The organism is Haloferax sp. Atlit-4N (assembly GCF_003383025.1).
Taxonomy (GTDB): Archaea; Halobacteriota; Halobacteria; order Halobacteriales; family Haloferacaceae; genus Haloferax; species Haloferax gibbonsii.
Genome location: NZ_PSYY01000003.1, coordinates 1 through 57,671, shown reverse-complemented (window position 1 = coordinate 57,671; position 57,671 = coordinate 1). Strand labels below are relative to the sequence as shown.

The following is a 57,671-nucleotide window of genomic DNA, read 5'->3' as shown; positions in this document are numbered from 1 at the left end:
CCCGCTGTGCCCCCGGACGAGGATGTCCGCCCCCACGACGGTCACCAGTCGGTCGCCGACGCGGGTCGGTCCGCAGGTCACGGGGCCGGCCAGTTCGCGCCGCCACAGTCGGGTTCCCGTCTCGGCGTCGAAGGCGTACAGGAAGTAGTCCGCACCCCCGACGTACACGCGGCCGTCGGAGACGAGCGGCCGGGCGAACACGGTGTTTCGGAGCGACCCACGCCAGCGAACCTCGCCGGTCGCCGCGTCGAGCGCCAGTAGCTCCTCGGTCGCGCTCCCGACGAAGACGGTGTCCCCGGCGACTGCCACCGACGACGGCGACGGACCCACGTCGACGCGCCACGATTCGGAGCCATCCGTGGCGAACCGGCGAAGCGTTCCGTCGAGGACGGGCGCGACGACGCCGGCTTGGGAACCGTCTCCGGCGGGTACGGAGGCGGGCGCGCCGGCGAGCGACGCCGGAAGTTCGGCGCGAAAACGCCGCTCGCCGTCCTCGCGGGACAGCCCGAGCAGTCGGTCTACAACGTCGTTTTCGGTGCCCGAGATGGGGAAGACGACGGTGTCGTCGGCGACGACCGGCGGGTACTGAACGACGCCCGGGTCGGCTCTGTCGACGCCCGTCAGTCCGGTGTCCCACACTCGCTCGCCCGCCTCGTAATCGACCGCCGTGGCTCGCCCCGCCTTCGAGAACAGGTACGCGTGCCGGTCGTCGACGCCGAGGGGTGAGCGGTAGCCCTTCCGACCGGTCACCGTCCAGCGCTCCTCGCCGGTCTCGGGGTCGAGCGCGGACACCATCGGGTCGGCGTGAAACGGACTTCCAGTCCCGACGAGCAAGGGGCCGGACGACGGGCGCAGGGCGCGGGTCGGAGTTCGCACGCCCGCCGTCCACGCGGTCGGCATCGGGAGCGAGTCGTCGTGGCCCGTGAGGCTCGCACAGCCGGCGAGGCCGGCGGCGAGCGCCGGAATCGTCTTCAGCGCGTCGCGTCGCGAATAGGAGGGCATCAGCGAGGACGTGTGGTCCGGCTGATAATACTCCTGTTGGTTCGGACGGCGGCGGGACCGGTCGCGAGGGCGGGTCTCCGAGCGGGGAGCCACGAAGGTTTTTATCTCGCGCCGAGACGGCGGTCGTATGCTCTCCAGACGCGAGGTACTGGCCGCCGGCGGAGTCGCGCTCGCGGGCGGAGTCGCCGGGTGCGGCGGCTCCCTACCGGCTCCGGACGCGACGTTCGACGCGCCGACGACGACGTGGCCGACCACCGGCTACGACCCACAGGCGACGGGCCACGCACCGGCCGGCCCGTCCGAGGGAACCGTCTCGTGGAGCGTCTCGCGGGGGAGCCTCGACCCGCCGCTCTACGGCGCGCTCGCCCCGCCGGTCGTCGCCGACGGCACCGTCTACGTCACCGGAGTCGCTACCCACTATTACAGGCCGGACGACTTCGTGAGCCCGCTGGCCGCGATTGACGCCGCGTCCGGGTCGGTCCGCTGGGTCGAAGGCTTCGCGGACGGGCTCGGCGGCGGCCCCGCGGTCGTCGGCGACGACCACGAAACCGTCGTCGTCGGCAGTTACGACGGCACGCTCCACGCCGTCGGTGCCGACGGGTCGGGCGAGTGGACTGCGGACCTCGGCGGCCGGCTGGGAACCCCGACGGCGTACGGGAACAGACTGTACGTCGAAAGCGGGAGCGGCCGCCTGCACGCCGTCGGAAGCGACGGGAGTCGGCTGTGGGCCGCCGACCGGCCGGGGGCGCTCGAACTCCTCGTCGGCCCGGACGAGCCGGTCGAGACGACGATGCCCGTCGCCGACGACCGCGGCGTCTACGCCGCCTTCACGCCGTTCGAGCGGGAGCGCGAGGCGGTCGTCGTCCTCGGCTACGACCACGGCGGCGGGCGGCGCTGGCGGACGGTGCTCGACGGTCGGTACGGCCGGTCGCCCAACGGCCTCGCCGTCACCGACGACGCGCTGTACGCGACCGTCGGCGGAACCGTCTACGCGCTCGCCCCCGACACCGGTAAGGAGCGCTGGCGGTTCGTGACCGGCTCGGAGGCCGCCGGCCCGCCGACGGTCGACGGCGAGCGAGTCTACGTCGGCGCGAAGAACCTCTACGCGCTCTCCCAGACCGATGGCGTCGAGCGCTGGCGCGTGGTGAACGAAGCGCCGCCGAGCCACGACCGCGACCCGACGACCCTCCCGTATCTCGCTCGCCCGCCCGTCGCCGACGGGCGAGTCTACCTCCGAACCGGAGCCGTCGACGCCGCCGACGGGACGCGGCTGTGGGGCGGCGACGCCGACGAGTGGCTCCAGTCGGGGAACTACTTCGCCGAACCGTACTACAGGCGGCCGATGGCGTCGCCGGTCATCACCGAGGAGGCGATGTATCTGACCCACGCGAACCACGGGGTGGTGAAGGTCGCATGACCGACACCGGCCAGCGACCGACTCGGCGGCGACTCTTGGCGGGTCTCGGAAGCGCCGCCGTCGGCGCGGCGGGCTGTCTCGGAACGCGGTCGGAGCACAACCCGACGAGCGGGGAGTGTCCCGAGTACGACCCCGTCGAGCCGGCGACCGCGGACTGGCGCGGCGTGATGGGTCCGACGACGAACACCGGGGCCGTCGCGTCCGAGGCTGTCCCCGAAGGTGACCTCACTGTCGATTGGACGGTGCCCGTGGAGACCCACGTGGGCCACCACGTCCCGGTTGTCGCCGACGGCACCGTCTACGTCCACGACATGGACGACGAACTCTCCGCGGTCGACGCCGACACGGGCGAGCGAGTGTGGACCAGACCGCTCACCGACCCCGAACCCGCGCCCGCAGTCGGCGACGGAACGCTCGTCGTCGTGACCCGCAAGGAGACCCACGCCTTCGACGCGGCGACGGGTGACCGACGCTGGAAACGGGAGGGACTCGGCGGCGGCATCTTCGGTGCGAGCCCCATCGTCGCGGGCGACACCGTCTACGTCCAAGCGGGGGTCGCGACTCACGCGCTGTCACGTTCGACCGGCGAGACCCGCTGGCGGGCCGCGACCGGGTTCCCCTCCGACTCGACGCCTGCCGTCGCCGACGACACCGTCTACACCGCCGGCGACGACACCTACGTCCGGGCACTGGCGGCGGCCGATGGGACGGAGCGCTGGCGTGCGAAGACGAGCGCCCGAATCGCGTGCAACGTCTCGGTGGTCGAGGGGACCGTCCTCGTCGGGACCGGTGCCGGGAGCGTGCTCGGACTCGACGCCGAGACGGGTGAGGAGCGCTGGCGCTATCGACTCGAACCGCAGCGAGCGGGCGGCGAGAGTCGACCGAGGCAGCCCGAGACCATCGCGACCGACGGTAGCCGGGTGTACGTCGCGACCGACGACCGGTTGGTCACGCTCGCGTTGGCCGACGGGACCCGCTGCTGGGACAACCGAAACTACGCCGGAAGCTACGCGAGCGGCATCGCCGTCGGCGCGGGGAACGTGTTCGTCCCGACGCACGACGACAGCGGGGGAGCGGTAACCGTCCTCGACGCCCCCACCGGAAACACGCGACAAGAGCTGGCCGCGGGCAAACGCCAGCGCTTCGACATCGGTCCGAGCATCGCCGAAGGCGGCGTCTACTTCGCCGGCCGGAGCGCCGTCGTCCGACTCAGTTAGGGCGGTCTTCGGGCGTGACCGACCCGAGTGGTTCGTCGAGTTCGTCAGTTCCGGCTCGTCAGTTCCGGCTCGTCAGTTCCGGCTCGTCGACCCGTCAGTTCGGAAGCGGCGGCCACGTCGTCGCCACCGTCTCGGCGATGAGCCGGGTCTGCGCCCGTCGGAGTCGCTCGGAGGTCGAAGAAGCGGCGATGCCGAGTTCGTCGGCGACCTCCCGCAGGGTTGCCCCGCGGGGGATGTCGAAGTAGCCAAGTTCGTACGCCGTCCGGAGCGCCTCGTCCTGTCGGTCGGTGAGCCCCTCCCCCGGTGGTTCGGGGTCGCCGTCGCGGGCGAGGCGCCGGAGTCCGAAGCCGGCGTTCCGCCGCCAGAACGATGCGAATCGCCCGAACGCGTCGCGGTCCGCGAACCAGCCGGTCTGCCGCCAACCACCCGGTTGGGCCTCGATGCGCTCGATGATGGCGTCGGCGGTGGCGAGGGCCTCCAGTCCGGCGAGGTCGTCGAGGCTGTCCCCGAGCTGTTCTTCGAAGCTCAGCGCCGGGACGGCCTGATACCGGCGGGTCTCGCCCGACTCGCCGATTCGCGTCCAGTCGGCCACGTCGACGGCGTCGTCCATAGCGGTTTCGAGTGCCCGGTGTGCCCCGCCGGTGGCCGTCACGATGAACATCGGCCGCTCGCCGTGGTTGTACTGGAGTTCCAACGCGAGCGTCGCCTCCGGAACCGCCGCCGCGACCCCTGTCAGCGGGAGCGCGTCGCAGTCGATGTCGAACTCGGCGATGAGACCCATACGTCCGCCGTCTCGGCGGTCGGTCATGGGCGTGTCGAAGCGGCCGAGACGGTCGCCCGCCCTCGGAGGCCACTTAAACGACCGCACGCCTGAGAGTGCGACTTAGCTGCCGCCGGCGACAAGCGAGGCCGCGATGCAACCGATTCGATTCGAACGCGGAACAGAACTGTCCGACGAACGATTCGGGAGCGGCGCGCCGCTTCTGTGCTGCCACGGCGGGATGGCACCGCCGGCGTACTGGGACGCGGTCGTCCCGCACCTCGACGGCTACGAGGTCGTCGTCCCGGAGCGACCCGGCTTCGGTACCTGCCTGGACGACGCCGAGACGACGCCCGCCGAGGCGGTGCTGGAGCGCGAGGTCGAGTACGTCCGGGAAGTCGTCGACGAGATTCGCGAGGCGACCGGACGCGACCCGGCGCTGTTCGGTCACTCCTACGGCGCGCTCACGGCTCTCGAAGCGGCGACCGACGCGCGGGTGGCCGCCGTCGCCGCCTACGAGCCGGCGGTGCTCCCGGAGGCGTACCGGAGAGAGGCGGACCTCTCGGAGCGCATGGCCGCGCTCGTCGAGGCGGGAGAACGGCGCGAGGCGGTCAAACGCTACGTCGAGCAGGTGCTCCACCCCGACGGCATCGACGACCTCGACGCGTGGCTCGACGAGTGGCCCGTCTGGCCCGACTGCGTGGCCCTCGCCGAGGAGGTCGTCCGGATGAACCGCGCCGTCGAACGCTACCGGCTTCCGGCCCGCTTGGACGTTGACGCACCCACCGTGGTCATGGCCGGCACCGGGGGCCCGGACTTCCTCCGCGAGAGCGCCCGAAACGTCCACGACGCTCTGCCGACCAGCCGGTTCGTCGAGTTCGACGCGCTCGGCCACGGCGGCCCCGGTGACGACCCCAAACGGGTCGCGGCCGCGGTCGATTCGTTCCTCCGAGACAGGGGCAGTCACGCGTGAAAACATCGATTACACGGGTACAGGTGTAATCACAGTCTCGGCGATACGAGCCGTCTCGCGTTCGTTCGCGACCGAATCTCGGGTCTGAGACCGGACGCGCGAGACGACCTGTCAACCCAACATTCTTTGCTCGGTGCGGAGACGTGGTCGGTATGGCAGCCCTCCAATCCATCGGCACAGCCGCCGGGTCCCTCAGACGGAACCCGATACTGTTCGTCGTCGCCGCGGCGTTCAGCCTCGTCCAACTCCCGTCGCTGTTCGCGCAGACGGTCAGCCCGCTCATCGGAAGCATCGTCTCGCTGGGATTCAGCGGCCTCACCGTGTTCGTCGTCCCGTTCTTCCTCGGTGGCGTCCTCGGCATGGCCAACGAGGCCATCGACGGTCACACCTCGCTCGGGACGCTCGTCAACGAGGGGAAGTCGCACTACGTCTCGCTGCTCGCGGTCTACTTCAGCCTGCTCGCGGTCAACCTCGTGTTGGCGTTCATCGGCGTCTTCGCAACGCTGTTCTTTGGCCTCCTCGTCATCGGGAGTGGCAGCCAACCGGGGACCGCCACGCTCGCGATTCTGGGCGTCATCGTCCTCGCCGTGACTCTCACCTACCTCGCCGTGGTGTTCGTCTCGCAGTTCTTCGGCCACGCCATCGTTATCGACGACCTCGGCGCGGTCGACGGCGTCAAGCGCAGCATCTCGTGCGTCAGGAACAACCTCGTGTCGGTCTTCGGCTACTCGGTCATCGTCGGACTCGGGGGCCTTCTGGCCGGCGTGGTCGGCGGCGTGGCCTCGCTCCTACTCACCCCGTCGCTCCAGCATCAGGGGGCCGCAGTGGCAGGGTCGGAACCCGGCGCGACCGCCGCGTCGGCGTTTTCGGGACTCCCGACCGTCGGCGTCGTCGGCATGGTCGCCATCGCGGTCGGACTCGTGCTCGTCAGTGGTCTCGTCGGCGGTTTCTTCGCCGCCTACTCGACCGCGTTCTACCGGTCGATTCGACCGGCGAACTCCGAGGGAGTAAACGCCTGACGACGCTGCGAACCGCCGCCATTTCTGTCGGTCGTGTATCAATTCGCAACCGTTAGGCGTCCGGGGGGCGAAACGCGGGCCGTCCCATGCCCTCCACCAACGCGGACGTCGCCGTCGAAGCGACTGACCTCAGGAAGTCCTACGGCTCCGAGGTCGCGCTCGACGGCGTTTCGCTGTCGATTCCGAGCGGAACGGTGTACGGATTCCTCGGGCCGAACGGCGCGGGGAAGACGACGACGATGCGCATCCTGACGGGGCTCTCACAGCCCACCTCAGGGTCGGTCCGCATCTGCGGGCTCGACGTGAGCGACCGCAGGAAACTCGCGCCGCACGTCGGCTACCTCCCGGAGACGCCGCCGCTGTACGACGAGTTCAGCGCCCGCGAGCAGCTCGATTACGTCGCCGACCTCCGCGACATCCCGCCGGAGACCGCCGAGGCGCGCATCGACGACCTGCTCGACCGGTTCGGCCTCGTCGGCGACGCGAACAAGCGCATCGGCACGTACTCGAAGGGGATGAAACAGAAGACCGCGTTCATCCAGAGCGTGCTCCACGAGCCGGACGTGCTGTTTCTCGACGAGCCGACCTCCGGGCTCGACCCCCGCGCAGCGAGACAGATTCGGACCTCCATCGGCGACGTGGCCGACTCGGGGGCGACGGTCTTCCTCTCGACGCACATCCTCCCCGTGGTCGAGGCCGTCGCCGACGAGGTCGGCGTCCTGTTCGACGGCCGCGTCGTCGCCGAAGGGACGCCCGACGAGGTGAAATCGCGCGCCCAGACGGGCGGCGAGGGCTCGCTCGAAGACGCGTTCCTCGCGGTCACGAGCGACGAGACGCAACTGTCGGGTGTCGCCGACGAATGAGCCTCCGACGAGACGTTCGCCACGGCCTGCGAATCGGGCGCGCCGAGTTCGTGCGAAGCCTCCGAGGGTACGCCTCCGAGACGCGCCGAATCATCGGTCTTCTGTTGCTCTTGCTGTTCTTCGGCGGCAGCCTCCTGTTTTCGCTCCCGGCCGTCTACGTCGTCGGCCGGGGCGCGCAGTCCGTGACCGAGATTCCCTTCTTCGACCTCGTCGCCACCGCGATACCGGTGGGGCTCGCGCTCCTCGCGACGTTCCGAACGCTCGAACGCATCGGCCGCGTCGAAAACGAGTCGCTCGTGCTCACGACGGTCCATCCGCAGGCTGTCGTTATCGGGCTCATTACCGCCGAAATCGGTCGAATTGGACTCTGGTTCGGGCTCCCGCTCGCGGTCGTCGCCGCGACGTTCACGGCCGGCCTCGGCGCGCCGTCGCTGTTGTTCACGACGGCCGTCGTCGCGGCCCCGCTGGCGTGCTGTACGACCGTCTGGGGCTACGCGGCCGGCGTCGCCGTACTCCGCGCGTTCAAGCGCCTGCCCGGCGTCCGGCGCACGCTCAAGGTCGTCGGCTTCGTCGCGATGGTTGGACTCGTCCTCGTCTCGCAGTCGTTCGGTCGGTTGCTGGCCGAGGGGTCGCTCCCGCTCGAGTGGCTGGCGGCGACGCTGACGTTCGGCCCGCTCGCAGACTACCTCGCGCTCGCATTCGTCGGGACCCCGCTCGCCCGACCGCTCTCGGCGGCCGCCGTCGTCACCTTCGCGGCCATCGTCGCGCTCACGCCCGTCGGCCTCGTCGTCGCCACCCGACAGGCGAGCGCCCTCTGGTTCACCGACCGCGCGACCGGGGGCGACCGGGGTTCGTCGGCGGCGAGCGCGGAGGCGAACGGCTCGCCCGGCGGCTTCTCGACGCCGAAACCGCTGGCGGCGACGAGCGGCGGCCACGTCGCGTGGGGCCTGCTCGTCCGCGGCGTCCGCCACCCCCAGAAGTTCACGCACCTCGTGATGCTGGCGTTCTTCCTCGGCCCGCTCGGCACGACCATCGTCCAGTCCTCTGCCGACGGCCTCGGCCCGCTGCTCGCCGCGAGCGGGGCCGGCCTCGGCACTTACCTCGCGGGCGCGACGTTCGGTCTCAACCCCATCGGCGACGACCGACCGCAGTTCCCGATGTTGCTGTTGACTCCGACTGCGCCGCGGGAACTGGTTCGCGGTCGCGTGCTCGCCGGCGTGATTCTCGGCGTGCCGGTCGCCGCGGCGCTCCCGCTGGCGACCGTCGCCCTCGGCACATCGCCGCTGTCGGCGGTCGGCTTCGCGCTCGTCGGCGTGTTCATGTGCGTCGCCGCCGCGGCCTTCGCGGTCGGCATCGGCGCGGCGTACCCGATATACGAGGAACGCGAGTTCTGGGGCGCGACGACCGTCGTCCCCTCGACGCTCGTGCTGATGGCGTTCATGTTCGTCGTCGGCCCCGGCACCGTCATCGGCCTCGTCGCCACGTGGTTCGGCGTCACCGGGCACCTCTCCGCGACGCCGCTTCTCGCCGCCGGGCTCGGACTGTACCTCCTCGTGACCGTCGGCGTCTCCTACGGTTCGTACCGGTACGCGGTTCGACGGTACCGGACGTACACGTTCGAGTGACGGCGAGCGCGTCGTGAGGTATGAACTCGGCGTCACGTCGGCAACCGCGGCGACGGCCCGCTGGCCTCAGTCCGCTACGCGGAACACGCCGGGGTTCCTGCCTGTCCCGGCGAAGTAGAGTTCCGACCCGCGGACCGACAGGCCGCCGGTGGGTCGGACGTCGAGCGCCTTCGACCACAGTACCTCGCTGGACGCCGCCGAGACGGCCGAGAGGCGGTCGTCGCTCGCCACGAACCGGGTGTCGCCGGCGACGACCGGCGGGCGGGCGAACGTATCCGCATCGAGCGACAGCGTCCACTTCGTCGCGCCGTCGGCGGCGTCGAACGCGGCGAGACTCCCCCGCGAGGACTGGACGTGAAGCGTGTCGTCCGCGACGGCTGTCTGCGGGCTTCCGTTCTCCGGAAGCGGGACCGACGCCCGCCACTGCGTCGACCCGTCTTCGAGGGCGAGGGCGAGCACGTTCCCGCGGTGAGCGCTGTAGTAGAGATTGGCGTCGTCCACCGTGAGCGGGACGGCGCTCTGCGGGAGGTCCTCGCGCCGCCACCGCTCCTCGCCGGTCGCGGCGTCGAGTGCGGCGACGCCGGTCTGCTCGTGGTCGACGCCGATTGGCGTGTAGACGACGCCGTCGCGGGCGGCGAGACCGGGCGAGGCCCTGCCGGCGTCGTAGCTCCATCGCTCCTCTCCGGTCGCGGGGTCGCGCCCGAAGACGGTCGAACCGTCGCCGTCGACGAGCGTTTCCGCGGCGAGCACCGGCGCGTTCGCGGGAGTCCCGTACCCGCCCGCGCTCGTCCGCCAGCACCGCTCGCCGGTCCGGGCGTCGTAGGCCGCGACGAACTCCGCGGTCGAGACGAACATCGCGTCGCCGGCGAGCGTGGGCGTGGATTTCCCGTGGGCGTAGTCGACGGTCCACGCGTCGTCGGAGTCCGCGGGAGCGGCCTCGGCGTCGAGGTCGAGCGCGCGATACACGCCGTCCTCACCGTCGCCGTCGCTGTATCCGAGGACGCCGCGCCCGCCGGCGAGCGCGACCGAGGTGGCGAGCGCCGCGTCGCCGGACGCGATTCGCTCGACGCTCGCGTCCGCCGAGGGGCCGGAGTCGGTGGTGTAACCGGTGTTGGCGAAGTCGCGCTGGTAGGTCGGCCACGCACCAGTCACGTCGCCGACCGGCGCGTCACGTCGGTAGTCGCGCTCGACATCGAGGGCACCGATTGCGCGGGCGACACAGCCTGAGAGCGACGCGAGGGCGGTCGCGCCGCCGGCCGCGAGGACGGCTCTGCGCGTGTGCATGTTGGAGGGCATACATGTCTGCGTCCCGTCGCTACCGTACTAACAGTTGTCCTTGGAGCGACAGGGATAGGCGGTGGCGTCGGGGGCGGTGACGGCGGGAGTCGCGACTCGTCCTACCGATTCTCGACGAGCGCGTCGACCGGGTTGTCGAGGGCGAAGTCGACGTTCTCGGACGGGTCGTCGGTCCGGGCTTCGAGGTCCGAGACGACCGACTCGGCGCGGTGGCGGAACGCGCGGAGCGTCTGTCTGCCCTCCTCCGTGAGTTCGAGGTAGCGGCGGGTTCCGCGCTGGGTGACGGTGACGTAGCCCTGATGTTCGAGCGTCGCGGTGACGCGGTTGTCGAGGACGTTGTAGTCGCCGGTGACGGGTTCGTAGTCGGCGGCCTCGCCGTCGACGCGGCCGCGCATGAACTCGAGGCCGTAGCGGGCCGCCTCGGTGATGAGCGTCTTCTTCTTCGCGTGTTTGGCGTCGGTGTCGTGGGCCTCGATGATGGCGAGCGCGGCGACCTGGTCGGGGGAGGGCGAGTCGATTTGGTAGGTCGTCAGGAGCGACGCCTGCGCGAAGCCCTCGGTGACCGGCGCGTCGAGGCCGTGCGGCCGGACCTCCGGGTCGACGACGTACGGTTCGGCGTCGGTGCGTTCGTCCATGCAGGCCATCGTCGCGCCGACGGCCGCGCGCTTTGTGCCGGCGGTGACGTTGACGCGGACGAAGTCGTCGGGGTGCCAGTCGGCGATAGTCGTAATCGCGCCCATCACCTCGTACATGTCGAAGAGGTCGAGGTACTCGACGTCAGGCGGGGTGCCGACTACGTCGGCGATGCGGTCGACGACCGCGTCGTGGTAGGTCGGGCGCTCGACCGCGGGGTCCTCGTGTTCGAGGAGGTAGACCTTGTCCGGCCGGTCGTCCTCGATGGGGCCGACGATGCGGTCGTGTTCGCGCCACAGGGGGACGATGTGAACGCGGAGGTGTCGTTTCATCTGTCACTCTCGGCCACGACTTCCCGCGTCGAAAGTCATTCGGTTGGGAGATTCTCGCGTGAGCGAACGGTAGAGGGCCCATAAACGCCGAATCGAGATCTATACACGCTATTCAGGCTACTCACGTAACTTACGGTAGTTGCCGAGGAACCGCCAATGTGGGTTATCGACTACGAATAGTTGCCGCCGGCCGCGCTCCAACGGACCGGCGGTTGCGACCCGCCGACGGCGGCGCGACCACCGGTCCCCGGTCGCGTCCCCGCGGCGGACCCCGCGTCGGCGGACGACCCCCCGGAACCCTCGTTCGGTGCGCTCGGGGCGTCGGCCAGTCCGCCGACCACGCGCCCTCCAGCCCCCCTCGCTTCGGCCCTCCACCGCCGGCCGACGCCCCGACAGCACCGTCTTTTCTTTCTCCGAACTCACTCGTCTCCCGACGAGCGCGCCGCTCCCGACCCGCGGCGGGCGCACAAAAAACGACCGAGTGTCCGCACCGCGATTCACGCGGGTCAGGCCGGTTCAGTTCGGTCCGGCCCGGTTCAGATGTCGAACACGTCGAGACCGGTCCGCTCGTCGAGGTGGTGGGTCAGCGGCGTCTCGCCGAGGTGGATGACGACCTCGAACGTCCCGGAGACGCGCGCGCCGGAACAGTGGCCGCCGAGCGTCTCGAAGTCGCGCGTGCCGACCTGAATGTGCGTGTGAATCTTGTCGGGGCCGATGTTGCCGAGGAAGCTCGTCACCTCGAACTGGCCCGTGAACTCCTCTTCGAGGTACTCCTGGTCGCCCACGTCGTAGTGGCCGAGCGTGACGGAGTCGACCGCGCCGATACCCGTGAGAAAGCCGTGTTCGATGTCGAACTCGTCGCGCACCGTCGCGAGCGAGTCGAGGACCTGTTCGCCGGGGTCCAGCCTGACGACGACCGTGTCGTCTTCTTTGACGTAGTCCATGGTTGTGCCCGAGCGTCCGGTACAGGGCCGGCGGCGTAATATGTTTTGAAAGGCTCAACGTTGCGGGACGAACGGGGTTCCAAATTGTTAGACGTCTGGATAATCACAAGAATAGTCGGTTCAGACGTATGTTAGTCGAGTCTCGTTCTCGACTCCCGTCCGCCCACTTTCACACCAAATCGATGACCGTGGCCCCCTTCCTATTCGCCAGTATCCCCAGATTACCGGCCCGTAATAGACGGTCTCGCTCTCGAATAGACAGATTCGGTCGGCGGAGTGGTCGTCGAAATCGCGGATGACCACGGACACGACAACCAATCCGACCGCGCTCGTCCGGTCGTCGTCTCGGACGCACAGAAAGTGGGGAGAATCCGTCACAGAGGCGAAATAACGCGTTTTCTCGCGGGGCAGCGTTATCGCGACCGACGGGCGAGGCGTGTCGAACCGACGGAGAGACCGACCGACGGCGAATCGCTCGAAGGTATTCGGACGAGCGACGTTAATTCTGTTATTTGATATATATTTGTTTTTGTCATATTTGACCACCAACTCGGTTCGGCCCGGTGCAACTCGGCACTGTCCGTGACCGCGGTCGGCCGGCGCGTCACCGGAGCATCGACCCGCCGTCGACCGTCAGCACCGTGCCCGTCACGTAGCCCGCGCCGTCGCAGAGGAACGCGACCACGTCGGCGACCTCCTCGGGCGTCCCGATGCGTTCGAGCGGGAGATCGGCGGCGTACTCGGCGAGCGCCTCTTCGGTCCAGAGGTTCGACTCGGTGAGAAGCGGCGTCTCGACGAGCCCCGGCGCGACGCAGTTGACGCGCACCTCGGGGCCGAGCTGTTTCGCCAGCCCCTTCGTGAGCCCGAAGACGCCCGCCTTCGACGAGGAGTAGTGGACGCCGCCGGTCGCGCTTCCGCGGAGGCCAGCGACGCTCGACACGTTGACGATGGCGCCCTCGCCGCGCTCGACCATGGCCGGCGCGACGGCGCGGGCGACGACGTACTGCCCCTTGAGATTCACGTCGAGGACGCGGTCCCACTCGTCTGGGCCGAGGTCCGCGAGAGAGACGGCCCGCGAGATGCCCGCGTTGTTCACGAGCGCCGCCACGTCGGCAACCGATTCGACCGCCGCCACGGCGTCCGCGACCGCGTCGGGGTCGCGAACGTCGACCGCGAACTCGTGGACGCGCTCGTCGCCCCAGTCCGTCTCGCCGGCCTCGATATCGAAGCAAGCGACGTAGTCGTACTCCGCTCGGAGTCGCTCGACGACCGCCCGACCGATACCGCTGGACGCGCCGGTCACGACTGCCGCGCGCTGATTGTCCGTCATGTGGTTCGGGAGGACGCGAACCGTAGTACGTGTTGGGGTGGCGGCGAGCGGTACTGTCGCGGTCGAGAGTGGTTCGAGCGACGTGGTCGAGGCGAGTGGAGTGGTAACTGTTTTCGTGGTTGCGCGTGAGCCGTTCGTATGCAGTTCGCAGTCAACGTTCCGACCAGCGCCGGCGACTCCGTTCACTCTCAGTTGGCGTTCTGCGACGAGATTTCGTGGGACGCGCAGGTCGAGTTCGCCGTGGCGATGGAGAACCTCGGCTTCGACGGCGTCGCCGTCCCCGACCACGTCATGACCGGCAGCGGCCCGACGACGGAGTGTTTCGTCACGCTGGCCGCCATCGCCCGCGAGACCGAGGACGTGTACCTCTACCCGAAGACGGTGAACAACCACTTCCGAAACCCCGCGCTCCTCGCCAAGCAGGCCGCGACGCTCGATTCCGTGAGCGACGGGCGACTGAAACTCGGCATGGGTGCCGGCTGGAAGGAGAGCGAGGCGCGGGCCTACGGCTACGACTGGCCGGACGCGCCGACCCGCCTCCGGATGCTGGAGGAGTCGATTCGGATGCTCAAGCGCCTGTGGACCGAGGAGACGGTCAGTTTCGACGGCGACTACTACACCCTCGACGAGGCGATGTGCCGGCCCCACCCCGTCCGAGACCCGCATCCGCCCATCATGGTCGGCGGCGGCGGCGAGTCGTTCACGCTCCGAATCACCGCACAGTTCGCCGACTCGTGGAACTTCTGGGGGCCGCCGGAGGTGATGCAACACAAACTGGACGTGCTCGAACGCCACTGCGAGGGCTACGGCCGGCCGTTCGAGGAGATAGAGCGCTCGTGGTTCGCGCGGTGTCTGCTCCGCGAGGACGAGGCGGAACTCGACGCCCTGCTCGACGAGCACTTCCCGCGGTTCAAACCCGAGAACGTCGCCGACAGCGAGTACCCGCTCGTCGGCACGCCGGAGCAGGTCCGCGAGCGACTGGAGACGTTCGACGAGATGGGCTTCGGCGAGGTCGTCGTGGAGTTCGTGGACTTCCCCGAGACCACGAGCGCCGAGCTGTTCGCCGAGCGCGTCGCGCCGGCGTTTCGGTAACCTGCGGGCCGGGAGTCCGCGAATCGACCCGGCGTGGGCCGCGTCCCGCGAGTGCGGCATGGAAACAGCTATCACATCTATTTTCGTACGTCGAAGCGTGACTCACCACAGCGTCTGCCTCACCTTCGACTTCGACGGCGTCTCGTCGTGGATACACTCGTTCGAATCGCCGGACAGTCCGACGAAACTGTCGAGAGGACTCTTCGGCGTCGACGTGGGCGCGCCCCGCGTCCTCGACCTCTTGGACGAGTTCGGCGTCGAGACCACCTGGTTCACGCCGGGCCACACCATCGATAGCTTCCCCGAGGCCGCCGAGGAGGTGTGGAGCCGCGGCCACGACGTCCAACACCACGGCTGGTCGCACACCCGCCCGCGACAGTACGAGTCGCGAGAGGCCGAGTACGACGACGTGAAACGTGGCGTCGAGAGCATCGTGGACCTCACGGGTCGGCGGCCGACCGGCTACCGCTCGCCGTCGTGGGACTTTTCGACCCACACGCTCGGCATCCTCGACGAACTCGGCTTCGAGTGGGACTCAAGCCAGATGGCGACCGACTTCGAGCCGTACCGCGTCCGCGAGGGGTGGGCTGCCCCCGCCGACGCGCCGTTCGAACGCGGCACCGAGACCGACATCGTCGAGGTGCCCGTCTCGTGGCAACGCGACGACTTCCCGGCGTTCGCCTTCAACCGCGAGCGGGGCTACGCGAACGAGAAAGCGGTGTTCCGCCAGTGGCGCGAGCAGTTCGACTGGATGGTCGACAACGTCGACGGCGGCGTGTTCGTCCTCACGATGCACCCGCAGGTCATCGGGCAGTCCCATCGGCTCGCCCGGCTCGAATCGTTCGTCGAACACGTCGCCGACGCGCCGGGCGTCGCCTTCGAAACCGTGGACGAAGTCGCCGACCGATTCGGGTCGGCGTGAGGGCGAGATAAAGACGGCGGCGCTTTTTCAGGAGTAGTGGTGACAGCTGACGATACGGTCGAGTTCGTCGGGCGAGTCCAGCGCCGGCACCTCGGAGGTACAGACGCTGGGCTCGACGAACGTCTCGGTCAGGAGCGACGCGGCGTCGCGCCACGCGCCGTCGGCCGCGAGCGAGAGCGCGCGCTCCACGGTCGTACCGGCGTCGCCGGCGGGGAGGCCGTCTGGGAAGTAGGTCGCGCGAGCATCGTCGGCGACGACATCCGGGGACTCGCGCTGGACGGCTCTGACGAACCGGCGCACGCGGTCCCACTCCTCGTCGCCGAGGTCGAGTTCCGCCGGGGCGACGAGGCTCGGACACCGGGTGTGGAACCGGCAGCCGCTCGGCGGGTGAATCGGCGACGGAACGTCGCCGGACAGCGGGACGGTCTCGCGGGACACCCGGGGGTCAGGAACCGGAATCGACGAGAGTAACGCCCGCGTGTAGGGGTGTTTCGGCGACTCGAACAGGTCGTCCTTGTCGGCGAGTTCGACCAGTTCGCCGAGGTACATCACGGCCACGCGGTCGCAGACGTGGCGGATGACGCTCAGGTCGTGGCTGATGAAGAGGTACGTCAGCCCGAACTCGTCCTGAAGCTCTTTCATCGTGTTGAGCACCTGCGCCTGCACCGACGCGTCGAGCGCCGAGGTCGGCTCGTCGCAGACGATGAAGTCGGGGTCGACCGAGAGCGCCCGCGCGAGGTTGACCCGCTGGCGCTGGCCGCCGGAGAACTGGTGCGGGTAGCGGTTGTAGTGGTCGGCGTCGAGGCCGACCGTCTCCAGCAGTTCGCGCGCCCGGGCCTCGCGTTCGCCCTCGTAGAGCCCGTGGGCCTGCATCGGCTCCTCGACGATTTCGCCGACGGTCATCCGCGGGTCGAGCGACGCCTGCGGGTCCTGAAAGACGAACTGCATGCGCTTGCGGCGCTTGCGAAGCTCCTCTTTCGACAGTTCGGCGAGGTTCTCCCCGTCGAAGACGATGTCGCCGGAGGTCGGGTCGACCAACCGGAGGAGCGTCCGCGCGAGCGTGGACTTCCCGCAGCCGGACTCGCCGACGAGGCCGAGCGTCTCGCCGGGCAGGATGTCGAACGAGACGCCGTCGACCGCGCGAACGTACTCGCGGTCGACCGAGAAGGGAAGCAGTCCCGCGTTGCGGTCGAACCGGAGGCGGTCGAGGAAGCCGTCGCTCGCGTCGAAGTACTTCCGCAGGTCGCGCACGCTGAGCAGTGGGTCGGCGTCGGGGTCGAAGGTGGAACCGGTACCGGTGTCGGCGGCGTCGTCGGCCGAAGCGGAATCCGACTCGGCGGCGGCCGACCCGGAGGCGGGCGCGGCGTCGTCGAGCGGGACGCTCTCCCAGTAGCCCGCCTCGGCGAACGAGTCGTTGCGCAGGCACGCCGCCCGGTGCGGCGCGGCGGCGACTTCGGTGACGGCGGTTCCGTCGCCGGCCTGTATCGCCACGTCACCGTCTCCCTCGCCGCCCTCGACGACGAGTCGGGCGTCGGGGTGGACCTGCAGACACGCCTCTCGGGCGTGCGGACACCGCGTGTGGAAGCGACAGCCGCTCGGCGGGTTGATGGCTTCCGGCATGATGCCCTCGATGGGCGACAGACCGTCCACGTCGCGGTCGGGCCGCGGAATCGACCCGAGGAGCGCCTCGGTGTAGGGGTGTTTCGTGTCGTGAAAGAGGTCGTCGACGGTCGCCTGCTCGACGATTTCGCCGAGGTACATCACGGCCACGCGGTCGCATATCTCGGCGACGACGCCCATGTCGTGGGTGACCCAGACGAACGACGTGTCGTAGCGGGCCGCGAGGTCCTTCACGAGGTCGAGAATCTGCGCCTCGACGGTCACGTCGAGCGCGGTGGTCGGCTCGTCGGCGATGACGAGGCTCGGTTCGCACGCGAACGCCATCGCGATGAGGACGCGCTGGCGCATCCCGCCGGAGAACTCGTGGGGATAGTCGTCCATCCGGCGTTCGGCCTCGGGGATACCGACCTCGCGGAGGCGCTCGACGGCGATGGCCTCGGCCTCGGCCGCCGACACGTCGCGGTTGAGCCCGATAATCTCGCTCAACTGCTCGCCGACGGTGAACACCGGGTTGAGGCTCTCCGTGGGGTCCTGAAATATCATCGCGATTTCGCGGCCCCGAATGCGCTCGCGAATCTCGCGGCTCGACAGCATCTCGGGGTCCTGCCGCGGTTCGTCGTCGGGGTCGTCGCCGCGCTCGACGCCGACGAGCAGGTCGTCTTCGAACCGGACCTCGCCGTTGGCGATGACGCCCGGCGAGTCGATGAGGCGCATGATGCTCCGCGCCGCGACGCTCTTTCCGGCGCCGCTCTCGCCGACTAGGCCGAGCACTTCGCCGCGCTGTACCTCGAACGAGATACCGTCGACGGCCCGGACGGTCCCCGCGTCGGTGCGGAAGTGGGTGTGCAGGTCGCGGACGGTGAGTAGCGTATCAGACATTGGTCGTGGAGTGGTGGGGGACGTCGGTGCGTGAGATGGGTGCCTCTGCAGAGCCGCGAGAGCGAGTTCCGACGCCGTCCCGGGGAGGGAGCGATAGTTCGGCGGGCGAGCGAGCGGCGGAGACCGGGCTACTCCCGGCCCCGCGGCGGACGGTCGGTGAGACGTGTGGTCCGTTCATCGTCAGTCGTTCGACCGCGGGTCGATTGCGTCGCGCAGGCCGTCGCCCAGCAGGTTGAAGCCGATGACCGTCGCGAGAATCGCGAGGCCCGGCCAGATACTGAACCACGGGTTGACGATCATGTACTGCCGCGAGTGGGCGAGCATCTGCCCCCACGACGGCGTCGGGGGTTGGACCCCGAACCCGAGGAACGACAGCGACGCGACGATGAGGATGTTCACGCCGACCTGCAGCGTCGACTGGACGAGCACCGGCGCGAAACTGTTGGGGATGATGTGGCGGAAGATGATGTGGCGGTCGCGCACGCCGGCGGCCTTCGCGGCCTCGACGTACTCCATCTCCCGGACGCTCAGCACCTGCGAGCGAATCAGTCGCGTGAACACCGGAATCGTCGTGATGGAGACGCCGACGATAGCGATGCCGAGTTCCTTGCCGAACGCGGACATGATTGCGATGACGAGGATGAGGAACGGAATCGCGTACAGCGATTCGACGAACCGCTGAAGCACGTCGTCCACCCAGCCGCCGTAGTAGCCGGAGACCGCACCGACGACCGTCCCGATGGTCATCCCGATGCCCGTCGCGATGAGACCGACCTGGACGGCGATGCGGGTGCCGTAGACCAGCCTGACGAGGATGTCGCGGCCGCGGTGGTCCGTCCCGAGCGGATGCGCCCACGACCCCGTCCCGAAGCTGTTTTCGATGCCAACCGGCGGAAGCAGGATGGTGCTTCCCGCCGGGTCGTTCTCCGGGTGGTACCAGAACGTCGCCGCGAACTGGTAGTCGAACAGGTCAGCGTCGATAGTCGTCAACAGCGCGACGAGCGTCACGAGCCCGATGACGTAGAGGCCGACGCGCGACGCCGAGTTGCGCTTGAGCTGTCGAAGCACCTGCGAGGTGCGCGAGACGGCCGAGCGCTCGTCGGCGTCCGCGACGCCGCCCGTGCGGGCCGAGTCGCCGACGGCGGCCGTCGAATCACTCACCGGCACCACCCCCGTAGGAGATGCGCGGGTCGATAACCGCGTACAGCACGTCCACGACGAGCACGCCGAGGACGAACACGATGGCGAAGAATATCGTCGTTCCCATGATGAGCTGGTAGTCCTGCGCCCGAACCGCGGTGATGATGAGGTTCCCCATCCCGTTGATGTTGAAGACCGTCTCGGTCAGCACCGCGCCGCCGAGGGCGGTCGTCATCTGGATGCCGATGACGGTGAGCACCGGCAGTTGCGCGTTCTTGAACGCCTGTCGCCGGAGAATCGTCCGCTCTGAGACGCCGTAGGCGCGGGCGAGTTGGACGTAGTCCTTGTTGAGCACTTCGAGCATCGACGACCGCTCGATGCGCGTGATGGCCGCCATCTGGAGCGTCCCCAGCGTGATAGAGGGGAGTACCAGATGCGACGCCGCAGTCACGAGCACGTCCAGTCTCGACGTCGCCCCGTCGACCGACGCGGGGTCGGCCCACGGCATGATGAGCCCGCTCGGCGGCAGGAGGTCGCCGTAGTACGCGAACACGATGATGAGCAGCAGGCCGACCCAGAAGCTCGGGGTGCTGACGCCGATGAGCGACGTGACGCGGGCGAGGTGGTCGTAGCCGTTGTTACGGTTCTTGGCGGCGAAGATGCCCAGCGGAATCGCGGTGCCGATTGCGAGGGTGAAACTCGACGCGAGCAGCAGCAGCGTCACCGGGAGCCGCTCGAAGATTTTCTCCGTCACCGCGACCCCACCGTAGTGGATGCTCGTCCCGAAGTCGCCCGTCGCAACCGCCGCGAGGTACCTGACGTACCGGACGTACAGCGGTTGGTCGAGGCCGTACTTCGCGCGGGCGGCCTCGATAGCCGCCGCGTCGGCGGCCGGCCCGACGAGGATGCGAACCGGGTCGCCGGGTATCGAGTTGATGAGGACGAACGTGACCGTAACGACGAACAGCAAGACCGGAACGATTTGGAGTAATCGCCGTCCGATGTAACCGGTTGTCGTCATGGGTGGAGTGGATGGGGAGTGAGCATATAACGTTTGGTAACTGTCACCGACAGTACAACATCATCTGTCGACCGAGACGTTGTTGTAGCCGGTGAGGAGCCGCGGATTCTGCGGCGAGACCGGGTGGACCTGGAAGTCGCTGACGGCGGACTTCACGCCGTAAGAGTTCTTGTAGTTGAACGCGGGGAGGTGAACTTTGTCCTCCAGAAGCGTCGAGATGGCGGACTGGTAGAGCTGTTGGCGCTCGTCGCGGTCGGTCGATTCGCGCGCGCCCTTAATCTGCTCCATCACCTCGTCGTTCTTGTAGTAGACGCCCTGGTTCACGCCCTCGGACTCCTCGTGGAACAGGTTGAACATGAAGTCGTCGGGGTCGGGGTAGCGGACCCACCCGAGGACGTAGATGTTGTAGTCCGAGGCGTTGCCGGTGTACGCGCGGCTGAGCATCGCGCCCCAGTCGAGCCGTTCGACGTGGGCCTCGTAGCCGGCCTCCTTGATGCCGTTGGCGATGGAGAGGCCGATGTTCTCGCGGTTGTCGTCCGGCGGGACGATAATCTTCGCGTCCCAGTCGGCGGGGACGCCCGCCTCCTCGAACAGCGCCGTCGCCTGCTCGACGTCTTTGTCGTTCGGAATCTCCATCCACTCTTCGAGCGGCATGTCCCACTCTTCGACCATCGGCCCCGGAAGCGGGCCGTACTGGCGGAGTCCGGCCGGGTCGATGTAGCGGTCGACCGCGTCGTCCATCGAGAAGCTGTAGTCGATGGCCTCGCGGACGCGCTTGTCGGCGGTCGGGCCCTCGTTGCAGTTGAACGCGACGTAGAAGTACCCGACGCTCTCGATTTCGGAGATGCTCGTGTCTTCGGTGCTCTCGACGGTGTCCCAGAGCCGGGGCGGAATCGTCTCGATGACGTCCACGTCGCCCGTCCGGAGGTTGGTGACGCGCGTCGTCGACTCCGTGATGGGTGTGAACTCGACGCCCGCGACGTTGGGCAGTTCGTCGCCCCAGTAGTCGTCCCAGCGTTCGAGCGTGACGTAGTTGCTCTCTTCCCACTCGACGAACTTGAACGGCCCCGAACCGATGGGCTGTTGGGTGCTGAACGCCTCTTTGTCCTCCTCGCGGACGGCCTCCGGCACGACCTGGTGGGTGAGGACGTGCTGGAACATCGCGTAGGGGTTCGAGAGGTCGAACTGGACCGTCGTCTCGTCGATGGCCTCGACCGAATCGATGACGCTAAAGATGCCCAAGAGGGGCGTCTCCTCTTCTATCGGCGCGCGGAACGAGTAGGCCACGTCCTCGGCGGTGACCGGGTCGCCGTTGTGGAACATCGCGTTGTCGACGATTTCGACGACGTAGCGGGTGTTGTCCCGCTCGATGGTCGGCATGCTCGTCGCGAGGTTCGGAACCACGTCCGTCCCCTCGCCGTAGGTGTACAGCTGACTGAACACCCGGTTCGCGACGAGCGCGTCGGGGTTCGAAAGCTGCGTTATCGGGTCGAATCGGACGGGGTTCAGCGACTGTCCGATGTTTATCGTCGCGTCGGGGCTCCCGGAGGTCGTCTCCGTCCCGCCGCTCGTGGTCGTTCCGCCGCCGCCGTCGCCCTCGGTCGTCGTTTCGGAACCGGAGTCGGACGTACAGCCGGCGAGTAAGACGGGTATCGACGCACCCGTCGCTTTCAGTATGTTTCTACGTGAGACACTCTCTCTCATCATTGACGCCGAATCATTTCGGCATCACCACCATAAGCATTTGCATACTGTACATTCGTTTCCTCTTGTCCCCCTCATACTGCCGCTTCGTGAAGTATTATATACGACAACTGTGCGTATCTCCGTATGGACTCAACGGAGTCACAGTCACTCCTAGCGGAGATGACGTGGCAGGAAGCCGAAACCGCGTTCGACGAGGCGGACTTCGTCGTGCTCCCCTGCGGAGCAACCGAACAGCACTCGACGCACCTCCCGACCTCAGTCGACTCCATCCGGGCGGAGAACCTGACCGCGGAACTCGCCGCGGCGGCCCCGGAACACGACCTGAATCTCCTCGTTCTGCCGGTCCTCCCGTACGGCTACTCGGAGCACCACATCAACTACGCGGGGACCGTCTCGCTCGGAGCCGACACGTACCAGGAGATAATCATCGACGTGGGCCGGTCGGTCCAGCGCCACGGCGCGACCCGGTTTCTCGTCGCCAACTTCCACGGTGGCAACATCGAGCCGCACAAGCTCGCGCTCGACCGACTCCAACGCGACCACGGACTCGACTCGTACTACGCCCACTGGACCGACTTCGCCCGCGACCAGTTAGAAGAGCGGTTCGGCACCGAGTGGGGTCACGCCGGCGAGTACGAGACGAGCGTCATCGAACACTACCGCCCCGAACTCGTCCACGGCGACCGCAAGACGCCGCAGACGAAGAAGAACCGCTACGAGGTCCGCCAGTACGTCCACTTCGACGACCTGACCGTCGAGGGTGGCCTCGGCGACCCGACGCAGTCCGACCCCGAGTTCCTCGAAGAGGTCATCGAGGCGACGACCGAGCGCATCCTGACGCATCTCCAGTCGGAATTGGAGTGACGCGAACCTCGGCGGCGAGGAGACGGACTGTAGCGAGCGAAAATGCGAACCGAAACGAGAGCTGATTTTCCCGACGACTACCGCTTACAGCGTGAGGTGGAACGGCGGTTCCGTCCCCTCCGGAAGCGCCGACTCGTACTCACCGGGCACCGACGCCTCGAACTCCTCGCGGGCCGACGCCACCAGCGCCTCGTCCGAAAAGAGGTCGAGCGTCGTCGCCGCGAGGACTTTCGCGGCGTACACGGCCGCCTTCGACCCGAAGCTCCCGTTTGCGGCGACCGCCTGCCACGTGTGCGACGGCGTCCCAACCGGCCACGACGCCGCCCAGAACTGCGCGGTCGGCGTAATCCAGCTCACGTCGCCGACGTCCGTGGAGCCGTTGAGCACTGTCCCCACGTCGTACGAGGGTTGGGCGTCGGGATACAGCACCGACGAGCGCGCCGCCTCGCGTCGGTCCTCCGGAAGTTGCGTCGTCCGCGCCTCGATGGTCTCGGCCGAGAGCGTCTCCTGAAGCTCCGCCGCGAACTCGCGGTCCTCGTCGGTGTACGGGATGGGACCGGCGAGTCGCATATTCTCCAGCAGTGTATCCGACAGCGCGTGATTCGCCACGTAGTCGTAACAGCCGGTGTGGAACCGCCGCGACACCGTCGTCTGGGTCATGAGCGCCGCGCCCTCGGCCACGTCGTCGAGCCAGTCGGTGATGCGGTCCACCTCGCCGCGGGTCGGCGCGCGAACGTAGAACCACGCCGTCGCCTCCGCGGGGACGACGTTCGGCGCGCCGCCGCCGTCGGGGATGGTGTAGTGGATGCGGGCGTCGTCGGAGACGTGCTCGCGCATGAACTCTGACCCGGTGTTCAGCAGTTCGACCGCGTCGAGCGCGCTCCGACCCGACTGGGGGCTGTCGGCGGCGTGGGCCGACTCGCCGTGAAACGTGTACTCGACGGAGTTCATCGCGAGCGTCTGAGCCATGAACGGGGCGCTGAGGTGGCTCGGGTGCCACGTGAGCGCGGCGTCGAGGTCGTCGAACGCCCCGTCGCGGGCCATGAACACCTTGCCGACGAGTATCTCCTCGGCAGGACAGCCGAAGAACGTGACCGTCCCCTCGGCCCGGCCATCGTCGATGGCGCGCTTCGCGGCGAGGGCAGCACCGACGCCGGCGACTCCGAAGAGGTTGTGTCCGCAACCGTGGCCCGGCGCGCCGGCCTCGACAGGTTCCCTGCTCGACGACACCGTCTGCGACAGTCCGGGGAGGGCGTCGTACTCGCCGAGGATGCCGACGTGCGGTTCGCCCTCGCCGTAGGTCGCGCTGAACGCCGTCGGCATCCCACCGAGACCCTCGGTGACGTCGAACCCGGCGTCGCGGAGAACCGACGAGAGCAACTCGGCTGACTCGGTCTCGTGAAGCCCGAGTTCGGGCGTCTCCCAGAGCGACTCGGTGAGCGAGACGAGTTCCGCCTCCAGCGACTCGACCGTCTCGAACGTCTCGTTGTGATTCATTGCGTCTCGTGTGCTTCGACTGGAGAAACCATAATAACACTTCCGGAGCGGTGGACGTTCAGGCGCCATATTCGGGTTTGAGATTGTGATTCACGAGGGACGAATGTAAACGGTGGGAGACGCCGAAACCGAGAAAGCGGCGTAGCACCGGATATCCGGAACGTTCGAGCCGCTGTCCCCCGGTTTCGATTGTCTCGCTCGCCGAACCAACGACGGGATGATATCCGCCGAATCGAGCACATATCGTGCGTATCGTTCACAAACGACTCGTTCCGGCGTCGGTACGCCCCAGATTCGTCATCTAGAAAATATCATTCGGGAGAGCCGAAAATACTATGTGTCGTGGTGACGACCCGCAGGTAATGACCACAAACGCGAACGACCGCTCGCTCAAAACGACGGTTACAACCCTCAGAATCGTCGAATTACTCCGGGAACGCGACGGTGCCGGCGTGACCGAAATCGCCCGCGAACTCGACATCGCTCCGAGTACCGCACACACCCACGTGACGACCCTCGAAGCACAGGAATACGTGGTCAAAGAGGGCGATACCTACCATCTCGGGCTTCGCTTCCTCGGCCTCGGGAACTTCGTCCGGACGCGGAAACGCCGTTTCGGGAAAGCCGAACACTACACCAACGTGCTCGCCGAGGAGTCCGAGCGGCGCTCCATCTTCACCGTCGAAGAGCACGGCCGAGGAGTGTACGTCCACACCTCGCCCGGAAAACACGGCGTCTGGACGCAGTCGACCGTGGGAAAGCGCGTCTACCTCCACTCGACGGCGAGCGGGAAGGCTATCCTCGCCAACATGCCGACAGAGCGGGTCCGCGAAATCGTCGAGCGAGTCGGACTTCCGAAGGAAACCGACCAGACGATTCACGACGAGGAGGCGCTGTTCGACGAACTCGCCGAAATCAGAGAGCGTGGCTACGCGCTGAACGTCGAAGAACAGATTGACGGCGTCCGCGCGGTCGGAGCCCCGGTCATGGGGCCGGACGGCGACGTGTTCGGCGCGCTGAGCGTCGCCGGCCCCTCCAACCGGATGAAGGGCGAACAGTTCGACCGCCTCACCGAGGTTCTCCTCGGTATCGCCGAGGAACTCGAACTGAGCATCGCGCTCTCCTGAGCACGGCCCGCGACCTCCGGATTCACGAAGTTCGTTACACATCTAATAATGTAACATTCAACAGGCCGCTCCGCTTGAAGTGCATTCCAACGTGGGCCAAAAACGAGAGATGAACCCGGCGGCGGCGACGTTACGCCGGTGAGTAGCGCGGGTAGTCGCTGTCGACGGCCTGCGCGTCCTCTTCGAGGAGGGCGACGGCGAGGTAGTCGGCGTAGTCCGCGAAGTAGTCGACGAGCCGCGAGATGCGGTTCGAGTCGATGGCCTCCAGCGAGTCGAGGACCATGAACGGAACCGTCTCGTAGACGTCGTGGATGAGGTAGCCCGCGAGCGCGAACACGAGGCCGGTCACCTCGCGCTCGGACTCGGAGAGGTGGGCGACGGAGTCCTCGTAGCTCACGCCGTCTTCGTTCGTCCGGATGACGTGGAGGTCGAACACCGACTTCTTGACCTTCTTTCGGCCCTCCCGAACCCGCTTTTCGGTGCGCTCGATCCAGATGCGGTCGAGGTTGTCGTACTCGAGCACGTCGAGCACGTCGTCCATGTGGGTGTTGAACTCCTCGACGGCCTCGGATTCGAGGCGCTTGATGCGCGTCCGAAGCTCCGCGAGTTCGTCTTCGATGTCCTCGCGGGCCGCTTCGAGTTCGTCGCGCTCGTCGAGTTTGCGCTCGATGTCAGCGATTTCGTCTTCGACGTCCTCGAGGTCGCTACGGAGGCGACCGAGGTCGTATTCGAGCTGGTTCGCCTCGCGGTGGAGGTCGAGCAGGTCGCCGTGTTCCTCGCTTTCGAGTTCGTCGACGGTCTGTTCGAGCGAGTCGATTTCGTCTTCGAGGTCCGAGCGGTCGGATTTGAGCTCCTCGATGCGCTCTTGGCGCGTCTCGCGCTCGCTTTCGATTTCGGACAGGCGGCGCTCGATGCGGTCGCGCTCGCGCTGGCGACGCTCGTAGGTGGACTTCTCGTCTTCGAGTTCGGAGAGCTGTTCCCGGTGTTCGCGGTTGTCCTCGAGTTTGTCCTCGCGGAGCGTTCGGAGGCGTTCGAGCGTGCCCTCGATTTCGGACTTATCGACCTCGGAACCGCACGTCCAGCAGACGACCTGGTCGTCGCCGAGCAGTTGGTCGGTGACGCTGCCGCCGGAGTCGTCGGCGTCGCGGAGCGCGTCCACGACGTCCGAGGAGGTGCCAGAGAGCATCTCCTCGTTGAACTGAATCACGGACTGGAGCTCGTTGACGGTCGACTGAATCTGCTGGCGACGCGTCCGGAGGCGGCTGATTTCGGACTCGATTTCGTCGATTCTGCCGCCCGCGACTTCGGGGAGGTCCTCGGCGTCGTCCTCGAGTTCGTCCTCTTCCGATTCGAGCGCGTCGAGACTCTGTTTTTCCGTCTCGATGCGGCGGTCCACGTCGTTGATGTCGCGGCGCTTGCTCCGGAGGTCGCCGAGCTTAGATTCGAGCTCGCTCTCGACTTCCTGCCGCTCGCTCACGCTGGCGTCGTACTCTTCGACTTCCTGTTCTTTCTCGGCGAGCTCGTCTTCCTTCTCCTCGATTTGGTCTTCGAGTTTCGTCCGCCGGCGTTCGAGCTGCGGCAGGCGGTCCGAGAGGTTGCTGAGCGTCGAGAGTTCGTCGGCGATGTCGCGTTTCTCCTGCTGGAGCGACTCGATCTGCTCGTTGATGGACTCGACGTCCACCGGACGCATGATGAGGTCGCGGAGGTCGTCACCGCGTGCGACCGCCTGTCGGGCGTCGTTCGTCTCGAGCAGGAACGCGAAGAGGTCCGCGAGGTCCGGGTCGTCGAGGACGGGGTTTCCGCCGGAGATGACCGTGTCGCCCTGTCGCTCGAACGTCCGGGTGTACGTCTCGTCGCCGATAGTGAGCTCGACCGACCCCTCGTCGGCGTCGCCTTTGAGCGCCACGTCGTCGCTGCCGTGGGCGGCCATGATAGACCGCAGAAGCGACGTTCGGTTCGTGGCGTTTCGACCCGCCAAGACCGTCACGCCCGGCTCAAACGACGTTGACAGATTGTCGATGCCACCGATGTTCTCGACCGAAAGGTGGACTTTGGATTTCGACACTTGTTCTGAACTCATACCTTGACCCAATAGGTGCTCCAATATAAAATCATCCGTTGAATCGAGCAAGATGTGACAGAACTAATTATGTAACCCGCTAGTTCGACACGTCCTCGTCGCAGTCGCACCCGCCGCGACGGAGCAGTTCGATAACCTCGTACTGCGTCCCGCAGTCCCGGCAGTACACCTGCGTGTCCACGAGGACGTCAAAGTCGCCGAGCCGGAGCTTACTCGTGTTACGGAGCGAACTCAGGCTCTGTTCGATGACCGCGACCAGTCGACCGCGGAGCCGCTGGATGGACTCGACGACGTTGTCGATTCTGTTCCCGGACGAAGACTCTTTCGAGACACCACGAATGTCCGTCAGATAGGTGTAGACCGCCTGGTGAGAGACAAAATCGGAGAGCAGTTGGTCGACGTCGACGCCGCGGGATTGGAGTGTGTTTTTCGCCTGCACGCGCATCCCCTCCGTGGTCTCGTCGCCGGTAAGAAGCGTGTACAGGTTCTCTACCTCGCCTTCGAGAACGTCCTCGCCCGCCTTGCGGAGCGCGGCGTCGAGCACCTTCTCGTTCATCAGGTCCGCGAGGTCACGGAGGCTGTCGCTGTCCTCGGGAGCCGTCCAGCGGTCGGCGAGCTGCTCGCCGAATCCGTCCAAGTCGTACGCCTCGATGACCCGTTCTACCTTGCTTAGGCGACGGTTCGTGCTTTGGTCGGTACCCATTACCCGTGATTCACACGGTAACGTAAAATATCTTCAGGTTTGGAGAGCGATTCGCCACACTCGGTGAGGCGCGTTCGTCAGAATTGAGCCGGACATGTCCGGTAATGTCGGATGAGATGGGATTCGACGACTCACGCGGAGACTGAGCAAACGCGGAGCTCGAGTCGAGAATGCAGGCGCTATGTAACTGACGGGAGACGATGGAAAAATAGAGCATCAATGGGACGTTGTGCTCGATGAGGTAGCCACCCCACGTGTTCATGAGTACCAGTTGGGCAGGCGTACTCAGTGGGGGCTACCACGCGTACAGTATGACTGACGTACTGATGGCTATCGTGCTGGTCGCACGGGATGCTGATCACACATGGGTCAGATTGCTCCGACCACGTGCTACTATGCAACATACAAATATGTACATTTTGTCTGTGGCTATTATTGCCTATCGAGGGAAAAACGGTGTTCAGAGCCACGAGCCCGCTGCTAAGTGCCGAAGACGAATCGGACGTATCCGGGCGGCGACGGCATGCCACCGAGCTCGCCGATGCGAGTCGATGCGGGTATCCCCGCGCCGCTTGGTTTCGCACCTCGGGACGGTCACGATGCGGTCTCAGTTCGCCCGGTTCCCAAAGTTCTACGCAACCAATATCCGACAATGCCGGACTGTGTGTGGGTGCTGTGGTCGAAAGCGCGAGATACTGATAGCGGCGTTGAAAACGCTGTTTTTGGGCGATTCAGACGGTTCCCCAAAGCAGTCGAAACGAACGCTAGTGTTTGAGGTAGCCGCCGTCGACGGCGATGGACTCGCCGGTTATCCAGTCGCCCTCCTCGGAGAGGAGCAGGACCGCGACGTGGCCGACTTCTTCGGGCTGGCCGATTCGGTCGAGGATGTGTGCGTCGAGCGTCTCCCCGAGGATTCCGTCCGGGGACTTGCCGGACTGCTCGGCGTGCTCGTCGAGCCACGCCTCGACCATCGGCGTCTCGACGGTGCCGGGCTTGAGCGCGTTGACGGTGATACCGTGGTCGCTCAGTTCCTTCGCCAACACGGTCGTGAAGGCGAGGACGGCCGCCTTGGACGCACCATACGCGCCCTGACCGGCGAACGGTCGCTCCGCGCCGACCGACGAGATGTTGACGATGCTGCCCTCGGTGTCGCGGTCGACCATCCGGGCGGCGACAGCCTTGGAGACGAGGAACGTCCCCTTGGCGTTCACCTCGAAGTGGAGGTCCCAATTCTCTTCGGTCGTTTCGAGGAGCGGAATCGCCTGCTGGACGCCCGCGTTGTTCACGAGGCCGTGGATGTCGCCGAGCGACTCGACGGCGGCGTCGACGGCGGTTTCGACGCCCGTGGCGTCGGTTACGTCGACCTCGTACACCTCGGCCTCGCCGCCCTCCTCGCGGACGAGTTCGGCCGTCTCGGCGGCCACCTCGGGTTTCGTGTCGAAAATCGATACGTCGGCCCCGGCGCGGGCGCAGCGGACCGCGATGCCGCGGCCGATACCGCGCGCGCCGCCGGTGACGACGATATGCTTGCCTCTCAGTCGGGTGTCTGTGTGCGTGCTCATAGTCGGTAGTACCGAGATATCCTATAAATAATTGTACTGTACGGCGCGCGGTTACTCGTCGCGCTCGGCGACGACCGGGTTGGTGAGCGTGCCGATGCCCTCGATTTCCACGTCGACGCTGTCGCCCGGCGCGAGCAGTTCCGGCGGGTCGCGGAAGATGCCGACGCCGCCGGGCGTGCCGGTGGAGATGACGTCGCCGGGTCGGAGCGTGGTGATGTTGCTGATATACTCGACGACCTCGTCGACGCCGAAGATGAACTCGGAGGTGTTGGACTCCTGTTTCGTCTCGCCGTTGACGCGGCAGGCGACGTCGAGGTTGTGCGGGTCGAGGTCTGCCTCGGGGACGAACGTCGGCCCCATCGGGGCGAACGTGTCGTAGCTCTTGCCGCGGAAGAACTGGCCGTCGTCGAACTGGGCGTCGCGGCCGCTCACGTCGTTGATGGCGGTGTAGCCCGCGACGTAGTCGAAGGCGTCCTCGGCGTCCACGTTCTTGGCCGTCTGGCCGATGACGACGCCGAGTTCGACCTCGTAGTCGACCTCGTCGATGGCCGCCGGGTGAACGATGGGGTCGCCGGGGTTCGTGACGGACGTGCCGGCCTTACCGAACAGGAGCGGACGTTCGGGAACCTCTTCGTCCTGTTCTTCGGCGTGGTCGTGATAGTTGAGCCCGACGCAGACGATTTTGCCGGGGCGCGGGACGGGCGCGAGGAGCTTCACGTCCTCGACGGGGACCGACTGGTCCTCGGCGGCGTTCGCGGCGTCCTCGACGACGGTGAGGAAGCCGGGGCTGTTCAGGTTCTGGACGGTAACGTCTTCGCGGAGGCCGGAAAGCGGGACGACGTCGTCGTCGCGGCGGACGCCCCATTCGGGGGCACCGCCCGCGGTGTATCGAACGAGTTGCATCGTTACACTTTGCCACACCGTGATACGTAACTGTTGCGCTCTACGCAGCATTGCGACGGCGGGGTGCGGGCACGGTCCGCGACTACGAGTACGTGAGGTTCACCTCGATGACGTTCGCGCTCTTGAGAATCTGGTTCGGCAGTTCCTCGGTAAAGCGCTCCTCGCGCATCCGGCTCTTGGGCCCCGAGACGCTCACGGCGGCGATGGCGTAATCGTCCTCGTTGAGTATTGGCGCGGCCACACAGCGCATGCCCTTGACGCGCTCTTCGTCGTCGTAGGAGTAGCCGCGCTCGCGGACCTGTTCCAGTACGTCGAACAGTTCCTCGCGGTCCGTGATAGAGCGGTCAGTCACCGCCTCCAGTCCGTGGCGGTCCAAGATGCGCTCGACTTCCTCCCGCGGCCGGTTCGCCATGATGGACTTTCCGAGCGCCGTCGTCTGCAGCGGGACACGCATCCCCGAGTGGGTGTCCAGGCGGACGGCGTCGGGGCCCCGCGACCGGTACAGGAAGACGCCGACGCCGTGTTCTTCTATCATCAGGTTGGCGTGCTCACCGGTCACTTGCGCGAGTTCGTTTATCTCGGGGCGGGCGATTTTGAACACCTTCTGACGGGAGCGCGCGTGAGCACCCAACTGGAGGAACCGCGTGCTGACGTAGTAGGTGTCGCCCTCCTTGATGAGGTACTCCTGTTGCTCCAGCGTCCGCAGGTGGTCGTGAATCGTGCTGGTCGGCTTATCCAGTTGCTTGGCAACCTCCGAGACGCCCGCCCCATCAAGTTCCCGTAGGAGGTCGACGAGTTCGAGCGAGATTTTGACCGCGTTGACCGGAACGTCCTTCGCCATAGTTAGTTATGAATACTCATCACCCAAATATCTTTCCGCTATGGCCGGAACTGATGTAGAAGTCACGAGCGACGAAGCCCGGTTGAAAATATCCACATACTCTAAATAATTCAAATTTTGTAGATATTCAGACAAACGTATGACGGGATGCTGGGAACAGAAACGAGCGCGACGCGCTCGACCCGCAGGGTAGGCACCTCAGCTAAACTGCGGGATGACTTCGTCCGCGAACAGTTCCATGCCGTCAGTGTCGGGGAAGTCGATGAACCAGCCTTGGAACTTCGTCACGCCCGCGTCGATACGGCGTTCGATGGCCTCCGCGCACTCCTCGGGCGTTCCCATGATGAAGTACTCCCGAGCGTCTTCCTCGGTCACGATGGGCGCTTGGTCCTGATACTCCGCTTCGAACTGGATGGGCGTCATCAGGTCGAGCAGGCGGTCGAACTTCTCCTCGTCGCGGGTGCAGATGACGTGGCCGTCCCACGAGTACTCGATTTCGTCGGGGTCGCGGCCGACAGTCTCGCAGTGGTCTTCGATGACGCCGATTTTGTGTTCGAGCGTCTCCACGTCGCCGTTGAACACGTCGGTGTTCCACACGTCGGCGTGCTTGGCGACGAGTTTGAGCGTGACCTCCTCACCCTGCCCGCCGACGAGGATGGGCGGGTGGGGGTCCTGTACGGGCCCGGGGGCACAGTAGGCGTCCTCGATCTGGTAGTGCTTCCCGTCGAAGCTCGCGCCGTCGGTCCCGGCGGCCCACATGCGCTTCATGAGGCGGATGGACTCGTCGAGCCGCATCAGGCGCTCGAAGCCGTCGCGGTACTCCCAACCGTAGGCGTCGTACTCCGGCTCGTGCCAGCCCGCGCCGAGGCCAAGTTCCAGCCGCCCGTCGGAGATCACGTCGAGCGTGGCCGCCATCTTGGCGACGAGCGCCGGGTTGCGGTAGTCGTTACAGAGGACGAGTGAGCCGAGATTGATGTCCTCGGTGAAGCCGGCGATGGCCGACAGCAGTGTCCAGCACTCGTACTCGGCGTGGTCGCGGCCCAACAGCAGGTGGTCGGGGGCCCACACCGCGTCGAAGCCGAGTTCCTCCGCCTTCTGGACGCCCATCTTGGTCGCCTCCCAGTCGAGCGCCTCGTACTGCGGCGTGTCGCGGTGCGTCGGCTCGGACCCCTCGTCGGGTGCGCCGGCGAAGACGGGGACGTTGTACTCGAAGCTGATGTCCGACATCGTTACTCGATGGCGAAGTGTTCGAGCGCCTCGCGGTTCAATTGGGTGCTGACGCCGGGTTCGTCAGGGAGCGGAATCGAGCCGTTTTCGGGCGACGGCGGGTTCTGGAAGATGGCGTCGGCGTAGGTCGACTCGCGTTTCTCCTGGCGCTCCTCGAACCACTCGGGGGTCGGGAAGTACTCCGCCATCGGCATGTTCGTGTGGCCGGCGATGGCGTGGAGCGTCGGGTTCGTGCCGGCGTGCGGGATGACTGGCACGTCGTGGACTTCGGCCATGTCGGCGACCTTCTGGAGTTCCGTGATGCCGCCGACGCGACCCACGTCGGGCTGGAGGATGTCGACCGCGCCCTCCTCGAGGAGGTCCTCGTGGCCCCAGCGGGTGAACTCGTGCTCGCCGCCGGAAATCGGCATCGGCGCGGCCTCGCGGACCTCGGCGTAGCCGGAGATGTCGTCGGCGATGACCGGCTCCTCGACCCACGCCATATCGTACTTACCGAGGCGCTGGGTCATCTCCTTAGCGTACTTGACCGACCAGCCCATGTAGGCGTCGCCCGCGATTTCGATTTCGTCGCCGACGGCGTCGCGGACCGTCGCGACGATTTCCTCGTTCTTCTTCATGCCCGCGCGGCCGTCCTCGGGGCCGTGGAGGAAGCGGAGCTTCATCGCGTCGAAGCCCTCCTCGACGTACTGGATGGCCTCGCGCTCGAGTTTCTCCATGTCGACGGGGTGGAGGTTCGACGCGTAGGCGGGAATCTCGCCTTTGGTGGGGCCGCCGAGCAGTTCGTACACCGGCTTGCCGGCGTCCTTCCCGGCGATGTCCCACAGCGCCTGGTCGACCGCGCTGATGGCCATGACGGCGACGCCCTTCCGGCCGAACGGGAGCGTGGCGCGGTACATCTGTTCCCAGAGCAGTTCGCGCTGCATCGGGTCCTCGCCGACGACGATTTTCGAGAGCGTCTCCTCGACGACGGTGGCGATGGCACCGGTTCCCCAGTTGCCGACGCCGACGCCGGTGATGCCCGCGTCCGTCTCGACCTCGACGACCACGTCGCCCACGGGGCCCATCCACTTGCGGCGGGCCTGCGGGTTCTCGCCGTCGACGTTGCGGTACTCGTCGTACTTCGACATGATGGTGACGAGCGGGAATTCGATGAACTCGCCCCACGACTCGTTGCTGATTTTCGTCGCTGAGATGTCTGTAATCTCCATGACTTGTTTGGTACAACCTCACATCCAATCGGCACGGATAAAATAGTTTCTGTTGTGGGGTGGTTCACGACCCCCCGGTGGGTCGGTTCAGCCGTCGAACTGGAAGACCGGCTTGCAGGTCTCGGAGTCGAGGAACGCCTCGAACGCCTCGGCCGGCTCGTCGACGCTGTAGGAGGTGTCGATAATCTTGTCGACCGCGATTTCACCGCGCTCCATCAGGCGAAGCGCCTGCTCGAAGTTGGTCCACGTCGAGCCGTAGGAGGTGTTGATGTCGACTTCACCGCGGACGGTCGACGTGAGGCTGAGTTCGCTCGGGGAGTTCGGGATGCCGACGACGACGATTTGGCCGCCCTTGCGGACCACGTCGTTCCCGGAGACGACGCCGCTGTGGTGGCCCGTCGCGTCGAAGACCACGTCGAAGCCGATGCCGTCGGTCTGGCTCTCGACCCGCTCGTCGAGGCCGCCTTCCTCCTGGAGGTTCACCGTGTCGATGCCGAGGTCTTCGAGCAGCGGGAGGCGATACGCCGCGTCCTGTCCGAGCCCGGAGACGACGACGTTCGCGCCGAGGGAGTCGGCGACGGCGGCGACGAGCATGCCGATGGGGCCCGGCCCCTCGACGAGGACGTTGTCGCCGGGCGTCGTCACCGACTGGTCGAGGACCGCGCGCGTGGCGATGCTCGTCGGCTCGGTGATGGCGGCGTGCCGGAGGGGAACGCCCTCGGGCACCGCGTGGACGTGCTCGGGCGTGACGGTGACGTACTCCGTGTACGCGCCGTCGCGGTGCATGCCCGTAATAGAGAAGTTCTGGCAGACGTTGGGCTGGCCGTTCTGACACTGGAAACAGTGGCCGCAGTCGTGAATGGGCTCCTCGACGACCTTGTCGCCGACCTCGAACGTCTCGACGTTCTCGCCGACTTCCGTGACCGTCCCGGAGTACTCGTGGCCCATGATACGCGGGATGGGAATCCACTCGTAGCCGCCGTCGTACTTGTAGGCGTGGGCGTCACTGCCGCAGAGGCCCGCCGTGTGGACCTTAATGAGCAGTTCGTCTGCACTGGGGGTGGGGACCTCTCGCTCCTGTGTCTCTACCGAGCGCGGCCCGGTCTGAATAATGGCTTTCATAGTTGCGAATAACCGTGTGGGTTCGTCTCGTTTACACCATGTGAACACACCGATTAATATGTTTGGGTGCGGGCGGAGAATTTCGGTGATAGCGCGGCTGAAGCCGCGGCTACACGGGGCGAGCTGTCGGCTATATCGGGCGACACGCCCCCTGTCCGCCAGCACGAACCATAAGACGGCGGCTCACCCGAGATCGACGTGCCGCTGGAACGACTTCCCGGTCAGCCACGACCGGTCAGCCTCCGACAGCGAGTCGACCTGCTTGAGCCAGTTACACGCCTCGGCGTAGCTGGCAACGTCGCTGACGTTGGGGTAGTCCGAGCCCCAGACGACCCGCTCGCGCCCGAAGGTGTCGAGGAGCCATCGGACGTGGTCATGCATGTCGGCGTAGGGGAACGCCGAGTCCGACATGTGGACGATTTCCGAGACCTTCACCGCGACCGAGTCGTGTTCCGCGAGGTCGGCGAATCGGCTGAACGTGCCCTCGTCGGTGGGCGTCTCGGGACCGGCGTGAGCGAAGTGGTCGAACAGGTAGGTGAGTTCGGGATACGCCTCGACGAGGTCGAGCGCCTGGTCGAGTTGGCCGTGGTCGCAGAGAATCTGGACGGTGGCGTCGTGTTCGACCGCGGCCTCCCAGAAGGCGGTCTCCTCGATGCTCTCTCGGAGCCACGTCACGCTCGGATCGAACGTCTCCCACATCCGGTCGTACGGGCAGGCAGCCCCGAGTCGGAAGCCGAGGACGCCGTCGGTCTCCATGCAGCGGTCGAGGCGCTCGACGGCGTCGTCGGCGAAGGGGTCGAGCATCACGATGCCGTGGAGTCGGTCGTACTCGGCGGCGACCCGTCGGGTGTACCAGTTGTCCGTCCAGTCGTAGATAGGGTAGCCCACGACGACCGCCTCGTCCACGCCGTTTCGGTCCATGTCGGCGAGCAGGCGCTCGGCGGTGTAGACGGTGTGCACGTCGAAGCTGTCCACGAGGTCCAATATGGGGCCGTTGGTCCACGGGTGCTCCGGGCTCGCGGCACCCCACGCGTGGGTGTGGGTATCTATCATTACCGTCGACGACGGGCGACCCCTTACTAAATCTTCCCCACTAAAGAGCTAAGACGGGTGCCCTCGAATCGGGGGCCGTATGGCGCGAATCGCGTTCCACCTGGAGATTAAAGACGGCAAGCGAGAAGAGTACCGAACGAAACACGAGAACGTCTCCGAGGCGCTCGAATCGGCCTACTTGGACTCCGACGCCGGCCTGCAGACGTACAGCGTCTTCGAGAAAGACGGCCACGTCTTCGGCTTCATGGAAGTTGACGACCCCGAGGCCATCCAAGAGGTGATGGACAACAGCGAGGCGCAGGCGGACTGGTCGGAGGTCATGAGCGGCATCATCGTCGAGACCGACGACAGTTGGATGGACGAAGTCTACCGGATGGTCTGACCCCGAAAAAAGAGAATTGTCCGGGCATGGCGGACGAGACGCCGTTCCAACAGAATTTATCAGTACTGTTTGTGTCGAATTAATCCCCCGTGAACTCTGTATTTCAACCGTTTCAACACGTATATCGGGGCGGTTCTCTGATTTTCTACAACTCCGGCCTTACCGGATACTTGTCCGGTGATATCGGAAATTTGTTCGGGATGAGAACGACCACGCAGCACCGGCCAGCGACTCGGGAGAACGTGAGTTGATCGCGCACGCTTGCCGTCAAGACGGGTCGTGCTCCGAAAATCATTACGCCCATAGAACTGTAATCTAGAGTTGATTTCAGTTCGTCGTTCTCAGGAACTACCCTGTAACCGAACTCGAACCGGTGATACTACGACTGCCATGGACGAGCATCACGAAACGACGCTACTCCGCACCGACAGCACTTCTACCACGAATATTCGGCATATTATCGGTGAGAGCCACCGGAGGGCATCCGTCCGGCAATGCCGGACATGTCTCCGACGTGAGCAGCTAACCGACCGGCTGTGGCTCACCACGACGTGATAGGCACCTCGCGGAGCGGCCCCGGAAGCGGAACGTCGACCGTCGCGTCGGTGTAGTGCGAGAGGTAGAACCCGACGATGATTTCGAGCGAGCGGGTCGCCGCGACGCCGGGCGAGTAATTCTCTTCCGCGCCGTCGAGGAGGTCCTGCACGTGGGCGGCCGCGTTGGCGAAGGAGCCCTTGTAGTCGGACTCCCACGTCCACGCGCCCTCGATGCCGGGGAGCGGTCGCTCGACGTGTTTGCCGTCTTCGAGCGACCAATAGCGCCACTCACCGTCGTCGTTGTTCATGTAGAGTTTGCCCTCCGTGCCGATGAAGCTCAGCGTCATCGAGGAGACGTCGCGCGGAATCGTGCAGTCCACGGTGACGAACGTGCCGTCGTCCATGACGACGTGCCCGCCGCCGCCGGCGTCGACGACTGACTCCGTGGCGTCCAGCGCGTCGAGCGCCTCGTTCTCGCCGGTGATGTGACCGCTCACCCGCGAGGCCCGCGCGGCGAGGAGGTAGACGAGCGTGTCGAGGACGTGCGTGGAGTTCCGCATGAGTTCCATGCGGTACTGCGCGCTCACGGACTTCACGTCGCCGAGGATGCCCTCCTCGCGGACGAGGTCGCGGAGCCGGCGAAGCTTGTCCGTAAAGCGGAACGAGTGGTTGATGATGAGTTCGGTGTCAGTCTCGTCGCAGACGGCGACCATCTCCTCGGCGTCGCTGACGGCCGACGCGATGGGTTTCTCGCACCAGATGACAGACGGATCGGCTGCGGAGCGCGCGGCGTCGACGACGTGGTCGCGGTGGAGGAACGACGGGGTGCAGACCGACACGACGTCGAGGTCCTCGGCTTCGAGCATCGCCTCGTGGCCGACGTACCGGCGGTCGGCGGGGATGTCCCATGCCTCGCCGAAGGTGTCCAGTTTCGACTCGTCCACGTCGGCGACGGCGACGAGTTCGATGTCGTCGGCCGCGTCGTAGCCGCCCGCGTGGCTCGCGTCGATTTTCTCTCTGCCGATGGCTTCCTCGTCGTGCATGCCGAGGATGCCCATTCCTGCGATGCCGCCGGTTCCGATGATGCCTGCGTGGTAAGTCATAGTGTCTCCTGTCGCTCGCGTTCGTTTGTTAATGTGCGCCGGGGCGCATAACTGTGGTGCCGGGGCCGAAAGAGTCGAAAAGGACGCTGGGGTCGAAGGCCTCAGTCGAGCGCGGCCGCGGCCATCAGGAACCAGCCCTGTCCGTCAGCGGGGCCTCGGGCCCGCCCGGCGGGCCGGCGACGCGGGAGACGGCCGCAAGTCCGTCTTCGGCGGGTTGGCGGTAGGTCTCCTCGTCGAGGATGCCGAGGTCGATGCCGCGGGCGAAGGCGTAGGCGAACATGAGCGTCCCCGACGACTCGAGCGGCGTGTGTGGGTCGTCGACGAGGTTGTGCCAGAAGCCGCTGCCGTCCTGCAGCGGGAGGAAAGCCTCGCAGTGCGACCGGAACAGGTCGAGGAGGACGTCGCGCTTCGGGTGGTCCTCGGGAAGCCGTTCGAGCACGTCCGCCGAGGCGGCGGAGGCCCAGCCGTTGCCGCGCGCCCAGAACGCGCCCTGCGGGTAGTGGTTCGGCTGTTCGACCCAGATGTGTCGGAACAGCCCCGTGTGGCCGTCGCGGAGGTGTGCGGCGTGAATCAAAATCTGCTCGACTGCCTCGTCGAAGGCGTCGTCGTCGCCCGCGGCCGCGCCGTAGCGGGCGAAGAAGGTGAAAACCTCTATCGGGTAGCTCTACTGCCCGGCATCGTTCTGGGTTGCCACCGGGTGTCGACGATGGTACTTCGCGTGCTCGACTGACTCATTTCCCCTCGACGAACAGGCCGTTGATGACGACGCCGGTTATCCACGCCTGACCGTCGATGTCTAGCGACCGGAGATACGACGCGGCGCGCTGGACTGGTGTAAGCTCGTCTGCGGTCGTGAGTACAGTACCCACACGAAGACGTGCAGGGATGAAAAATGGAGCCCATGGCGACGCGCCGCCGCGGGAGGGCGGTCGGAGCGCGACGGTTAGCCGGTTCGGACCCCTCGACCGCTCGTTCGCCACGACAGGTACGTTCCCCAGGCGGGAACAAATATATACGGCTCGGGTTCGACTGTCACACCATGAGCCCCCAACCGAACAAACGCCCCGGCCGAACAATCCGCTCGGTCCAGATAGCGTTCAATATCATCGACCTCCTCCAGGAGGAGGCTGGCATCGGGGTGACGCGAATCGCCGACGAACTCGGCCACTCGAAGAGCACGGTCCACAGCCACCTCCGAACGCTCGAAGAGCGGCGCGTCATCGTCCGAGAGGGCGACGGTTACCGCCTCGGTCTGCGCTTCCTCGACGTCGCCTCACACGTCCGCGACCAGATAGGCAACTTCGACATCGTCCAAAAGGAGGTCGACTCGCTGGCCGAGGAGACGGGTGAAATCGTCCAGTTCGGCGTCGAGGAGTACGGGATGGTCTCGTACCTCCACAAGGCGCAGGGCGAACACGCCGTCGAGACGCTGTCGCGGGTGGGAACCCAACAGCCGATGTACTCCACGTCGCTCGGCAAGACGATTCTCGCGTACCTCCCACCCGAGCGCATCGAGGAAATCGCGGCGGCGATGGAGTACGAACCCAAGACGGCGAACACCATCACCGGGCCCGAGGAGCTGTTCGAGGAACTCGAAACCATCCGCGAGCAGGGGTACGGTATCGACGACGAGGAGAATATCAACGGCCTGCGCTGCGTCTCCGCGCCGGTCAAGAACGACGAGACAATCCTCGGCGCGATTAGCATCACCGGCCCGTCGAGCCGGTTCACCGAGGACCGCCTGCACGGCGAACTCGCGGACTACGTCCGAAGCGCCGCGAACGTCATCGAACTGAACACGAAGTTCTCCTGAGCGCGCGGGGGCCCGCGGCTCAGTAGTTCTCGTAGATGGTCTTCACCGACGAGAAGAAGTCGAGGCCGGCGTCGCCCTGCTCGCGGTACGTGTTAGTGGACGAGTCCTTGTAGCCGCCGAAGGGGACGTGGAGTTCGAGACCGGTCGTCTTCTCGTTGATTTTCGCGACGCCCGCTTCGACCTCGTTGACGAAGCGCTTGCCCTCGCTGAGGTCCTGTGTGACGATGCTGGCCGACAGCCCGTAGTCAACGTCGTTGGCGAGGTCGAGCGCGTCCTCGAAGGAGTCGGCCTTGACGACCGCGAGGACGGGACCGAAAATCTCCTCTTGAGCGATACGAGCGTCGTTTTCGACGCCGGAGAACACGGTCGGCTCGACGAAGTAGCCGTCGTCGTAGTCGTCGCCGGAGAGTCGGCTGCCACCGGCTTCGAGCGTCGCGCCCTCCGAGGAGCCGATGTCGATGTATTCGAGCGTCGAGGACAGTTCGTTCTCGGAGACGTGCGGGCCCATGTCGGGGTCGTCGAGTCCGTCGCCGACGACGAGCGACTCGGCGTAGTCGGAGACGGCCGCGACGAACTCGTCGTACACGTCCTCGTGGACGATGGCGCGCGAGGTGGCCGTACACGACTGGCCGGTCGTGCCGAACGCGCCGACGCCGACGGTCTCGGCGGCCGCCTCGATGTCCGCGCTGGGCATCACGACGGTCGGGTTCTTGCCGCCCATCTCACACTGGACGCGCTTGAGGTCGACCGCGGCCGTCTCGGCGACCATCGTCCCCACGGCGGTGCTGCCGGTAAACGAGACGCCGTCGATGCGCTCGCTCTCGATGAGCGGACCGCCGACCTCGCTGCCGGAGCCGGTGATGGTGTTCGCCACGCCGGCCGGGAGTCCCGCGTCGTCGAGACATTCGAGGACGATGGAGACGACGCCCGGAGCTTCGGACGCCGGCTTGAGGACGACGGTGTTACCGGCCGCGAGCGCCGGGGCGAGCTTCCAGACCGGGATGGCGATGGGGTAGTTCCACGGCGTGATGAGCGCGACCGTCCCGAGGGGTTCGTGCTTCGTGTAGAGGTCCTTGCCGGGGGCGCTCGCGGACTTGACGGTGCCGCCGAAGTCCCGCGCCTTCGCGCCGTAGTAGTGGAAGATGTCGATGGCGCGCTGTACCTCGCCGCCCGCCTCGGAGCGCGTCTTGCCCTCCTCGCGGACGAGCACCTCGGTCGCCTCTTCCTTGCGCGCTTCGAGGTTGTTGCCGGCCTCGCGGAGAATCGCGCCGCGGGACGGGCCGGGCGTCGACGCCCACTCGTCCTGTGCGGCGACGGCCGCGTCGAGCGCCGCCTCGACGTCCGTTTCGGAGGACGCCGGGTGGACGCTGACGACTTCGCCGGCCGCCGCGGGGTTCGTGACTTCGAACGTCTCTCCCGACTGGGTGTCTGTCCATTCGCCGTCGATGAAGTTACCGTAGGTTCTCGACATTCGACCTAGCCATGCACACCCATCACTAAGTAAGCTTCTCATGCCGGCGGCGGTGGCCGCCACGCGTTCGTGACCGTCACAAGGCGCGAGAGAATCGAATTCAGGCGTTCGGAAGAGCTACCGACGAGCCGCCACCTCAGAGAAGGAACTGGAGGACGACGAAGAGCGTCACGACCGAGACGGCGGTGGTGGCGAACACGTTTATCGACGCGAGGTCGGCGTCGCCGCCGAGTTCGTTCGCGTAGATGAACGACGAGACGGCGGTCGGCGTCGCGAGCATCGTCACGCCGGCTTGGACCGTCGTCCAACTCGACGCGAGCGTCGAGAACACCGCGAAGGCGACGAGCGGCATCAAGATGACCTTGCTACCGACGACGGCCCCGACGGTGCGGAGGTCGAGCGACTCGGCGGAGACGGTGAGCGACGCGCCGATGGAGAGCAGCGCCACGGGGAGCGCGAGCGAGGCGAGCGCGTCGAGGCCCGTCACGAGAACCCCGGGGACCCCGAGACCGAGCCCGGAAAAGGAGAGCCCCAACACGAGCGCCGGGATGACCGGCGTCTTGAGCACGCCGATAAACTCCTCTTTGAACGACACGTCCGCGCCGTTGACGAGGACGAGAACGGTGATGGTGAGCGGGACGTGGGTGAGCGCGCCGACGCCGAGGATGACGCTCGCCTTCGCCGTCGTCAGCGAGCCGAACGTCGAAGCGACGAGCGGGAGGCCGAGGAAGCCGAGGTTAGAGTAGTACGACTGGACGATGGCGACGCTCCGAACCGAGTCCGGCGACACCCGGCGGTGGACGACCCAGCCGACGGCGAGCATGGTGAAGAGGACGAGCCAGAAGCCCAGAAGGAGCGTCGGCTCGATGACCTCGCGAATCGGTTGGTCGTACGTCGAGGTGAACACGAGCGCGGGGAGCGCGAAGGCGAACGCGAAGAACGTGAGCTTGTCGCGGCGGCTACTGTCGAGGAGGCCGAGACGCTTCGCTAGCGCCCCGAGGCAGAGCACCCCGAGCATGTAGCCCAGATTTGCGGCGACGGTCATACCCTCCCATCGAACAGGGGGGTCCTTCCGTGTTACGCTCGCGGAGATTTCGTTCGGAAAATTCGACTACGAGAGCGTCTGAGTCGCGCATATCCCGGTCAATCGTCCATGAGAGATTCGAGCTCGCGCGCGAGGCGCTCACCGATGCGAACCATCGCGTCGTCGCCGGGGTGAACGAGGTCGGTCGTCATCCCGCTGGCGGTCGGCAGGAGGTCGGGGCCCTCCACGAGGTGGACGTTGTCGTAGCCGCACTCGGCGACCACGTCGCGAAGGTGCTGGCGGAACGTCTCGGAGAGCGTCGCTTCCTCGTGGTTCCGTTTGTATTCGCGCACGTGCGGGAACAGCGTGATGCAGGCGACGGGTTTCGTCGGGTTCGCCGCGGCGACAGTCTCGACCATATCCGCGGCCCGGTCGCGGAACTCGTCGGGCGAGAACCGACCGACCATGTTCACCGAAAGCGAGAGCGTCGCCACGTCCCAGTCGTCGCGGGCGGCGATGTGCTCGGCCATCGCGGGGTCGCAGTAGGCGGTCCCGCAGGAGCCGAGGTTTATCGGGTCCGCGCCGAGTCGCCGCGCCGTCTGGTTGACGTACGTGAGCATCTCCGCAGAGGGGGCCTCGCCCTCGGTAATCGACGTGCCGTACGCGAGGTATCGGAGGCTCGGCACCTCGTCGGCGGTCGGCGGCCGCCGCGTGCCCTCGACGTCGTGGTAGTAGATGTGGCCGCCGCGGTGGTCGCCGGGGAAGACGAGTCGACACACGTCGGGCGCGTAGCGCATCTCGCCGGTCGCTTCGGGGTCGAGGTCGGAAAGCGACTCCGGGGGAGAGAGTTCGGCCGTCTTCGGTTCCGGCCCGAGCGTGAACTCCTCGCCCATTGCCTGAAAGTCCCCCCAGAACGGTCGAACGAGGCTGTCGTGTTCCTCGGTGGAGAGCGTGATTCGGACCGTTTTCTCGGGGACGAACCGAATCTCGGTCCCCGCCGGATAGGACATCCTCGTCTGCGCGCCGGCGTTCAGGGCGCTCCTGACGGCCTCTGGAACGCGGAGCAGTCGAAGTCCCTCATGCGGCCTGACTCGCTGGAGCGCCCTGACGTTGTGGAATTGAACGTCGTCGTGCTGGATATCGTCGTGCTGCATGCCGTGTGAATCACACACACGCTGCACCTACTTATCGCTACCTCCGGCCGCCGATGCGCGGCGAAATTCGGCGCGAGAGGAGCCCCGATTCGCCAGTCTAGTTCCCGAGGCGGGAAAATTACAGACATATGTTTGTAATATATTGGCTACTGTGACTCCGAATTCGCGCGTTGGGCGTCGACGACGGCCGGCTTTCCGGAAGCGATAAATCGTCTAATCTCCCAAATTCTGGCGTTACAGTCCTCCAACATAGCCGTTCGCAAGGGGAGAACAGGAAAACCATTGCAGATGAATAATCGGCACAATTCGCCGGCAGTCCGTTCCCCACTCGCGAACGCAACGCGAGAATACGACGACACCGTGATGGGCGACTCGGCCGAGTTACCCGGTTCGCTGTCGGAAGCAAGCAAGCGAGCGAGCGCCGTCATCTATGGCGGCCGGGATGATGACACGACACCGAACGGGACGGGAGCGAGAAGAACAGCGGTCTGGAAGCGACTCAGCGGTGAGACGGCAAAAGGTGGTGATGGGGCCCCGACCGGCATAGTCGGGGAGCGTCAGGCAGTAGGGGTGGTGGTCAGTCGGTGTCGATGCGGTCCGATTCGGCGGTGCGCGCTGGGTCGAGGTCGCCGAGTCAGTCGATGACGCGGCCGATGCCGTCGTCGAGTTCCTCGTACAGTTCCTCGGCGCGACGCTCGTCTTCGGCCGACAGGGGCCGAATCGGTTCGCGGACCGACCCGCCGTGCAGGCCGGCCAGTTCGAGGCCCTTCTTCACCGCAGAGACGCTGATTGCGCCGGGGAGATCGTTGTCCTCGCCCGTCTCGCCGCGGAAGTCCTGGAACGGAAGCGTCAGGTCGCGAATCTCGCGGGCGTGCTCCCAGTTCTCCTCGGTGAGTGCCTCGAACAGCGCGAGGCCGATTTCCGGCCGGAAGTTACTGACGCCAGCCGAGAAGCCCTCGATACCCTCGTTCCAGAACGAGACAGCGTACGGTTCTGCGAGGCCGTCCACCCAGACCACGTCGTCGTCCGCGGCGGCGACAGCGGAACCGAGTTTGACCGGGTCCTCGATGGCGTACTTGACGCCGACGACGCCCTCGATGCGCGAGAGGTCGCGGAGGAAGGAGACCGAGGGGTCGAAGCCGCGGACGTAGGGAACGAGCGGCGTGTTGGTCGCGGCGTCGAGCTTCTCGTAGTAGCGGAGCAGTCCGCGCTCGTGGACGTAGGTGTGGTCCGGCGGCATGACCATCATCGCGTCCACGCCGATGCGGTCGTAGGCTTCCATCAGGTCGGTCGCGGCCTTCGTCGACCCGCCGACGCCGGCGAGGACGCAGGCGCTGTCGGGGAGCGCTTCGACGCTCGTCTCCGTCACGTCGACGCGCTCCTGTTGGGACAGCGAGTGGTATTCGCTGATGTTCGCGGCCGCGAGGAACGACGAGATACCGTCGCCGGAAAGCGACTTCGCGTTCGCTTCGAGTTTGTCGTGTTGAATCTCCAGGTCGTCGTCGAACGGCGTGAGCAAGCCGACGGCGACGCCACGGAGACGACTACGTACACGGTCGTCTGCGAGTGGCATGGTACAGTCAATCTGAGTCAACCGTGATAAAGGCATCGTCAACCCCTGAATCCGGTGTTCGCGCGCGAGAGCGCCCGCGAGTCAACAGTCAGGCGTTGTGAACTATCGAAACGGTCGGGGATCGATTCCCGGTGGGCGAGAGACGCCGGCTCGAAGTCGGATTTCGCGGTCACCCATCAATTTATTACGATTTGGTCAGAGTGGATTCGTATGGACGTCTTGATGACCGGCGTCTATGGCCGGTGCGGCACCGCAGTCATAGACCACCTGCACGACGACGACGACTACGACTTCACGTACTTCAACCGCTCCGACCGTCCCGACGACCACCCCTACGGTGGCTACGACACCGTCGTCGGCGACGTGTCCGACTACGACGCCCTCAACGATGCCGCGGAGGGACAGGACGCCATGATCCACATGGCGGCGTACCCCTACACCGACGGCACGTGGGAAGACATCTTCGAGCCCAACATCATCGGGATGTACAACGCGCTCGAAGTCGCCCGCGAGAACGAAATCGAGTCGTTCGTCTTCCTCTCGACCAACCACGTCATGGGCGGCTACGAGGACGAGTTCTCCCCCGAGATTTACGAGCCGGGTCACGGCCTCGTCGTCGGCCACGACGACCCCGTCCGTCCCGACTCGTTCTACGGCGCGTCGAAGGCCTACGGCGAGGACATGGGCCGATACTACGTCGAGAACTACGAATACCCCAAGCAGTTCTACGCCCTCCGGGTGTGCAGCGTCCGGATGCCGGAGTACGACCACCCCTACGGCGACGCCGAGCAGGCCGTCGAGAACGGCGAGTTCGAGCGCGGGAGCGCCGAGTACGAAGAGACCGTCGGGCGCATGAAGGCGATGTGGCAATCCCGCCGCGACTTCGCCCACGAAATCGACTGCTGTCTGCAGGACGACAACGTCGAGTTCGGCATCTTCAGCGGCGTGAGCGACAACCAGCGCCGGTGGTACGACCTCGAACACGCCCGCTCGCAGATCGGGTACCACCCGCAGGACGACGGCGAGGAGTGGGATAGCCCGCCGGAGTAGTCCCAAAGGTCACGTTCCCGTCTGACCCGTCTGTCCCGCTTTCATTCTTTAAAAAATACACTATTGCTGACGTGAGTGGATCTGAGTCTGCGGTCCACTTTGTATATGTTTGTTAGGAGTGAGTTCGTGGGTATGAAAGACATACCACAGCGAGCGATTCGAACCGAGTCTCGCTCACTCGATGAACCGTGCTCTACTCCTTGTGGGCACCAGCGTCACGATACTGTCCGGCACCGCGGCCACCCAATCCGATGACAAACGTGAGGGCGACCGAGGGAACGGGGACGTTCTTCTCGCTGCCGACACGGCTGACGAGCGCCTGTTCGTCAACATCGGTCTCATCAATGCCTCCGACGCCGGCGACGTGGAGTCGTTCGAGCAGTCGGGCACGCCCTCCCGCGATAATCCGTACGTTCAAGCCGACGCGACCACGACAGGGGAACGCAAAAACACACAGTCGAGCCTGCAGCGTTTGATTCGATTCGAATAGTCGTATCACCGTCTGTGTCCGCCAAGACGGCTGTTCTCCCCGTGGGCGGTGGTTTTTTCCCCCAAGCGGTCGATAGTTGAGTCGATGGTACAAGAACTGACGATAGCCGAAAGCAAAAAGATTCTCGACGCGGCGGAGGAGAAAGCCGAGGAACTCGGCGTCCCACTGAACCTCGCCGTGACGAACAGCGAGGGGAACCTCCTCGGGTTCCGCCGGATGGACGGCGCGAAGCTCGTCGCGAGCAACATCGCACAGAACAAGGCCTACACCGCGGCCGCGGTGAAGAAGCCGACCCACGAACTGAAGGAAGGATCCGAGCCCGGTGGCGACGTGTACGGCCTCCACACCACCGACAACGGTCGCGTCGTCGTCTTCGGCGGCGGGTTCCCGGTCGAACACGACGGCGTCGTCGTCGGCGCGGTTGGCGCGAGCGGCGGCGCGGTGTCCGAAGACATGGAAGCGTCACAGGCGGGGCTCGAAGCGTTCGAACCGCTCCGCTGAGACGCACGCGTCGGAGCAGAGTTCGGGCCCGGTTCCGGCGACACCCAATCCAGCGTATCTGTCCTCACGGCCCCTTTTCGGTCAGAGCGGCTCTGGTAAATCGCTATACAGGCGGTTGATTTCACGGTTTCGCGGCACGCCGACCATCGATCTGCTGAAAGAGCATAAATAACCGGGAAATCGGCCTCAACGCAGCCGATCACTCTATCCACATTATGTGAATCACTCGACCGGATTAGTATGAGTGTCTGCCGAGTGCTGTTGCGTCAGACTGCGGACTCCCCGAAACACGGTGCAATCGAGACTACATCCTACGAACGCTCGGCGGCAAGCCGCCACTATCGCCAACGGACAAGTTACCCCGTGCAGAAGCTCAAGGTCACGAGACTCGTCGATACAGACTCCCAAGCTATCCTTGACGTTCACTACTCAACGACCCGTGAGGGAAGTGATGCAGACCTCGCCGAGCAGATCGCCAGCCGGAACGCAGGCGACCACGATCTTTCGCTGCCGACAAGCACTCGCTCCGCGAATCCCTTCGTGACCTCAGGATTCACCCGCTCATCAAACATCGAATCTTCGAACCCTACGATCACGCGCACAACGCCAGAACCGACACACAGTGCTACGATCAGCGCTCAATGATTGTGAATTCCGAAAAATCGCTCTGATGTATGTCGTCTATACCATCAAGCGGGCTGTGAAACAGTAAATTCCACCGCAGTATGGCGATTCAATACAGCCGGGGCTGCAGACCGTGACCCCTCAAAGCAGGTGGTTTTATATTATCTGAATCAAAGTTCACTACACATGGCAAAGATTGAAATCGAGAATCTCACAAAAATCTTTGATGGAAGCGGAGGGGAAGTAGTCGCGGTCGAAGACCTCGACCTGACGATTCCGGACGGGGATTTCCTCGTGCTCGTCGGTCCGTCCGGCTGTGGAAAGTCGACCACACTCAGATGCATTGCGGGACTGGAAACCGTGACGGACGGGACCATCACGATCGGAGATCAGGACATTACCGATGCGAAACCCAAAAACCGCGATATCGCGATGGTGTTCCAGAATTATGCTCTGTATCCACATATGACGGCCCGAGAGAACATGTCATTTGGACTCAAGATGACGACAGATCTCCCTGCTGACGAGATCAGCCGTCGGGTTCAGGATGCTTCCGAGATGCTCGGAATTGAAGATCTCCTGGAGAAGAAACCTGGATCCCTATCAGGCGGCCAACAACAGCGTGTCGCACTCGGACGAGCGATCGTCCGAGAACCGGAAGCGTTCCTCATGGACGAACCGCTGTCGAATCTGGACGCGAAATTGCGAACCCAGATGCGAACGGAGCTACAGGATCTGCAGCAGAAACTTGGTACCAGTACGATCTACGTCACCCACGACCAGACCGAAGCAATGACGATGGGAGACAAGATTGCGATACTGAACCAGGGGAAACTACAGCAACTGGGCACGCCGCTTGAGTGCTATTACCAGCCCCAGAATCAATTTGTAGCGGGCTTTATCGGATCGCCAAGTATGAACTTCTTCGACGTCACCTACTCGGACTCGGATGAGCAACCGACGCTGAACCACGAAGGGTTCCAGTATTCAATCTCCGATGAGCTCGCGGAGAAACTCGGTGCCGTAAAACAGTCTCTCGTCCTTGGGATTCGGCCTGAGAGCATTGAGGTGACGGACAGTACAGATCAGAATTCGTTCCAAGTCGAAGTATCGGTGGTCGAACCGCTCGGAGAACGCACGCTTGTCTACTTCGACATCGACGATGAGACCTACATAGCGAGCCTTACAACCGATATCCTCGTTAATCCGGGCGACACCCTCAACATTGTATTCCCTGAAGAGAATATCCATGTCTTCGAGAGTGATACTGGCAATTCAATCCACAGTTCTGAACCGCCATCTGAAGGTACTCCGTTAGTCGGTAGCCCGTCAAAATGACTCGCTCGCTGCTGGCGGGGAGTGTTTAGTTTGGAGCATTGTGCCAGCGAGCGAAACTCTACAACCAATTTTCAACTGTGGCTGGTTCGACATGGCTGAAACAGTTCGAAAACGGCGAGGTTCAGCGCTTTAGTTCTCGAAAGATTCGTGCGACGACGCTCGGATTTCCGTGGCGACACATCTGAAATCGGAGCCAAAATCGTTGCAGTGAGGTGTTTGACACCATCGACGAGGAAGACAGCAGTTTCGACGTCGTGTTTTTGTTGCAGTTCGCAAGAGGAAATCTCGTAAGAACGGTGGTTGTCGTCGCAAACAACGGACGTGAAGCAGGTTCTTCGTCTGCGGATCGATAGTGGCGTACAACCAAAGTTGCTCGTCGTTGACCTGAACCCCCCCGTTCCGTTGAGCACGATCTGATTCGATGATTTCCGGATTCAGGCTGTGAATCGGCTTTCTGCACCCATTGTGGATCGCTTTCCTTGAGCGTTAGACACCCAGCGAGTTGAGTAAGTCGACGGTATTAGACAGCGACAAGCCCATACCATACGATTGAATATCCACCGCCACCGCCCACTCGGGTGTCCGTTTTCACTCCACAAACTCCAAATCAATCAACTCTCTACTCCCTCTGAGGCGGCTGATCTCTGGCATGAACACCAAGAAATCCGTCCGACTCTCTGTTCATGCTCAACCAAACACACCCCCTCCTCATGAAGAAAAGATTTATATGTTCTCTCTGTGTGCTAGTCGATGACGTATGTCTGACCAAGACACTAGTAACGACCGGAAGCGCAGCAACTTCACACGGCGACAAATGATTGCAGGAGTAAGCGGGCTTGGATTAGCAGGCCTGGCGGGCTGTATGGGTGACGGGAACGACAATGGTTCTGCCGGAGAAAACGACAATGGTTCTGCCGGAGAAAACGACAATGGAAACGGTGGGAACAATACCCCAACGCAAGCCACTATCAGTTGGTCCTGGTGGAACCAGGTCGCTAACTACCCCTTCATCGAGGATCTCAATGCCGATTTCGAAGAGGACCACCCGAACATCACCGTAGAGTACAATGGGATTCCGGGTAGCCTCGACCAATACGACCAGAAGATAACGGCCCAAGTCGCCGCCGGTGAGGAACCAGACGTCATGAAACTCGGCGCGGAGTCCACCTATGCTACACTCGCCAGAGAAGGCCGGTTGAAGAACCTGAAGCCCCTTATCGACCAAGACGACGAGATAAGTACGGACGACTACATCGGTGACTTCTCTGAGACTATCTTCCAACCAGACGAGGACACAATTTACGCACTACCTAGCGGTGCAGGTACTATCATCATGTACTACAACACCCAGATGTATTCTGATGCTGGCTGGGATGAACCTCCATCAACGTGGGACGAACTACGGAACGCCCTCGCAGACCTGAAAAAGAACGGTGTAGACGTTCCCTACTTCCTCTCGTTCAGCGGGTCGGCCTCGCGGATGTTTTGGAACTTTGCCAACCAGAAAGGCCCCGGAATCATGAACGATGACTACACGGAATGTGTAGTCGCCAACGACGCCAACGTAGAGGCTCTCGAGTACACCATCAATCTCCACGACGAGGGACTCCTCAAATACAGCACCGAGGTTGAGTTACAGAACTACTCCAGGACGTTTGGCGCTGGCAACACCGCCACAACAATGGGTGGTCCTTGGGTCTATGCTGACGCAAAGCGCAATAATAACGGAGATGTCGCGGGGTCAACGACAATTCCGTCAAGAACGAAGGGTGGTCCGAGTGGCGGTGTCTACACTGCCAAGGCATTCGGTATGTCACAGAACCCTTCCGATGAAAAAGCCGCGTGGGAACTCCAGAAGTTCCTTGGACACGGAAAGGGGGTCGATTACTTTGTTAGGGACGGCGGCACCGGTCTGTCGTTCCTTGCTGACGACGAGGACCACCCTGCCTACGACGAGGTACCCGTATTGAGAGACCACGCAAAGCAGCTGAAGCACGCAAAACTGCAGTACTATGGCGCAGAATCGACGGCCATAATAAATACGATTGTCCCACAGCTACAGGCTGCTCAACTGGGTAATAAAGACCCAAGACAAGCCCTCGAAGATGCACAGGAAGAAATTAACAACGAAGTCCTCGGCTAAAATCACTCACATTCCTCACGAAGCACGGCGTACAACGAACACCCACTGGGCCTCCCCTTTCCGCTGCATCCGCGTTCAGCACCGATAGCGAACCGGCCGATCTGTAAGCAACCCAATCGTACCCATCCTACGAGGGTGACACTGGCACTTCGATTCACACGCTGAACCACCGTCTAAGGGCGATTCATTAGTGGGTAGTCCGTCGAAGTGACCTGCTTTCTGTTGGTTGAAGAAATAGTTTTATATACCTCTCTAGTATGATAAATGGTGACGTATGTCTGACCAAGGCACAGGTAACGACCGGAAGCGCAGCGATTTCACACGACGACAAACGATTGCAGGAATAAGCGGGCTTGGATTAGCAGGCCTGGCGGGCTGTATGGGTGACGGGAACGGCGAGAACGGCAATGGTAACGGTGGGGACGATAGTTCAACCACTGCCAGTTGGTCCTGGTGGAACCAGGTTGCTAACTACCCCTTCATCGAGGATCTTAACGCCGAGTTCGAGGCGGATAATCCGAACATCTCAGTAAAGTACAATGGGATCCCTGGCAGCGTCGAACAATACAATCAAAAGGTAAAATCCCAAGTCGCCGCAGGCGAAGCGTCCGACGTTATGATGCTCACCACGAGCACCTACGCCCAGCTCGCCAGAGAAGGGGGACTGAAGAACCTGAAGCCGCTCGTCGACCAAGACGACGAGATGGAATTGGCCGACTACATCGGTGACTTCTCCGATACCGTCTTCCAACTCGACGAGGACACAGTTTACGGTCTGCCGACCGGTGTTGGCACTATGGTCATGTACTACAACACCCAGATGTATTCTGACGCTGGCTGGGATGAACCTCCATCGACGTGGGACGAACTGCGGAACGCCCTCTCAGACCTGAAAAAGAACGGTGTAGACGTTCCCTACTTTCTCCCATTCGATAAGTCGGGCTCACGCATGTTCTGGAACTTCGCTAACCAGAAGGGCCCTGGAATCATGAACGACGACTACACCGAGTGTGTGGTCGCCAACGATGCCAACGTGGAGACTCTCGAATACACGATCAACCTCCACGACGAGGGACTCCTCAAATACAGCACCGAGGTCGAGTTGCAGAACTACTCCAGGACGTTCGGCGCTGGCAACACCGCCACAACAATGGGTGGTCCCTGGGTCTATGCCGATGCGAAGCGCAACGACAACGAGGACGTCGCTGGAGCGACGCTCATTCCGTCGAGAACGAAGGGTGGTCCATCTGGCGGGGGGTACACCGCTAAGGTGTTCAGCATGTCAACCAAGCCGTCCGATGAGCAAGCCGCATGGGAACTCGAAAAGTTCCTCGCATACGGCAAGGGCGTCGATTACTTCATTAACGCCGGCACCGGTCTCTCGTACCTCTCTGAAGACGAGGACCATCCTGCTTACGACGAGATACCCGTCCTGAAAGACCACGCAGAGCAGTTGAAGCATGCAAAATTGATGTACTACGGCCCAGAAACCACGGCTGTAATGAATACAATTGTCCCACAGTTGCAGGCTTCCCAACTGGGTAATAAGAGCCCAAGGCAAGCCCTCGAAGATGCACAGGAGGAAGTTAACAACGAAGTCCTCGGCTAGCTATCACCCACGTTCCTTCCGAAGCACGGCGTACAACGAACAGTCATTGGGCCTCCCCTTTCGGCCATATCGTGTTCAGTTCCGATAGCAAACCGGCCGCTCTATGACCAACCCAATCGCACCTCACACCACGAGAGCGAGAACATCCGTATCAGTTTGACAAAAGATATTTGGAGACTATACTACGCAGAAACTGTCCCCTACCGGAGCGGATACACTAATGGCTGAGTAGACCGGTCAGCGGTCAATCTCAACCAGCTTTTCCCCATCGGCAGCGGTGATGGTGATACCATCTCCGCGTCGGTATTGAGGTAGTTCCGACCAGCGTTCGTCCGTTGCGTTCGTTGATCCGAACACGGCAGTAGCGATCCAGTGTTTGCCAGGGTCATGCTGGCCAGACAGGAGGGGTACAATCGTCCTAGGGTGACGGAGATCCGTATTCGGATCGGGTTCGACGCTATCACCGGTACGGTTCGCTGCAACGTCAACGAGGCCGCTGATACCCATCGAATTACACACGACTGCTTTCCCATCGTCCTCTGTTTGGGAGAGCTGGTCGTCGTCGATATTGATCCCGTATCCGCCTTCCGAGCTGGATAGAGGGCGGTTCGTGTCGAGTCTGTGGACCCGAACGTGCCACGGAGTCATAGGAACGAGCCAACTCTCGACCTCAACGTCGTCCCAGGGACGCCACCGGGAGTAGGCGATTCCGTCCTCAACTTTTGATTCGACTATATTTTCGCGCGACCGAACGTAATCGTTCCCGTCACTCAGGGCAAGCACATTGTCGGGGCCGGCCGACGCCAGTCCCCGAACGTCGTTGCCGACCCCAAAGCCGAACGCAGTCGAGTAGGCGAATTTACTGTACTTGTGATCGAACCGGGTGTTCTGACCGGCAGCGAGTGCGAACACCTCGCCACGGTCTCGAGAGAGTATCAGCTTCGGAGCCTCCTGCATAGTGCGAGATTCGAGGTCGGTGGGCGGTTTCGGGGTTGCTTGCCAGAAGGGATGTGACGCCGATAGTGCCAGCGGCAAAAACGCTTTGAGTGCCCAGTAGGGCGAACTTGGGGCGTTGTAATCTTCACTCATCTTGAGTGTCGGATACGCGTATCCGATCGAGAGCACGCCGTCGTCCCTGAAAATCGGCCGTTCACGCCACCACTGAAGATTGTGCTGCCAATACCAGCGTATCTCAGACCAAGGCAGGGCTTCAACGTCCGCCAAGGCCAGAGCACCCCAGAATGATGACTGCGCGAAGCGGTAGGTGAGGCTCCGACCATACGGGAGTGCTGATCCGTCGTCTGCGAACCACTGACGAAAGTCCCGTGCAAATTTCGCCGCTCGGTCCCGAAATCGCGCATTACGTTCGGTGTCTTCGGTCAATGCCGCATAGATCAGGCCGTAGGTATGCATTGCCCAGGCTGCGTAGTAATCCACGCGTCCAGACGTCCCGTCAACGTACCAGCCGTCGTCGCGGGCCCACTGTTCCAATCGTTCGAGGTCGCGCTCAGCCTGCGCCCAATCGTGGTCGGCCCCGACAGATCGTAGGCCCATATTTGAGAGGACGCGGAACCAGTGCCAGTTGCAATCGTAGAGTTCGGCGTCGTTCGTGCCGTTCAACCACTCTGCTAGCCGGCTCTGTTCCGCATCCGAGAGTGGGTCCCAAAACACATCTGGCTGGAGTGCAAGTGCGAAGCCGAGCGGGGCAATCTCGACGTGGTGATGAGAGAAATCGCTAATGTCGCCCCAGTATTCTTCATGATCCGGATTCGTACCATTCGAGATCCCCTGACGATATCGCTGGAGGTGGTCAAAATCGCCACCGCCAGCGACGAGCGGAACAATTCCCCACAAGGGACGGGTGAGTCCTTCTTGGGCGGCACAGACTTCGGGGAACGCCGCACCGGTATTGCCGGGACGGACGAGTGCTCCGCCCGAACTCGCGTGTTTCTCGAGCGGAGTTACTAATTCACGGACTGCTGTTTGTGCATCGATACGTGTTTCTAGTGGATTGGACGCGAATGGGTTCGTCATTGATGGACTTCAGCGGATCTCTCACTCGGCTCAGTTCGGGACGGCACGGTGGCACCTGTGTTCCACCGGCCCATCATCAGTCTACACCAAATTGTGAGTAATGGCATTGGAATCTATTGGTGGACGGAGTACATAATAGACTAGCGTTACGTCAGACAAATAGCGGCATTTGTGGACTCCAAGCGTAGGTGACTAGGCACGGCCCTTCATACTGAACATGCTCTGGTAAACCATTAGACAACGCCGATCTCCCGTCAGAACTATGCTGTGAAAATGGTCGTGGTTAGTTAAGCATGAACAAGAGACGGGAGGGTTTCTTGCCGGTTCATGGCAGAATTCACCCGCCTCGCCGGTTGTATCGTCTGGATCCACTGGATTTTGAATGGAGTAAAAGCGGACACCCGCGAGGGAGGTGGATATTCAATCGCATGGTGTGGGTTTGCCGCGGTCTAATACCGAGTAGTTCGCGTGGCCACGTTAGTGGAAAGCCGTTTAATCGCGATGACTAATCAGATACTTTTATTACCTATGATGTGTTGCCTATTATCATGGCTACGAGTACTGAAGAGACTCCCAAGTTGTGGTCCTTTGAAAAAATAAAGGAAATTGTAGGAATCAAACGATCACAGGACAATTTGATCGGGATGCTCTTTCTGATCCCGAACCTTGTGGTCTTCGGCTCATTCATGCTCATTCCGGTGCTATTCGCGTTTTACATATCTTTCACCGAATGGAGTATCTTGGGTACTCCAAGCTGGGTCGGTCTCGATAATTACGTTTCTATATTCACACCGTTACCTTGGGAAAATAACTGGGCGGCGTTCCGGACCCCAGACGCAAATCTCTGGTGGTGGGCCGTCAAGAACACGTTAGTCTACTCAATAGGGACTGTTCCACTTTCAGTATTCGGGGGTCTCGGCGCCGCACTATTGTTCGACAAGGGAATTCGAGCAAAGAAGGCCTTTCGTGCCATTTATTTCATGCCCGTCATGCTCAGTGGTGCTGCGAGTGCGATCATCTGGCGATGGGTCTTCTCGGGGTCGGGGATATTGAACTATTTCCTCGAACCAGTCGGCCTGGCGTACAACTGGGTGGGTTCAACCGACACCGCGCTTTTCGGAGTCATGACGATCGCTGTCTGGGCCGGGATCGGGTTCAACATGATTTTCTACCTCGCAGGGCTCCAGAATGTTCCCGATGAACTCTATGAAGCGGCACGGCTAGACGGGGCAAACGCCTGGCAACGGTTCCGATGGGTCACCTGGCCGAACCTGAACAATATTACGTTCTTCGTACTCGTCCTCGCCATCATTAAATCGTTCCAGGTGTTCGCCTACGCGTACGTCTTCTCCGAAAATGGCGGACCGTACTACGCGACAACCACCATCGTCGTGCTCATTTACAAGCGAGCCTTCGAGGAAGGCCAGATGGGCGTTGCTAGTGCGATGTCAGTGTGTCTATTCTTTATGATCTTCGCCTTCACCTACTATCAGTACCGGATGCGCGATGATGGCGGGGAGGTAGAGTACTAACATGGCCCGATCGAATACGAACTATCCCGGCTACGACACCAGCGGCGCATCCTACCTGATCAAACGATCACTAATTTACGCCCTCGTCCTCGCAGGGGCGTTGTGGATGTTGCTACCAATCTGGTGGGTAATCACGACATCATTTTCCGAAGCGCCAGTCGCTAGTGATATCGTCTTCCTCCCACGTAATTTCACTCTCGATAACTTCCTCAATCTGTGGGAGTTGCGCGACAGAATCCCCGTAATTAATTGGTTTATTAATTCCGTTGTCGTCGGGCTCGCAGTTACTGGGTTCAACCTGATCTTCGACAGCTTGGCCGGCTACTCGCTCGCCAAGATCAAGTTCATCGGCCGCGATAAGATTTTCCTCCTCTTCATCGCCACGATGATGATTCCCGGGATGATCACACTAATTCCGATGTATCTCCTCATCGCCGAGTTCGGACTCCTCAATACGCACGTAGGGCTGATGCTCCCGTTTATCGCCAAACCGTTCGGTATCTTCGTGTTCCGTCAGTATTTCAAGGGCTTACCCTCCTCACTCGGAGAAGCGGCGCTCATTGACGGGTGTAACAAATTGCAGGTGTTCTACAAGATCTATCTTCCGATGGCCAAACCGGCTGTCGCGTCGGTCGGTATAATTGTCTTCATGGGCTTCTGGAATAACTTCACTTGGCCGTTCATCCTCATGTCGGATTCCAAGATGTACACCTTGCCCGCCGCCCTTTATACTGCCCAAACGAACTACTTTACTGACTGGGGTATGCTCATGGCAATTACGCTGATCTTGGTACTGCCACTTCTCCTCCTCTTTATCGCACTACAGAAGTACTTCATCAGGGGGATGACAATGTCGGGTGTAAAAGGTTAGCACAACTGACACTCCACAGGGAGTATATTGAACGGTTTGGCACTACATCTTAGCTATACACAGCTCAATTTCAGCTATTTTGTTTGAGTGTTATTATCCCACCTCAAGTGGGTTTTAGCCATACCTGGCTGACGCTCTCAGTAATTTTCGGTGGTTCCGGGAGATGGTGGCGGCGTCGAGAAGTTATTCATCATTCAGATGGTTGAGGATCGAATTGGGTGAATTTTCGGTGCCGACTAGCGAAACGACAGAGTCAATTGTTTTATTTCGCAACACCAGATACTGCACTACGGTGGATATAAGTAGTCGGCAGCCGATGTCGGGTTGTACGATTGCAATAGATCTATGACCTACCCATCATCCACACCAGAAGATGTCCTTGAGCGGTACGAGAGTCACCCAGACGTCGACAGTAAACATCTCGAGACAGCAAAACAATTCTGT

At 63.8% G+C, this 57,671-nt stretch carries 47 protein-coding genes and 3 pseudogenes (1 of these 50 running past the window's edge); 21 read left to right on the top strand and 29 right to left on the bottom strand.

Features of this window, described 5'->3' with window-relative positions; all coding sequences use genetic code 11:
• On the bottom strand, window positions 1–1,002 hold the 5' portion of the coding sequence (locus C5C07_RS15750; RefSeq protein ID WP_049968684.1) for a PQQ-binding-like beta-propeller repeat protein. Its footprint begins 189 nt before the window's first position; the window shows 1,002 of its 1,191 coding nt (coding positions 1–1,002); its start codon is at window positions 1,000–1,002; its stop codon lies beyond the left edge, outside the window.
• A gap of 127 nt (window positions 1,003–1,129) precedes the next feature.
• Here C5C07_RS15750 and C5C07_RS15745 point away from each other — a divergent pair, with 127 nt between their 5' ends.
• Together C5C07_RS15745 and C5C07_RS15740 are read left to right on the top strand one after the other, a co-directional pair.
• On the top strand, window positions 1,130–2,419 hold the full coding sequence (locus C5C07_RS15745; RefSeq protein ID WP_115805509.1) for a PQQ-binding-like beta-propeller repeat protein: 1,290 nt from the start codon (window positions 1,130–1,132) through the stop codon (window positions 2,417–2,419).
• The gene (locus C5C07_RS15740) at window positions 2,416–3,636 is read left to right on the top strand and encodes a PQQ-binding-like beta-propeller repeat protein (RefSeq protein WP_115805508.1); all 1,221 of its coding nucleotides are present in this window, start codon (window positions 2,416–2,418) and stop codon (window positions 3,634–3,636) included. Before C5C07_RS15745 ends, C5C07_RS15740 begins: the two co-directional genes overlap by 4 nt.
• A gap of 94 nt (window positions 3,637–3,730) precedes the next feature.
• Here the strand turns inward: C5C07_RS15740 and C5C07_RS15735 are convergent, their stop codons facing one another.
• Complete coding sequence (locus C5C07_RS15735; protein WP_049913720.1) at window positions 3,731–4,417, bottom strand: helix-turn-helix domain-containing protein; 687 nt, start codon at window positions 4,415–4,417, stop codon at window positions 3,731–3,733.
• 133 nt (window positions 4,418–4,550) lie between these two features.
• On the opposite strand from C5C07_RS15735, the gene C5C07_RS15730 reads away from it, so the two are divergent.
• The 4 genes from C5C07_RS15730 (at window position 4,551) to C5C07_RS15715 (ending at window position 8,876) form a co-directional block, all read left to right on the top strand.
• Window positions 4,551–5,369, top strand: coding sequence for an alpha/beta fold hydrolase (locus C5C07_RS15730; protein ID WP_115805507.1), 819 nt, complete (start codon window positions 4,551–4,553; stop codon window positions 5,367–5,369).
• A 152-nt stretch (window positions 5,370–5,521) separates the two neighbouring features.
• A complete protein-coding gene (locus tag C5C07_RS15725; protein WP_008096903.1) occupies window positions 5,522–6,388 on the top strand; it encodes a hypothetical protein in 867 nt (288 codons plus the stop codon).
• A gap of 86 nt (window positions 6,389–6,474) precedes the next feature.
• The gene (locus C5C07_RS15720; protein WP_049968687.1) at window positions 6,475–7,251 is read left to right on the top strand and encodes an ABC transporter ATP-binding protein; all 777 of its coding nucleotides are present in this window, start codon (window positions 6,475–6,477) and stop codon (window positions 7,249–7,251) included.
• Window positions 7,248–8,876: a hypothetical protein gene (locus tag C5C07_RS15715; protein WP_115805506.1), complete on the top strand. Its 1,629-nt coding sequence runs from the start codon at window positions 7,248–7,250 to the stop codon at window positions 8,874–8,876. The genes C5C07_RS15720 and C5C07_RS15715 overlap by 4 nt, the downstream gene beginning before the upstream one ends.
• A 66-nt stretch (window positions 8,877–8,942) precedes the next feature.
• Here C5C07_RS15715 and C5C07_RS15710 read toward each other — a convergent pair whose 3' ends face one another.
• From C5C07_RS15710 to C5C07_RS15695, 5 genes are all read right to left on the bottom strand, one after another.
• Window positions 8,943–10,172, bottom strand: coding sequence for a PQQ-binding-like beta-propeller repeat protein (locus tag C5C07_RS15710; protein WP_115805505.1), 1,230 nt, complete (start codon window positions 10,170–10,172; stop codon window positions 8,943–8,945).
• A gap of 101 nt (window positions 10,173–10,273) precedes the next feature.
• Window positions 10,274–11,137, bottom strand: coding sequence for a DUF6293 family protein (locus C5C07_RS15705; protein ID WP_115805504.1), 864 nt, complete (start codon window positions 11,135–11,137; stop codon window positions 10,274–10,276).
• 170 nt (window positions 11,138–11,307) lie between these two features.
• Complete coding sequence (locus C5C07_RS21340; RefSeq protein WP_158546594.1) at window positions 11,308–11,478, bottom strand: hypothetical protein; 171 nt, start codon at window positions 11,476–11,478, stop codon at window positions 11,308–11,310.
• 195 nt (window positions 11,479–11,673) lie between these two features.
• The gene (locus C5C07_RS15700) at window positions 11,674–12,081 is read right to left on the bottom strand and encodes a PPC domain-containing DNA-binding protein (protein ID WP_004971991.1); all 408 of its coding nucleotides are present in this window, start codon (window positions 12,079–12,081) and stop codon (window positions 11,674–11,676) included.
• 604 nt (window positions 12,082–12,685) lie between these two features.
• Window positions 12,686–13,411, bottom strand: coding sequence for an SDR family NAD(P)-dependent oxidoreductase (locus tag C5C07_RS15695; RefSeq protein ID WP_008096918.1), 726 nt, complete (start codon window positions 13,409–13,411; stop codon window positions 12,686–12,688).
• 138 nt (window positions 13,412–13,549) lie between these two features.
• Between C5C07_RS15695 and C5C07_RS15690 the strand changes: the two genes are divergently transcribed.
• Window positions 13,550–14,503: an LLM class flavin-dependent oxidoreductase gene (locus C5C07_RS15690; protein WP_049968691.1), complete on the top strand. Its 954-nt coding sequence runs from the start codon at window positions 13,550–13,552 to the stop codon at window positions 14,501–14,503.
• 97 nt (window positions 14,504–14,600) lie between these two features.
• Window positions 14,601–15,425, top strand: a complete 825-nt coding sequence (locus tag C5C07_RS15685; protein WP_049968692.1) for a polysaccharide deacetylase — start codon at window positions 14,601–14,603, stop codon at window positions 15,423–15,425.
• A 27-nt stretch (window positions 15,426–15,452) separates the two neighbouring features.
• On the opposite strand, the gene C5C07_RS22165 is transcribed toward C5C07_RS15685, so the two are convergent.
• The 4 genes from C5C07_RS22165 to C5C07_RS15665 form a co-directional block, all read right to left on the bottom strand.
• Complete coding sequence (locus tag C5C07_RS22165) at window positions 15,453–17,924, bottom strand: ABC transporter ATP-binding protein (protein WP_115805503.1); 2,472 nt, start codon at window positions 17,922–17,924, stop codon at window positions 15,453–15,455.
• 180 nt (window positions 17,925–18,104) lie between these two features.
• Window positions 18,105–19,085 carry an ABC transporter permease gene (locus C5C07_RS15675; RefSeq protein ID WP_181950717.1) on the bottom strand — a complete coding sequence of 327 codons (981 nt, stop codon included), beginning with the start codon at window positions 19,083–19,085 and terminating at the stop codon, window positions 18,105–18,107.
• Window positions 19,078–20,085: an ABC transporter permease gene (locus tag C5C07_RS15670; RefSeq protein ID WP_008096928.1), complete on the bottom strand. Its 1,008-nt coding sequence runs from the start codon at window positions 20,083–20,085 to the stop codon at window positions 19,078–19,080. The genes C5C07_RS15675 and C5C07_RS15670 overlap by 8 nt, the downstream gene beginning before the upstream one ends.
• Window positions 20,086–20,145: 60 nt before the next feature.
• On the bottom strand, window positions 20,146–21,789 hold the full coding sequence (locus C5C07_RS15665; RefSeq protein ID WP_049913721.1) for an ABC transporter substrate-binding protein: 1,644 nt from the start codon (window positions 21,787–21,789) through the stop codon (window positions 20,146–20,148).
• Between the two features lie 162 nt (window positions 21,790–21,951).
• Between C5C07_RS15665 and C5C07_RS15660 the strand changes: the two genes are divergently transcribed.
• Entirely contained in the window at window positions 21,952–22,656 is a 705-nt protein-coding gene (locus C5C07_RS15660; protein WP_049968828.1) for a creatininase family protein, read from the top strand.
• Between the two features lie 84 nt (window positions 22,657–22,740).
• On the opposite strand, the gene C5C07_RS15655 is transcribed toward C5C07_RS15660, so the two are convergent.
• Window positions 22,741–24,153, bottom strand: a complete 1,413-nt coding sequence (locus C5C07_RS15655; RefSeq protein ID WP_049968695.1) for an amidohydrolase — start codon at window positions 24,151–24,153, stop codon at window positions 22,741–22,743.
• 362 nt (window positions 24,154–24,515) lie between these two features.
• On the opposite strand from C5C07_RS15655, the gene C5C07_RS15650 reads away from it, so the two are divergent.
• A complete protein-coding gene (locus tag C5C07_RS15650; protein ID WP_008096933.1) occupies window positions 24,516–25,280 on the top strand; it encodes an IclR family transcriptional regulator in 765 nt (254 codons plus the stop codon).
• A 130-nt stretch (window positions 25,281–25,410) separates the two neighbouring features.
• On the opposite strand, the gene C5C07_RS15645 is transcribed toward C5C07_RS15650, so the two are convergent.
• The 9 genes from C5C07_RS15645 to rhcC all read right to left on the bottom strand — a co-directional run bounded on the left by C5C07_RS15645 (window position 25,411) and on the right by rhcC (window position 35,979).
• Window positions 25,411–27,360 carry an archaea-specific SMC-related protein gene (locus C5C07_RS15645; protein ID WP_008096934.1) on the bottom strand — a complete coding sequence of 650 codons (1,950 nt, stop codon included), beginning with the start codon at window positions 27,358–27,360 and terminating at the stop codon, window positions 25,411–25,413.
• A 79-nt stretch (window positions 27,361–27,439) separates the two neighbouring features.
• A complete protein-coding gene (gene rdfA, locus C5C07_RS15640; protein WP_115805502.1) occupies window positions 27,440–28,063 on the bottom strand; it encodes a rod-determining factor RdfA in 624 nt (207 codons plus the stop codon).
• Window positions 28,064–28,827: 764 nt separating this feature from the next.
• Window positions 28,828–29,625: an L-rhamnose 1-dehydrogenase gene (rhcB, locus tag C5C07_RS15635; RefSeq protein ID WP_115805501.1), complete on the bottom strand. Its 798-nt coding sequence runs from the start codon at window positions 29,623–29,625 to the stop codon at window positions 28,828–28,830.
• 51 nt (window positions 29,626–29,676) lie between these two features.
• A complete protein-coding gene (rhcF, locus tag C5C07_RS15630; protein WP_115805500.1) occupies window positions 29,677–30,528 on the bottom strand; it encodes a 2,4-diketo-3-deoxy-L-rhamnonate hydrolase in 852 nt (283 codons plus the stop codon).
• An 82-nt stretch (window positions 30,529–30,610) separates the two neighbouring features.
• Window positions 30,611–31,369: an IclR family transcriptional regulator gene (locus C5C07_RS15625; protein ID WP_115805499.1), complete on the bottom strand. Its 759-nt coding sequence runs from the start codon at window positions 31,367–31,369 to the stop codon at window positions 30,611–30,613.
• A 198-nt stretch (window positions 31,370–31,567) separates the two neighbouring features.
• The gene (locus tag C5C07_RS15620; RefSeq protein ID WP_115805498.1) at window positions 31,568–32,596 is read right to left on the bottom strand and encodes a TIGR03560 family F420-dependent LLM class oxidoreductase; all 1,029 of its coding nucleotides are present in this window, start codon (window positions 32,594–32,596) and stop codon (window positions 31,568–31,570) included.
• Between the two features lie 2 nt (window positions 32,597–32,598).
• Window positions 32,599–33,804: an L-rhamnonate dehydratase gene (rhcD, locus tag C5C07_RS15615; RefSeq protein ID WP_115805497.1), complete on the bottom strand. Its 1,206-nt coding sequence runs from the start codon at window positions 33,802–33,804 to the stop codon at window positions 32,599–32,601.
• An 87-nt stretch (window positions 33,805–33,891) separates the two neighbouring features.
• Complete coding sequence (rhcE, locus tag C5C07_RS15610; RefSeq protein WP_115805496.1) at window positions 33,892–34,926, bottom strand: 2-keto-3-deoxy-L-rhamnonate dehydrogenase; 1,035 nt, start codon at window positions 34,924–34,926, stop codon at window positions 33,892–33,894.
• A gap of 183 nt (window positions 34,927–35,109) precedes the next feature.
• Window positions 35,110–35,979: an L-rhamnono-1,4-lactonase gene (rhcC, locus tag C5C07_RS15605; RefSeq protein ID WP_115805495.1), complete on the bottom strand. Its 870-nt coding sequence runs from the start codon at window positions 35,977–35,979 to the stop codon at window positions 35,110–35,112.
• Window positions 35,980–36,058: 79 nt separating this feature from the next.
• Between rhcC and C5C07_RS15600 the strand changes: the two genes are divergently transcribed.
• Window positions 36,059–36,361: an L-rhamnose mutarotase gene (locus C5C07_RS15600; RefSeq protein ID WP_115805494.1), complete on the top strand. Its 303-nt coding sequence runs from the start codon at window positions 36,059–36,061 to the stop codon at window positions 36,359–36,361.
• Between the two features lie 541 nt (window positions 36,362–36,902).
• Here C5C07_RS15600 and C5C07_RS15595 read toward each other — a convergent pair.
• Together C5C07_RS15595 and C5C07_RS15590 are read right to left on the bottom strand one after the other, a co-directional pair.
• Window positions 36,903–38,000 carry a Gfo/Idh/MocA family protein gene (locus C5C07_RS15595; protein ID WP_115805493.1) on the bottom strand — a complete coding sequence of 366 codons (1,098 nt, stop codon included), beginning with the start codon at window positions 37,998–38,000 and terminating at the stop codon, window positions 36,903–36,905.
• Between the two features lie 101 nt (window positions 38,001–38,101).
• Window positions 38,102–38,794: pseudogene (locus tag C5C07_RS15590) on the bottom strand (glycoside hydrolase family 88 protein).
• A 245-nt stretch (window positions 38,795–39,039) separates the two neighbouring features.
• On the opposite strand from C5C07_RS15590, the gene C5C07_RS15585 reads away from it, so the two are divergent.
• The gene (locus C5C07_RS15585; RefSeq protein ID WP_008096945.1) at window positions 39,040–39,813 is read left to right on the top strand and encodes an IclR family transcriptional regulator; all 774 of its coding nucleotides are present in this window, start codon (window positions 39,040–39,042) and stop codon (window positions 39,811–39,813) included.
• A gap of 19 nt (window positions 39,814–39,832) precedes the next feature.
• On the opposite strand, the gene C5C07_RS15580 is transcribed toward C5C07_RS15585, so the two are convergent.
• From C5C07_RS15580 to C5C07_RS15565, 4 genes are all read right to left on the bottom strand, one after another.
• A complete protein-coding gene (locus C5C07_RS15580) occupies window positions 39,833–41,284 on the bottom strand; it encodes an aldehyde dehydrogenase family protein (protein WP_115805492.1) in 1,452 nt (483 codons plus the stop codon).
• Window positions 41,285–41,420: 136 nt separating this feature from the next.
• A complete protein-coding gene (locus C5C07_RS15575; RefSeq protein ID WP_004972049.1) occupies window positions 41,421–42,329 on the bottom strand; it encodes an AEC family transporter in 909 nt (302 codons plus the stop codon).
• Between the two features lie 98 nt (window positions 42,330–42,427).
• Complete coding sequence (locus C5C07_RS15570; protein WP_115805491.1) at window positions 42,428–43,462, bottom strand: SGNH/GDSL hydrolase family protein; 1,035 nt, start codon at window positions 43,460–43,462, stop codon at window positions 42,428–42,430.
• A 634-nt stretch (window positions 43,463–44,096) separates the two neighbouring features.
• Entirely contained in the window at window positions 44,097–45,035 is a 939-nt protein-coding gene (locus C5C07_RS15565) for a dihydrodipicolinate synthase family protein (protein ID WP_115805490.1), read from the bottom strand.
• A 210-nt stretch (window positions 45,036–45,245) separates the two neighbouring features.
• On the opposite strand from C5C07_RS15565, the gene C5C07_RS15560 reads away from it, so the two are divergent.
• The 5 genes and pseudogenes from C5C07_RS15560 (at window position 45,246) to C5C07_RS15545 (ending at window position 49,038) form a co-directional block, all read left to right on the top strand.
• Window positions 45,246–46,085 carry an NAD(P)-dependent oxidoreductase gene (locus tag C5C07_RS15560; protein ID WP_004972056.1) on the top strand — a complete coding sequence of 280 codons (840 nt, stop codon included), beginning with the start codon at window positions 45,246–45,248 and terminating at the stop codon, window positions 46,083–46,085.
• Window positions 46,086–46,287: 202 nt separating this feature from the next.
• Window positions 46,288–46,575, top strand: coding sequence for a hypothetical protein (locus C5C07_RS21775; protein ID WP_199522761.1), 288 nt, complete (start codon window positions 46,288–46,290; stop codon window positions 46,573–46,575).
• An 84-nt stretch (window positions 46,576–46,659) separates the two neighbouring features.
• Entirely contained in the window at window positions 46,660–47,076 is a 417-nt protein-coding gene (locus C5C07_RS15555; RefSeq protein ID WP_115805489.1) for a heme-binding protein, read from the top strand.
• Between the two features lie 207 nt (window positions 47,077–47,283).
• A pseudogene (locus C5C07_RS15550) lies at window positions 47,284–47,788 on the top strand (IS5/IS1182 family transposase); the annotation flags it as partial.
• 98 nt (window positions 47,789–47,886) lie between these two features.
• Entirely contained in the window at window positions 47,887–49,038 is a 1,152-nt protein-coding gene (locus C5C07_RS15545; RefSeq protein ID WP_115805488.1) for an ABC transporter ATP-binding protein, read from the top strand.
• Window positions 49,039–49,096: 58 nt separating this feature from the next.
• Here C5C07_RS15545 and C5C07_RS15540 read toward each other — a convergent pair.
• Window positions 49,097–49,689, bottom strand: a pseudogene (locus tag C5C07_RS15540) (IS6 family transposase).
• A 106-nt stretch (window positions 49,690–49,795) separates the two neighbouring features.
• Here C5C07_RS15540 and C5C07_RS15535 point away from each other — a divergent pair.
• Together C5C07_RS15535 and C5C07_RS15530 are read left to right on the top strand one after the other, a co-directional pair.
• The gene (locus C5C07_RS15535) at window positions 49,796–51,181 is read left to right on the top strand and encodes an extracellular solute-binding protein (protein WP_115805487.1); all 1,386 of its coding nucleotides are present in this window, start codon (window positions 49,796–49,798) and stop codon (window positions 51,179–51,181) included.
• A gap of 274 nt (window positions 51,182–51,455) precedes the next feature.
• Window positions 51,456–52,790, top strand: coding sequence for a sugar ABC transporter substrate-binding protein (locus tag C5C07_RS15530; RefSeq protein ID WP_115805486.1), 1,335 nt, complete (start codon window positions 51,456–51,458; stop codon window positions 52,788–52,790).
• 237 nt (window positions 52,791–53,027) lie between these two features.
• Here the strand turns inward: C5C07_RS15530 and C5C07_RS15525 are convergent, their stop codons facing one another.
• Complete coding sequence (locus C5C07_RS15525; protein WP_115805485.1) at window positions 53,028–54,824, bottom strand: DUF2264 domain-containing protein; 1,797 nt, start codon at window positions 54,822–54,824, stop codon at window positions 53,028–53,030.
• A 548-nt stretch (window positions 54,825–55,372) separates the two neighbouring features.
• Here C5C07_RS15525 and C5C07_RS15520 point away from each other — a divergent pair.
• Both C5C07_RS15520 and C5C07_RS15515 read left to right on the top strand, forming a co-directional pair.
• Window positions 55,373–56,356, top strand: a complete 984-nt coding sequence (locus tag C5C07_RS15520) for a carbohydrate ABC transporter permease (RefSeq protein ID WP_115805484.1) — start codon at window positions 55,373–55,375, stop codon at window positions 56,354–56,356.
• Between the two features lies 1 nt (window position 56,357).
• On the top strand, window positions 56,358–57,227 hold the full coding sequence (locus C5C07_RS15515) for a carbohydrate ABC transporter permease (protein ID WP_115805483.1): 870 nt from the start codon (window positions 56,358–56,360) through the stop codon (window positions 57,225–57,227).
• The last annotated feature ends 444 nt before the right edge of the window (window positions 57,228–57,671 follow it).

Coding starts and splice junctions, on each gene's coding strand:
- C5C07_RS15695 (WP_008096918.1), bottom strand. CDS start 13,411: ATGACGGACAATCAGCGCGCGGCAGTCGTGACCGGCGCGTCCAGCGGT.
- C5C07_RS15580 (WP_115805492.1), bottom strand. CDS start 41,284: ATGTCGAGAACCTACGGTAACTTCATCGACGGCGAATGGACAGACACC.
- C5C07_RS15600 (WP_115805494.1), top strand. CDS start 36,059: ATGGCGCGAATCGCGTTCCACCTGGAGATTAAAGACGGCAAGCGAGAA.
- rhcD (WP_115805497.1), bottom strand. CDS start 33,804: ATGGAGATTACAGACATCTCAGCGACGAAAATCAGCAACGAGTCGTGG.
- C5C07_RS15515 (WP_115805483.1), top strand. CDS start 56,358: ATGGCCCGATCGAATACGAACTATCCCGGCTACGACACCAGCGGCGCA.
- rdfA (WP_115805502.1), bottom strand. CDS start 28,063: ATGGGTACCGACCAAAGCACGAACCGTCGCCTAAGCAAGGTAGAACGG.
- C5C07_RS15645 (WP_008096934.1), bottom strand. CDS start 27,360: ATGAGTTCAGAACAAGTGTCGAAATCCAAAGTCCACCTTTCGGTCGAG.
- C5C07_RS15740 (WP_115805508.1), top strand. CDS start 2,416: ATGACCGACACCGGCCAGCGACCGACTCGGCGGCGACTCTTGGCGGGT.
- C5C07_RS15625 (WP_115805499.1), bottom strand. CDS start 31,369: ATGGCGAAGGACGTTCCGGTCAACGCGGTCAAAATCTCGCTCGAACTC.
- C5C07_RS15715 (WP_115805506.1), top strand. CDS start 7,248: ATGAGCCTCCGACGAGACGTTCGCCACGGCCTGCGAATCGGGCGCGCC.
- C5C07_RS15720 (WP_049968687.1), top strand. CDS start 6,475: ATGCCCTCCACCAACGCGGACGTCGCCGTCGAAGCGACTGACCTCAGG.
- C5C07_RS15565 (WP_115805490.1), bottom strand. CDS start 45,035: ATGCCACTCGCAGACGACCGTGTACGTAGTCGTCTCCGTGGCGTCGCC.
- C5C07_RS15670 (WP_008096928.1), bottom strand. CDS start 20,085: ATGACGACAACCGGTTACATCGGACGGCGATTACTCCAAATCGTTCCG.
- C5C07_RS15535 (WP_115805487.1), top strand. CDS start 49,796: ATGTCTGACCAAGACACTAGTAACGACCGGAAGCGCAGCAACTTCACA.
- C5C07_RS15655 (WP_049968695.1), bottom strand. CDS start 24,153: ATGAATCACAACGAGACGTTCGAGACGGTCGAGTCGCTGGAGGCGGAA.
- C5C07_RS15660 (WP_049968828.1), top strand. CDS start 21,952: ATGACGTGGCAGGAAGCCGAAACCGCGTTCGACGAGGCGGACTTCGTC.
- rhcE (WP_115805496.1), bottom strand. CDS start 34,926: ATGAAAGCCATTATTCAGACCGGGCCGCGCTCGGTAGAGACACAGGAG.
- C5C07_RS15545 (WP_115805488.1), top strand. CDS start 47,887: ATGGCAAAGATTGAAATCGAGAATCTCACAAAAATCTTTGATGGAAGC.
- C5C07_RS15560 (WP_004972056.1), top strand. CDS start 45,246: ATGGACGTCTTGATGACCGGCGTCTATGGCCGGTGCGGCACCGCAGTC.
- C5C07_RS15555 (WP_115805489.1), top strand. CDS start 46,660: ATGGTACAAGAACTGACGATAGCCGAAAGCAAAAAGATTCTCGACGCG.
- C5C07_RS15525 (WP_115805485.1), bottom strand. CDS start 54,824: ATGACGAACCCATTCGCGTCCAATCCACTAGAAACACGTATCGATGCA.
- C5C07_RS15745 (WP_115805509.1), top strand. CDS start 1,130: ATGCTCTCCAGACGCGAGGTACTGGCCGCCGGCGGAGTCGCGCTCGCG.
- C5C07_RS15575 (WP_004972049.1), bottom strand. CDS start 42,329: ATGACCGTCGCCGCAAATCTGGGCTACATGCTCGGGGTGCTCTGCCTC.
- C5C07_RS15730 (WP_115805507.1), top strand. CDS start 4,551: ATGCAACCGATTCGATTCGAACGCGGAACAGAACTGTCCGACGAACGA.
- C5C07_RS15530 (WP_115805486.1), top strand. CDS start 51,456: ATGTCTGACCAAGGCACAGGTAACGACCGGAAGCGCAGCGATTTCACA.
- rhcC (WP_115805495.1), bottom strand. CDS start 35,979: ATGATAGATACCCACACCCACGCGTGGGGTGCCGCGAGCCCGGAGCAC.
- C5C07_RS15665 (WP_049913721.1), bottom strand. CDS start 21,789: ATGAGAGAGAGTGTCTCACGTAGAAACATACTGAAAGCGACGGGTGCG.
- rhcB (WP_115805501.1), bottom strand. CDS start 29,625: ATGAGCACGCACACAGACACCCGACTGAGAGGCAAGCATATCGTCGTC.
- C5C07_RS15650 (WP_008096933.1), top strand. CDS start 24,516: ATGACCACAAACGCGAACGACCGCTCGCTCAAAACGACGGTTACAACC.
- C5C07_RS15570 (WP_115805491.1), bottom strand. CDS start 43,462: ATGCAGCACGACGATATCCAGCACGACGACGTTCAATTCCACAACGTC.
- C5C07_RS15585 (WP_008096945.1), top strand. CDS start 39,040: ATGAGCCCCCAACCGAACAAACGCCCCGGCCGAACAATCCGCTCGGTC.
- C5C07_RS15725 (WP_008096903.1), top strand. CDS start 5,522: ATGGCAGCCCTCCAATCCATCGGCACAGCCGCCGGGTCCCTCAGACGG.
- C5C07_RS15705 (WP_115805504.1), bottom strand. CDS start 11,137: ATGAAACGACACCTCCGCGTTCACATCGTCCCCCTGTGGCGCGAACAC.
- C5C07_RS15690 (WP_049968691.1), top strand. CDS start 13,550: ATGCAGTTCGCAGTCAACGTTCCGACCAGCGCCGGCGACTCCGTTCAC.
- C5C07_RS15735 (WP_049913720.1), bottom strand. CDS start 4,417: ATGGGTCTCATCGCCGAGTTCGACATCGACTGCGACGCGCTCCCGCTG.
- rhcF (WP_115805500.1), bottom strand. CDS start 30,528: ATGCAACTCGTTCGATACACCGCGGGCGGTGCCCCCGAATGGGGCGTC.
- C5C07_RS15710 (WP_115805505.1), bottom strand. CDS start 10,172: ATGCCCTCCAACATGCACACGCGCAGAGCCGTCCTCGCGGCCGGCGGC.
- C5C07_RS15700 (WP_004971991.1), bottom strand. CDS start 12,081: ATGGACTACGTCAAAGAAGACGACACGGTCGTCGTCAGGCTGGACCCC.
- C5C07_RS15520 (WP_115805484.1), top strand. CDS start 55,373: ATGGCTACGAGTACTGAAGAGACTCCCAAGTTGTGGTCCTTTGAAAAA.
- C5C07_RS15620 (WP_115805498.1), bottom strand. CDS start 32,596: ATGTCGGACATCAGCTTCGAGTACAACGTCCCCGTCTTCGCCGGCGCA.
- C5C07_RS22165 (WP_115805503.1), bottom strand. CDS start 17,924: ATGTCTGATACGCTACTCACCGTCCGCGACCTGCACACCCACTTCCGC.
- C5C07_RS15595 (WP_115805493.1), bottom strand. CDS start 38,000: ATGACTTACCACGCAGGCATCATCGGAACCGGCGGCATCGCAGGAATG.